The organism is Wolbachia pipientis, assembly GCF_001752665.1.
GTDB classification, from domain to species: Bacteria; Pseudomonadota; Alphaproteobacteria; order Rickettsiales; family Anaplasmataceae; genus Wolbachia; species Wolbachia pipientis_A.
The window spans coordinates 1-57,671 of the sequence record NZ_MJMG01000005.1; the positions used below are offsets into that span (position 1 = coordinate 1).

Below are 57,671 nucleotides of genomic sequence, written 5' to 3' on the forward strand. Positions count from 1 at the left end.
TTTTATTGTTTATTGTTATCATTTTTGTTTCCCTGAAGAAAAGCATGCAACTTAGTAAAGAATCCGCCGAGGCAAAATCCAAAATAATCGGGCTCGCTGCAGATTATCTTGGCAATATGATGAGCGTGAAGCTTTTTGCAGCCAGAACTTTTGAACAAAGTCGTTTTTTCAAATTACAAAAGCCTTTTGTTGATATAGCTGAAAAAGTAGGTTTTTACAATATTTGGTTGTATGGATTTCTAAGCATACTCACATCACTTTATGCGCTAGCTTTCTTAAGTGCATTAATTTTTGGGTATCAAAAAGGTGTTATAAGTCCTGGTGATTTTGCATTTGTTATTATGACCAATTTCAACATCATTAATATTCTATACCAATTCTCTCATACGCTAAGGGATGATTTTATGGTTAACTGGGGTGCAGTAGATCAAGCAATAGCATTGCTAGAGATAAGCGAGGTTACGCATTCGGATAAACTAAACGCCATAGCTTTGAATTGCACAAACGGCAAAATCGCCTTCGACAACGTTANATTTCATTACAAAGNCACNGNGCCTCTTTTNCAGAATNAATCTATCGAAATTCAAGCNGGTCAGAAAGTTGGTCTTGTAGGCTATTCAGGTAGTGGGAAATCTACATTCGTAAATTTGATACTTAGGCTTTATGATGTAATAGATGGTGCTATTTTGATTGATGGACAGAGTATCAGGGACGTTACTCAAGATAGTTTGCGAGAAAATATCGCCATGATCCCCCAAGATCCATCGCTATTTCATAGAAGNTTGATGGAAAATATCCGTTATGGTCGCATNGATGCAACTGATGAGGAAGTAATTGATGCTGCTAAAAAAGCACATGCCCATGNGTTTATAGAGAAGTTGCNACAAGGATATAATTCGCTGGTTGGTGAGCGAGGTNTAAAACTTTCTGGTGGACAAAGACAGCGTATTGCTATTGCGCGTGCCATTTTNAAAAACGCACCAATTCTTATTCTTGATGAGGCCACCAGCCAACTTGATTCTGTTACGGAAAGCCTGATCCAAGAATCCTTATGGGAGTTGATGCAAAACAAAACCACAATCGTCATCGCCCATCGCTTATCGACTCTGCTGCATATGGACCGCATCCTTGTTTTTGACAAAGGCAAGATTATAGAAGATGGTACCCATGATGAGTTGCTAGCCAAAGCTGGACTTTACAAAAGTTTGTGGGATGCCCAAGTTGGTGGCTTTTTGGGCGATGAAAGAATGGAGGATAAGGCATGAAATCTTCAGTAGACTTNNNNTGTTGATGGTTTTCATGATGAAAATGTTGGTAAATTAGTAAAAGGTGAGAAGAATTGCCTGATACCATGTACTCCTCAAGGAGCTTTATATTTAATTAAAACAATAGAGCAGAGTATTGCTGGTAAAGATGCAGTAGTAATCGGTAGGTCAAATATAGTTGGTAAACCTATGTTTCATTTATTATTACAAGAAAATTGTACAGTGACTATACTGCATTCAAGAAGTAAAGATTTAGCTTATTATTGTTCTAATGCAGATATAGTAGTAGCAGCTGTTGGAAAAGCACATTTTGTGCAATCAGGTTGGATAAAAAATGGCGCAATAGTAATTGATGTTGGTATAAATAGTAGAGAAGGAGATACTAGGTTAGTAGGTGATGTTGATTTCGAAGCAGTTAAAACAAAAGCAAGTGCCATTACTCCAGTGCCAGGAGGTGTTGGCCCGATGACTATTGCATTTCTTATGGCTAATACTATTATTGCGGCTTGTTTACAGAATGGAATTGATTCCTATAACAAGATATCCTCTGTAAAACTATAAGTATTGCTTGGAAAAGCACTTAATCTTAAAATACATCTTATTTCTTTAAAATCTCTAATTCAACCTAATCCACTATAGAATATGTTTCTTGCGAAATTAAAGAGTCTACTGCAATATCTTTTGCCCTAAAATGCGTATCTCCCATTCAAGTTTAATATTAAATTTATCTTTCACCAGTTCTTGCACTTTATTTCCTAGATTTTCTAAATCAGACGCAGTTGCATTATTGTAGTTTAACAAGAAGTTACAGTGTTGCTCAGAGAGTTGTGCTCCTCCCAAACATAATCCGCGACATCCTGCTGCGTCTATTAATTCCCACGCTTTATAAGTTTTTGGATTTTTAAAAATGCATCCAGCAGTTTTTCCAATAGTTGGCTGACTTCTACTTTTCTCATTAATAATTTTTCCCATTTTGGCATTTATCAATGCAGATTCTAATTGCGTGCCTTTAAATTCTGCTTCAACAAATATCCATTTTCCTTTTAAACTATGTTTCCGATACATATATCCCATTTCTTTGTTGGAAAACGTGTGCAGGTTACCGTCCTCTAGGTCAACTGCTTTAATAGATTGTACGATGCTTGCAACATTGTTACCATATGCACCTGCATTCATTTCNNNNAATTATTTTCATGGGATCGCCAGAGTTTGCTGTGCGACCTCTGAAATTATTATTAGCTTCATTTCATGAAGTAGTAGCAGTTTATACTAAAGCTCCAAAACCTGCAAAACGTGGGAAGCAATTAATGGAAACACCTATACATTCTATTGTTAAGAGAAATAACATACCAGTGTATAATACGGCTTCTTTCAAGCTTCCAGAAGAGGATGACAAATTTAGAAATTTGATGCCTGATGTTGCAGTTGTTGTTGCATACGGTATCATGCTTCCACAAAAAATTCTTAATATTCCTAAATATGGATGTATAAATATTCATCCCTCATTGTTACCTAGGTGGCGTGGTGCTGCGCCTATACAACATACAATTTTATCTGGTGATTCGGAAACGGGGATAAGTATTATGCAGATGGATGAAGGCTTAGACTCAGGTCCTGTGTTAAAACAATTAAAAACTCCCATTACAGAATATGATAATTATAAGACACTACATGATAAATTATCTGAAATTGGCAGTCACTTATTATTAGAAGTGCTAGATGAAATTAAAAATCTTTCTCCTACAAATCAAGATGATAATAATACATGTTATGCTCATAAAATAGAAGATTACAAAATTTATATATATGATGCTTGTGAAGTTGCCTATAGAAAAGTCAAGGCATTTTTTCCCAAAGCATTCATCGCAATAGATAATAAACGTATCAGGATACTTGATGCTGATCTACAACTACATAAACCATTGCATTTGAACTTTGGACTTGTAATTAATGAAAATATGCATATATCTTTTGAGGGTGGTATTTTAATTCCTAGAGTTGTGCAAATGGAAGGCAGAAATCCATGCAGTATTGAAGATTTTATTCGTGGTCTTAAAATAAATATAAAAGGAAAGCTTCTAGATTAAGTATTTTTAATATATAATTTCAATAGTTTTGAAGTTTATTATGAATTTTGTTATTGCAACTTTCTATCACTTTGTTGATCTTTCTAATTATTATGATATGAAAGTGGATATAAAGACTACATGTGATAATATGGGATTAAAGGGCACTATACTTCTTGCAGAAGAGGGCATTAATGCTACCATATCCGGTACAAGATATGCAATTAATAAGATATTTGATTTCTTGCGTTCTGATCATAGACTTAAAAATTTAATGTGGAAAGAAAGCTATGCAACATATCAGCCATTTAGCAAAATGAAAGTCAAATTAAAAATGGAAATTGTAAATTTTGGGGTGGAAGGTTTGGATGTTTCTGCAAAAGGTGAATATGTAGAACCTGAATATTGGGATGATTTTATTTCCCAACCTGATGTGATAGTAATCGATACACGTAATGAGTACGAAGTCAAGTTAGGTAAATTCCAGAATGCTATAAATCCCCACACTCAATGTTTCCGTAATTTTCCACGATGGGCAGAATCTTTTTCTGGTAACACAGATAGTAGAGTAGCTATGTATTGTACTGGTGGTATTAGATGTGAAAAGTCTACAGCATATATGAAAAGCCTGGGATTTAAAAACGTTTACCACTTGAAAGGCGGTATACTTTCTTATCTTGAGAAGAATAAAAATAAAAATGATAAATGGAAAGGTACATGTTTTATTTTCGATGATAGAGTTGGAGTTGACTACTTACTTGCTCCAAGTCAGGAAATAAAGTGTATATATTGCTTATCACAAGTGTCTACGGATGAACTGAAATCAGTGCCACGAGGACAAGTAGTCTGCTTTAACTGTAAAGATGAGCGGGAAAAGGGTCTCGAACCCTCGACCTCAACCTTGGCAAGGTTGCGCTCTACCAACTGAGCTACTCCCGCATCTATTTTATTATATGTAAGTGTTATAATTTGTAAATCCTTGTTACTAAAAAAAGCGTACGGATTTTAAAAAACGTAGTATACTTAAGTTTATTTTACACAAAAGTTATGGAAATATTTTTGTATAAAGGCGACTTACCGGATAGCTTACTATTCGATAACGTTAATGCTATAGCTGTTGATACAGAAGCAATGGGGTTATTACATAATAGAGGAAGAGATAGGTTGTGTTTAGTACAATTATCTACTGGTGATGGTAATGCTTATTTAGTGCAATTAAAGAATAACTATCAACAAGCTGTAAACTTGAAAAGGATATTACAAAATGAGAATGTCACTAAGATATTTCACTTTGCACGCTTTGATATGAGTATAATATATTATTATCTTGAAGTTTTGACAGTGCCATGTTATTGTACAAAAATAGCTTCGCGTTTAGTACGTACTTATACAGACAATCATAGCTTACAGGGGTTATGTTCTGAATTACTAAATACTAAATTGAATAAACAACAGCAGTGTTCCGATTGGGGTAACGAAGATTTGACGGAAAGGCAAAAAAGGTACGCTGCATCTGACGTTCTATATTTACATGAAATAAAAAAGAAACTGGATTTTATGTTGGAACGTGAAAATAGAAAAGGATTGGCTCAGGAATGTTTTAAGTTTTTACCTACCCGTATTAAATTAGACTTAATGGGGTGGGAAGATGTAGATATATTTAATTATCAGATATAAAGTTTCAACGTAGTGAAAAAAGTTTCAGTTATTGGATCTACAGGCAGCATTGGAAAAAAGGCTGTAGATTTATTATTACATAACAGGGAAGAATATAAAGTGATAGCATTAAGTGCTTATTCAAATTTTGCATTATTAACTCATCAAGCAAAACTATTGGATGCAGAATATGTAGTGATTTCTAATAAAGAATTTTATAAAAATTTAAAAGAAGAGTTATTAGGCACCAACATTAAAATAGAAGCTGATTTAATAAATATTGCTGCTATTCCTGTAGAGCTTTTAATAGTTGCAGTGGTGGGTATTGCTGGACTAGAGCCAGTTATTCATGCAATAGAAAATGGTACTAAAACTATAGCATTGGCAAATAAAGAAAGTATTGTATGCGGAGGAAAGCTGCTGTTTAAAAAAGCTAAAGAAAATGGTACACAAATTATTCCTATTGACTCTGAGCATAGTGCAATTTTTCAGATTTTAGAGAATAATGGACAATGTATAGAAAAAATTATACTTACTGCTTCTGGTGGACCGTTTTTAAACTATAGTAATGAACAACTTAAGAATGCTACAATCAATAAAGCACTTACTCATCCAACTTGGAATATGGGGAAAAAAATTTCAATCGATAGCGCGACAATGATGAATAAAGCATTGGAAGTAATAGAGGCACACAATTTATTTGACATTAACCCAAATAAAATTGAAGTAATAGTTCATCCTGAATCAGTAATACATGGCATTGCTGTTTATCCAGACGGTACAAATTTTGCTTTGATGGCACTGCCTGATATGACGCTTCCAATTTCATATGCTATGTCTTGGCCGCAAAGGTCAGCTTTGAGCTGTAAATTGGATTTAGCAAAACAAAATACATTAACTTTTCAGGCAGTGGATCATGAACGGTTTCCTGCTGTGAATCTAAGTATTAAAGTGCTAAATTCACACTCGCCTGATGTATATAGCATAGTGTTAAATGCTGCTAATGAAGTGGCTGTAAATGCGTTTTTAACATTGCAAATAGAATTTCTAGAAATAATAGAAGTAATAAATTTAGCCATAGAAAACTTTAGTAACTACACACATATTAGCTCATTGTCTGATATAATTTACATTGATCGTGAAAGCCGTGCTATTACTCAAGAGTTTATTGATAATAAGACATGCAATCAGAAGTCTTTGAGCATGTAAGACAGTATGACCGTGATCATTTTGTTTGCTCATTATTTATTTCAAAAAGTATAAGGCATTATTATTTGACGCTCTATGCGTTTAATATTGAAATTAATAATATAATTTATAATTACAGTGAAGCAATGGTAGCTCTTGTACGTCTTAAGTGGTGGCGTGAGAAAATAGATATGATCTACAGTAATAAAATTGTAAACAATAACGGAATAATATCAGAACTTGCCAACCTTATACATATTACAGCTTTACCAAAATCTTTGATCGATCGTTATCTAGATGGATATGAACAAATGGTCTGTCATTGTACTGGTAGAAATGTAGAGAAATTTGCAGAACAAACTACAGTAAACTTAATAAAAATGCTTTTTACCATAGTAAATTATCGCAATGACCAATTGGCATATCATTGTGGAAGTGCATGGCACCTCATGACTAGCTTACGCAATGCTAAAGAAATTTCTAAATTAGATAAAGAAGAAATTATTGAAAAATCAGTGTATCATGTCAAACAAACAGAAGAGTTAATCAAAACAGCTCCAAGAGAAATAGTAAAAATAGCACTACAAGTAAAACTTGCAGATTTATATTTAAAACATAAAAACTTTAATAGCGAAATAAATCTGATTATGCAAATTAAAATGTTATTTTACTACATTTTTTGGCCTAAGCTGCTATAACTACTCAGCAAATGCATCTTCCCATGTTCCTTGAGTTGCTGCACGGCTATATTCTGTAACTTTATTTTCAAAAAAGTTTGTATGTTCTACACCATTTAATATCTCATCCAACCATGGCAGTGGATTATCAATAACATTGTATATTGGATTAAGACCTAATTGAGCCAGCCTTCTATTTGCTATATATCTTATGTATTGCTTAACCTCATCTGCAGACAAACCTTCTACAGCACCAAACTCAAATGCAAGTTTTATAAACTCGTCTTCTAGTCCAACAATAACTTGACATGCAGTATACAATTCCTTCTTGAATTCGTTATCCCAAATTTCGTTGTTTTCATTAATAAACGTATTAAACAACATAATAATTGAATTAGTATGTAATGTTTCATCACGTGCAGACCATGCAATTATTTGCCCCATTCCTTTCATTTTACCAAAACGTTGAAAATTCAGTAAAATTGCAAATGATGCAAATAACTGTAATCCTTCTGTAAAAGCACCAAAAACAGCAAGAGTTTTTGCTATATGTTTCTTATTGTGTTTCTTACTTTCTTCAAATTCTAGCATATACTCATATTTTTTTCTCATACTATCATATTTTAAAAATGCCTCATATTCACTCTCTGGCATGCCAATTGTATCTAAAAGATAAGAATAGGCTGCAATATGTATTGTTTCCATATTAGAAAAACTTGCAAGCATCATACATATTTCTGTTGGTTTAAATATGTTTGCATAATGTTTCATATAGCAATTATTCACCTCTATATCAGCTTGAGTGAAAAACCTAAAAATTTGAGTTAGTAAATTTTTTTCCTCTCTTGAGAGCTTGGTTTTCCAATCTTTCACATCGTCAGCAAGAGGAACTTCTTCAGGTATCCAATGTATCCGTTGCTGTTGTAACCATGCATCATATGCCCAAGGATAATTAAAAGGCTTATATATAGGAGCTGATTCTAATAATGACATTATATTTTAGCTATTATGAATTTTATTTTAGATGATACTGTAAATTAGTCAAGTTGACAAAGAAATTAAAAAATGTCTTACTAAATATTATTGTTATTGTTGTATGCGCGCATTTATATTTTTTGCTTTGCTGTTATTACTTGTAGGTAAGTTTACTACTTCAACAGGTTGTGGTAATACTATATATAATCATGGAGTACCACAAGTTAGTCTTGAGTTATCAGAGCAAATAAAAATAGATGACAATAAGGAAAAAGTAATATACCTCTTAGGATCTCCTACATTATCTAATAAAAATGTATGGTATTATGTTTCGTACAAAATCAAACAAGCAAATTTCTTGGGCAGGAGAAAATATAGTAGCAGGTCTATACAAATTTCATTTGACCCTGATGATAATGTGATAGAAGTAAAAAAAATTAATATGTCAGAGAGGCGTTTAGTTGACATAAATATAGATTAGGTTGCTTGGCTTATACTGGGTTACATGAGCTATGATATTATCTTGTACTTTATATAAACTAGGGGAATGAAGAGTATGTGTAATCTTATTAAAGCTGCAGAGCAAGTATACAATAGTTATTTATTGTTCTATAAGTTAAGTGCATTGCGTGTTAGCACTGGAAAGTCATTGCAAGAAGTACTGTCTGATGCAATACAAAATAAGGAGCAGCATGTAGAATTTGAAGTATGTGGTCAGCATTACAAAGTTGAAATTACTTCGGATGGTCAGCTTAAGGTTTTAGGAGAATACGCCAAGCCAAAAGTAAAAGATATACTGGAGTATGCTGATAATGACATTATAGATTTATTGGCTAACAGCGAAGTCTTCCTTGTCAATGGCCAAAATAATAACTGGGCATTTACCATTCAGATCGATGATGAAGTCCGTAAAAAGAAATTACAAATTGGTGGGCCTGGTAAGAGAATCCCATTTAGTATACGTTTTGCTAACTTTTACAGAGTTATAAAGTTATTAGAGGATGAAAGTATTCCACTGCAAGAGAAATTAAGATTAGCAAATAATATAGCTACTGGTTCAGGTAAAACATATGATATAGCATTGCTCAAACTCTTGGCATATCTTGCAGACGTTCCGTGTATTACTGTAGTGCCAAATGATACTCTGAAGGAACAATCGCATAATTTTTACAAAGAGTTTTTACCAGATACGGTTGTTGATATATTTGTTAAACCTTTGTATAAAAAAGCAATATTTATCTTAGATGATTTCTTCAGTAGAAAAGAGCCTGTCAGTAAAGATGTTTTTAAAAGAGAGTGCATTGATGATACTGCGGAGTATAGATATATCCATAGTAATAGAAGTTACCCTACTATAACGTTTGATGAAGCATTTAATACTTATTGGAATACGCTACGTAGCATGGAAAATTTGGCACTAATTTGTATAGATGAGGCTCCGTTATTGAAACAAAATCCTATATTAATGGCACGAGCTATTGAAATATCATGTGATAAGCCAATTGCGCTTTTTAGTGCCACTCCAGATAAATTACTTAATGAAGAATTCAGAATAAAGGAACAAGTTCTGCTTTCTCCAAAGGAAAGAGCAGAACTTGGAATAGGAAAACTACCTGTGGTTCATTATCATAAGACAAAATTCAGAGGTACTTCGGAGATGGCTGCAGCTAGGAGTAGGTATGATCTGTTATTTTGTGTTCCAGAAAGAGCATACATAGATAAATTAGAACGTACGCATATAAAACTTGACAACTGGAAAAGTGCTGTTGAGCAATTTAAACAAGAAAGGAAACTAAATAAAAAAACTTTGGATGAACTGTTCATAGAGTGTGTAAGCAAATCATTAGATAGCCAGGCCTATAAAGTGAATCTTATAGCAAGTAAAGACACACGTACAGGTAATATTGTTGACTCTGTTCTTGATAATCGTAAGTCTCAAGAGAGAAAGGAAAAGCGTACAAGGTCCTTTACAGATGCTATTAAGACACTTGGATTAGATTTACAAGATAACGAAATAGAATCATTAATTGATAAAAATTTAAATACTGAAGTTGGAAACAATTTATTATCATCAATTAAATTACATATTATAATTGATTCATTAAATGAATATACAAAGAGTAATGCAGAAGTTACAGAAGAAAAGCTAAAAGAATTTATTGAGCACAGATATGGTATTGTTAATTCTTTTAGCTTTAAGTTAAATACAGAATTGGCAAGTGCTATATTTAGATTAAGTCAAATTGGTTCTAAGTATAAAGCATCTATAAGTCGTAATTATCCTGGAGACAAAGAGTTACATAACTATATTTTTCAAGAGTATCCTCAAATAAAGGAATTTTGTGAACAAAACACAGTCATTTCTAACTTTGACAAGGAAATAACAATTCATAAATTTAGATCTAGCGAAAGCTGCAGCGATATCGGTTGTAATCATCAGAATATGCTTAACTTTATTAAGGCCGGTTTTGTACCTAGCGTTATTTCTAAAGATTTAGCAATAGGAATTGATGCCTTAAGACTTGATAGTGCTGCAGCATTGGCAAAAGGTACATCAAGCATATTACATCCGATGTTTTTGATCCAATTAATTGGAAGGATTGGCAGAGATGTAAATAGAAAAGGAAAGTGTTTTTTTGATCTATTTACAACTGATTCGAGTTACTTTGAAGTTCAAGATATAACGCAGCTCTCAGGAGAAGAATTGTGTGTTAGACTTGAAAAAGCTAATCAAAAATATATGGATGATAAGAATGCGATTATAGAAATGAGATCTGGGTCACTTTGGAATAATATAAAAAATCGTTATATCATAAATGAGGCATATCATAGACTCATGTTACCTAGCAAGCTACGTGATAAGCCACGCTTTGACTTAATTCAAGATTTTGTTAAGGAAGAATTCAAAAGTATAAATATCCAATATGGTTTTAACAAAAAGGATTGTATCGAAATTTTTACTCAAGTTCTACAACGTGTTAGTGATGATCTAAATAGAATATTACAAATGCCTGTTAATGCCCGTACGTGTGTTATTTTTTTGGGTCTTCTTTATGATGACAATAGCAACCAAATAGCAGACCTTAAAAAGTTAATGCAAGATATGCGTAATGCCGTTAAATCATTAAATTCTAAAGGAAGCCGTATTGTAGAATATTCTGATAATCTATCGTTAGAAAATTTTGCTCAATATGTAATGAATGTACAACCTGTAAATTGGGATGATATTGCAGGTCACAATCCAGATTCTAACGTTCCTATATTTATAAACAAAATATGTAGGGAAAATGGTGTCCCTCAAATTATAAGAGTTGCTCCTAAAAAGACAGATGCCAAAAAGCAGTCTAAATATCTAATAGTTGCTTCTCCATTGATAGCAGTTGGGATTTATGCTACAGTGACTTTATTAACAGAGTTAAAAATTAACCCTATAATTGCTGTGAGCATTTTTGCTATAACATCGATAATTGCAGTTATTTTATATCGCTATATCGCAAAAGATTGTGAAGCTCAAGAAGTTCAAAGTAAAATCATGGATAACGTAATTGACAGTATTGATTTATCATATACGGTTGGCATATAATAAAAACAATTATTAATGTTTGAGGTATATAACAATGTATAATAAACTTTTTGAAAAAAGAAATATTCTGCCTTTTGCTGGTCTTATAATGAGTGTGCTTGCTATGGGATGTGCTATATATTCGGCTGTATATTTGAGATATAATCTACTACCCGTTAAGTTGGTTTCTTTAGGATCTTCACCAGCACTACTTGGTATAATAGTAATAGTATCTCTTATAGCTTTTATTAGCAAGATATATGAGAATTATAGTCATGTGGTTTTAGTTGATAACTTGGCTAATGATTTGAAGGAAACTATGAAAAAAGGTAAAATTTCACAGACGGGTGACGGATGTTTTATGTTAAATCTCTCATTTGGTGATTATAAAGCATTAAAAGGTAATAGTGTTCAGTATAAGCACTCTGGGGGCAATGACAATTGTGGCTATTATCATGCAAGAAGTACAATAGAAGGGGCAGTAAAATGGCAGTATCAAGAACGCTAAACTCTTCTATAATAGAGAGTGTTACACAAAAGTTAATAAGTATGTAAAGAAGGTTGCAACTTTTTTGCAGTATCAAGTGCTAGTATAAGTAAATGTTATACTTGTGCTAGCAAATTTAAAACTATATGTCTTGCTGTTTATTTATAAAGCTATCCCATATTATCAGTCCCGATTCATTCATTACCAGATGAATGTTTTGTACGATTGTTTCAACAAGATGAGCTATTTTATTAGGGTTTTCAAATTTAGATAGCACATAGTGTGATAAGCTTCTATTATCTTCAGGTCTGCCAATGCCGAATCTTATACGCCAATAATCATTACCTATAAAACTATCTATAGATTTTATACCGTTATGTCCTGCAGAACTACCACCCTTTTTCACTTTAATTTTACCAATGGGTAAATCAGCGTCGTCATGTATTACAATAATATTATTATGTAGTATCTTATAGAAATTAGAGATTTTTGCTACAGGAATACCAGAATTATTCATAAATGAATAGGGTTTGAGCAATAGAACCTTGTGACTATGAATCATACCTGAAGCAATCAAGTAATCGGATTTCTTAGAAAAATTTTGAAATCCCCAATATTTACTAATTTCATTAACCACTGTAAACCCAACATTGTGATAAGTTACCTCATACTGGCTACCAGGATTACCTAATCCAACTATTAAATACACTATTACTATTCTGCTTTATCCTGTTGCTCATCAGAAGTAGAAGAGATTGTGACAATAGTAAAATTTTCTTCGTGATTGGCAAGTTTGATCCCTTCTGGTAATTTTATATCATTAATATGTATGGATTGACCTATCATCTTGCCAGACAAATCAATATCTATATTTTGTGGTATTTTATCAGGGTAGCACTTAACAGTAATAAATCGACATAAAATATTTAATACTCCACCTAATTTTATACCAGGGGCTTTACTTTCATTTACAAATGAAAGCGGTATATCTACTTTAATCTCGCTATTTTTATCTACATATTGAAAATCAACATGTTGCACAGTATCTTTAACTACGTGCCATTGAATGTCACGAATAACAGCATATTCTCTGTTACCTAATATATTGAGTTCTATAAGATGCTCAGAAGATTTATGTTGTTTCATAAATTCTTTAAGAGATAATGTTAAATTCATATTGGTATGACCTTTCCCATATATCACTGCTGGAATACAACCTTTGTCTCTTAATGTACGCATTGCTTTTGTTTTAGTTACGTTACGTAATTCTGCATTGATAACCATACTCTACTTCTCCATTGCTAATTAGTTTAATATAACATAGACCTTGTAGCAAAAAAAGTACTATCATCACTTACTTGCTAATAGGAGCAGAAATAAATATCGAAGAGTATGTACCAACTAAGATGCCAAAAAAGATTATTAGGCTAAAATCTCTTACCGTATCTTTACAGATTAATATCAATGGAATAGCTGCAAGCAGCGTTGTGCCAGACGTTAACAGGGTACGAGATAATGTAGCATTGATACTCTTATCAATTATTTCACTGATTTGTTTACCTGTATTGCTTTTAATATATTCTCTTATTCGATCGTATATTACGACTGAATCATTAATTGAATAACCAATAACAGTCAGAAGAGCTGCTATTGATGAAATATTAAATTCTATACCTATAAGGCTAATAAAACCTACAGTCAAAACCACATCATGAATTAAAGCCATAGTCCCGCCCAAAGCACATTGCCAATTAAATCTAATATAAATATAAAAAAATATACCGATAATTGCAGTTCCTATGGCACCAATACCTTCGAAAATTTGTGTTGAGCCTATTTGTGGACCAACATAATCTATTTTGTTATAAACAATCAATTCTTTTTCTAGTATAGTTTTTATCCTTTTAACCGAATCTATATTTCCTTCGTCTTTAAAGCGCATAACCAAACTACCACTTGCTTTCAAACTTTGTACTATAAAACCGTTTTGTTTTAAAGTATTCAAGATAGAGCTATCCTTATCAGATGATTCTATTTCTACTAGAATGCCACCAGTAAAATCTATGCCTAGATTAACACCATGTAATACAACAATAAGTATTGAAAGTATAGTGATGACAATACTTATAAATAAGGTAAGCTTTCTGTACTTGCTGAATTTTATATCAAAATTATCTAAAATTAACTTAAGCATTACATAGCGATTATATGATATATGCGGGAGTGATGAGACTTGAACTCACGACCTCATGCGTGACAGGCATGCGCTCTAACCAACTGAGCTACACCCCCCTCTTTACCTTTAAAAGTCAATTTTGAGATTAATAAACATGTCGCTATTTGTCAATAAATTTGTTTGCTTTACGTTGTTTTCTCCGTTACCATATATGATTTAACATCGCACATGGCTGTACAAATAGTCCCGTAAGGGTTATGCCATGGAAGATAAACTATTTGGAGGAAATTAAATATGGTAAGCTTACCAGAAGTAACTGTACATGACTTAGCTGAGGCTGGTGTACACTTTGGCCACAAAACTAGTAGATGGAATGCAAAAATGGCCCCATATATATATGGTATACATCAAGAAAATCATATACATATAATAGATTTGCGAAAAACATTACCACTATTAAAAACAGCCCTTAAGGCTATATATGATGTTGCATTTCAAGGTGGACGTGTCTTATTTGTTGGTACAAAATTTCAGGCTGCAGATATCATTGCAAATGAAGCAGTTCGTTGCGGTCAATATTACGTAAATAATCGTTGGTTAGGTGGTACACTTACTAATTGGGGAACTATTTCGTCTTCGATAAAAACTTTACGGCAATATGAAAAAACATTAAATGATCAAGAAAGTACTTTAACAAAAAAAGAACTAGGTTCTGTTGATAAAAAGAGGGAAAAACTTGAGAAATCATTAGGTGGTATCAGAGATATGGGAGCAGTTCCAGATATTTTATTTATAATTGATACCAATAAGGAGCATATAGCTGTTAAAGAGGCTAGAAAATTAGGGATTCCAATTGTTGCAGTACTTGATACAAACTCTGATCCTAGTAACATCACATACCCTATACCAGGAAATGATGATTCAAGAAAATCAATAGAGCTTTATTATAAACTTGCTGCTAATGCAATATTAACAGGAATAGAATCAGATTTAGCTAAATCTGGAGTCACAATTGATGATATAAAGGGTGGCGAGTTTATTAAAGAAAAATTAGAAAAACAAGATAATATTCAAAATAACATTATAGAAACCAGGAAAAAACGTATTAAAATTCACAAAGAAAGTGGAGGAGAGAACGAAAATGAAAACAAATAAAGAGGGGTTAAAGTTATTGCGTGATAAAATTGGTGCATTTGTCAACATTAGTGATTGTAAAAAAGCACTTGAGGAATGTAATGGTGATGTAGATAAAGCAGTTGAGAAATTACGTATTATAGGCCTTGCAAAAGCTGGAAAGAAATCTGACAGAATGGCTACTGATGGTTTAATAGCTATGCATTTAGGAGAAAATAACGGTATATTAATAGAATTAAATTGTGAGACGGATTTTGTTGCACGCAATGAAAAATTTATGGAGTTAGCTGAAAATTTAGCTTCACTTGCTCACAAAGAGCGCTGTATCAATGTAGATGATTTAAAAAATATTAAATATGAAAATTACGCTACAGTGCATGAGTATATAATGAATGAAAGTTCAATTTTTGGGGAAAAACTTGAACTAAAAAGGGTTTGTTATATGGAGAACAAGCAAGGAGTTATTGCTGGTTATGTACATGGATTAACGTCTAGTTTAGGTAAAACTGGTGCTTTAATTTCCATAGAATCATCAGGAGATAAGATAAAGTTGCAAGAAATTGGCAAACAAATAGCAATGCATATAGTTGCTATGAGACCTGAAGCTTTATCTATAAATGATCTAGATTCAGAAAAATTGCATAATGAACGTTCTTCAATAACAGCACAAATAAAAAGTTTGAATAAACCTGAAGAAATAGCAAATAAAATAATAGAAGGTAGAATATCTAAGTATTATCAGGAAGTTGTCTTACTCGAACAGAAGTTCATTAAAGATGATAAACTTAGCATTTCCAACTTTATCAAGGTAAATGAATCAAATTTAAGTTGCTCAATTAAATTACTTGGTTACAAGTTATTTACCTTAGGTGATTTGCAATAGAAAAGGTGAATTATTCTAGAGTATTACTTAAAATTTCTGGTGAAGCTTTGATGGGGTCAAAACAGTTTGGCCACGACATGGAAGTTATTGATGAATTAGCCAAGGATATAGTTGAGGTTTGTAATCTAGGCATACAGATATGTATAGTTGTTGGTGGTGGCAATATTTTTCGAGGCACATCTACTTCTTTAAGTGGGCATGAAAGGGCTAGTAGTGATTACATAGGGATGCTTGGAACTGTAATTAATGCTTTGATTTTACAAAATTTTTTAGGCAAATACTCTATAGTTTCTAGAGTATTGTCTGCTATACCAATGATTACTATCTGTGAACCTTATATCAGAAGAAAAGCTATATGTCATCTAGAAAAAGGTAGGGTAGTAATTTTTGCTGCAGGCACAGGTAATCCATTTTTTACTACAGACACAGCTGCAGCTCTACGTGCTGTTGAAATGAATTGTAATGTTATACTAAAAGGTACACAGGTAAGTGGTGTGTATTCTGCTGACCCAAAACAAAATAAGAATGCAGTAATGTATGATAAGCTATCTTACACAGATTTATTAGCTCGTGACTTAAAAGTAATGGATGCATCTGCAGTTTCCCTTGCAAGAGAGAATTCAATTCCTATTATAGTATTCTCTTTAAAAGAGGAAAAGATCATTAATGTTATCAAAGGTGATGGAGTTTATACTATAGTTTCAAATTCTCAGTAAATAGGTACCATATGCTTGAAATAAAGAACGAAATGAAAGAAAATATATCAAAAACCATTCAAGTTTTCCACAATGATATCAAAGGTGTGCGTACTGGTAGAGCTAGTGCATCGTTACTTGATGGAGTAGTTGTAAATGTTTATGGAGGACATCAAAAATTAAATGAAGTTGCTAACGTTTCTTCGACAGATAATAAAACTCTATTAATAAAAATTTATGACATGGGAAATATAGGAGAAGTAAAAAATGCTATATTAAATACCAGTCTTAGTCTCAATCCGATAGTTGAAGGTAGTACTATACGTATAGTATTACCAGAACTGACACAAGAAACACGCGAAAAATATGTCAAGCTATTACACCAGTATGCTGAAAAAGCACGTATTGCAATTAGAAAAATACGTGAGAACACTATAAAAAAACTAAAAAAGATGAAGGAAAACAAGGAAATTTCAGAAGATGATTTTCATAATATTAAGGAAGAAATACAAAATATTACTGATAATAATATAAAAACAGTAGATAATGAGCTATCTCTTAAAGAAAAAGACATACTGCAACATTGACAATACATGTTTACCAAAACATGTAGCCATCATTATGGATGGTAATGGTAGGTGGGCGAGTAAACAAAGAAAAACGAAAATCAATGGTTATAAAAAAGGTAGTAAAGTTGCGTTTAGCATCATAGAATGTTGTGTTAAGCTGGCCATACCTTATTTGACTCTGTATGCGTTTTCTATGGAGAACTGGCAAAGACCGCAAAGTGAAACTAACGAACTATTTAACTTGCTCTATTCTTTCTTGACTGATAAAAATCAAATAAGTTCAATGTGCGATCTTAACATAAAACTAAATTTTATTGGCAACATTAACTTATTGCCTCATAGTGTTATTCAAGAAATAAAAAAAGTTGAAGAATTAACATCGATAAACAATGGTTTATTACTGACTATAGCAGTAAGTTATGGTGCGAAGCAAGAAATAATAAATGCTATAAGTGTTATTATACAAAATAATATCAATGATATATCAGAAAATGAATTTGAAAAGTTTTTATACACAAAAGATCTACCACAATTAGACCTGTTAATTCGTACTGGTGGTGAAAAAAGGTTAAGCAATTTTTTATTATGGCAAGCTGCTTATGCTGAATTATATTTCTGTAACACTTTATGGCCTAATTTTTCTTGCAAACATCTTATAAAAGCATTACAAGAATATACAGTCAGAGAAAGAAAATATGGTAGATAATAATTTTATTGTTAGGACATTATCTACAATAGTGATGTTGCTTATTGCTATTTTTTCAATATGTTTGAATAATTTATTATTTTATTTCTTGATTTTTTCTATAGCAGTACTTTCTTCGTTTGAGTGGTATAGCATAACGCAAGGCAATAAAATTTTATATATTTTTGCGTTATTGCTAATTGCATTACCTAACGCATCTATAATGTACATATACAGTTTACCATATGGAAAATACGTATTAATGTGGTTTGTTATAACAATTTGGGGAATTGATATAACCGCTTATCTATTTGGCAAGAAATTTGGTGGAGCAAAAATTTGCCCGATGATTAGTCCTGGCAAAACATGGTCAGGTTTTATCGGAGCAATCTTAGCAAGTGTAATACTAACAACTTTATGGTCATTTTTCATTCGCTCATTTCCACTACGTTATTCCCCTATGATTGGCCTTGGATTAGCAATCTTAGCACAGTTAGGTGATTTTACTGAATCACTTGTAAAAAGGGCCTATTGTATTAAAGATAGCGGTAACATAATACCAGGACATGGGGGTATTCTAGATCGTATGGATAGTTTTATCCTTACTGCCCCACTTGTAGCTATTTACATAAGTTAACATTTTTTACTCTGTTAGCTCGATTTGCTCTACAGTGCAATCGTAAACAAAAACTTGACTACAATAAGGGCATCGCGTGGGCTCTTCCTCTTCAACATCTAGATATATTATTGGATGGCCAGAACTATCTCCATCATTACCATTACGGCCATTACAACAGACCTTTTTGCTATTGACTTTTATTTCTTGTGCTTCGCTAAATTTTATTTCCTGCATGATACTCCTTTAATTTATAAACTTTATATATTTAACATATAAAAACAGATATTACATATCATTCTTTTCATATAATTTCCTTTTAACACTTTCTGGTACGAACTTACTAATATCCCCATTTAAACTTGCAATCTCTTTAACAAAACTTGACGAAATAAACTGAGTATCTTCAGATGCAGGTAAAAATATAGTTTCAATTTCAGGAAGAAGTTTATAGTTTACCCAGCTCATTTGAAATTCGTAATCGAAATCTGATACAGCACGCAAACCTCTAATAATCACAGAGGCTCTTTGTTTTTTTGCGAAATCAACCAATAATCCATCAAAAGATATAATATCTGCGTTAATTCCTAATCTTCTGATTTCATACTTAACCATTTCTGTACGCGATTTGATGTCAAAAGCAGCATCTTTGTTGATACTTTCAGCAATACCAATAATTAGCTTGTCAACTAATTTACATGCTCTCTTTATTATATCAATATGTCCAAAAGTGATAGGGTCAAACGTTCCAGGATAAACCCCTATTTTTCTTTTATCAGTCATTTTTATTAAACTTTTAATAGACATGATAACATTTTTTGTCTAAATATAAATATACAATTGGCCTGATAGCTCAGTTGGTAGAGCAGAGGACTGAAGATCCTTGTGTCGCGGGTTCGATTCCAGCTCAGGCCACCTATTAAGCATTGCCAATATATGAATAAGTGTGATAGTAATATACTTAATTTATTGTTAACAGCATTGTTACTATTAAGTAATTTAGCTAATGCAAAAGATGTGATTGTAGGTCTCATTACAGGAGAAGAAAAAACAAAATTTGAAAGTATATTAAATAATTTAGGAGCTAAAACTATATTAATTGAAAAATTTTCAGAACATGATATTGACAAGGTTGTAAAAGAGCAGAATATAAATAGAATATTTGTTGTTGGTCAGGAAAGACCTATAAAAATAGCAGAAAATATCCGCTTGCTTAGTATATGCAGTAACTTACAGAATATAATAAATATAAAAGAAGTAGTAAGTAACAAAACTCTTGAACAACTCAGACAGATTAAAATAGTACCTAACAGCCATCTGGAGAAGATAATATCTAAATTTTTAATACCTGATAAAAGCGGGTGGGTTACAATATGCCTAAATAATTGTACTGCAAATCAAGTTAATAATAATATTAAAAATAGAAAAACATTAGAATCTCTTGGATATAAAATTGCAGGATTTTCTGATAATGGAACAATAGAAGCAATAGAAGATAAACATAGAAATATTTATCTTGCAGGCACCATTGCAGATTCTTCAGTACAACAAACTTTAATTGAAATTTCAATTCTATACGATTTCCTTTATAGTTAGATCAATAATGGATCATTTGGTATGCTACTTATTAAGTCAACCTTATTTATATCACTATAAAAATAATTTTTTATGAATTCCTCATATATATTTGTTAATTTATATATATCATCTACTAGCACGCACTCATCAACCTGATGTATGGTTTTATTAATCAAACCAAATTCAATTACTGAACAAAAATCTTTAATAAATGCAGCATCAGATGTGCCGCCATTTGTACTAAACACCGCATCAACGTTAGTTACTTTACTTATTGCATCGAGCATTATATCAGTATTTCTATCTAAAGTAGATAAAAATAACTTTCTGTCTTCATGTATAAGGAGCTTGTAATCTTGAGTAACATTAGAACATATTGTATTCACTAAGTCATATAAGCTATCAGAAGTGTGCAAATTGTTATATCTAATATTAAAATATGCAGTCGCTAAATCTGGTATCACATTATTACCACTATTCCCTACATCTATTGTTGTAATTTCACAATGAGAAGGTTGAAAATATTTATTACCACTATCAAGCGTCATACTTTTTATTTTATTTAATATATCTATCAGTTTATATATTGCATTATCTGCCAGTTCTGGGTAGGCAACATGTCCTTGTTTTCCATAACATATTAATTTAAATGTTATAGAACCTCTTCTGCCTATTTTTATAGCATCTCCTAACTTTTCATCACTTGTGGGTTCACAAACTATACAATAATCTATCTTTTTGTTCCTTTTATTCATCCACTCTAAGATTGCTTGTGTACCGTACTCTGATGCGCTTTCTTCAGCACTTGTAATCAAAGCAGTAATTGAGCCATTAATATTGGATATTGAATTAACTATAGCAGTAATAAATGCAGCAACTCCGCTTTTCATATCAGCTGCACCTCTACCATATAACATTCCGTTTCGTACTTCTGGCTTAAATGGGTCTGAAACCCAATTTTCTAATTTACCAGGATGTACCACATCAACATGTCCAGCGAAACATAAATTTGGTACGCCGTTTGCGTACTCAGCGTATAGATTTTTAACCCTACAATTACTGTATTCTAAAATCTGACAATGAAAACCACTTTTCTTAAGGATTGAAGCTATATATTTTATTGCTCCATCATCTTCGGGTGTTATACTTCTAAAAGTAATTAATTTCTTAGTTAATTCTATAGGGTCAATTTTCATAGTTGAAATAGTGACTAGCCATCACTGTAAACATTTTATGCATTATTTACAACAACAATGTTACATTAAAGAGATCATCATAGAACCTAAACTTGTAAATAATATTTATGAAATTTCTAAACAATACTCAGATAACATCTTTTTAGTTGTAGATAAAAACACTTTAAAGTTTTTAAATAAAAAAATATTAGATAAAGTGTCTAATATTATTCTTCCAGCCAATGTAGTCGCTTCTCTTGATATAATTGAGCTAGTAAAAAATAAAGCAAAAAGCAGTGACTTGATAATAGCCCTAGGTAGTGGGACAATTAATGATATATGTAAATATACAAGTTATATTGAGCAAAAAGAATATATTCTCTTTCCAACAGCTGCTTCTATGAATGGCTATACTTCTGCGACTGCCTCGATATCAGTGGATGGATATAAAAGATCATTTACAGCACATCTTGCAAAAGCAATATATATTGACACTGATATACTGACTAACGCGCCAATACGTTTAACATTAAGCGGTTTTGCAGATTTCATCTGCCGTTCAACCGCTCAAGCTGACTGGTTGTTATCTCACTTATTGCTCGGCACGCAGTACAATGAGCTACCGTTCATAATGGTAAATGAAATGGAACAAATATTACTGAAAGAGTATCAGTATTTAAACAAAAAAAGCAGTGAAATAGTAGTATTGTTAATGCAGGCTTTACTAATTTCAGGATTTGGAATGGTTATTTCAGATGGAAGCTACTCTGCTAGCCAGGGAGAACACATTATTGCACATGCAATGGACATTGTGAATTATAATCATTGTTCACTTCATGGAGAAAAAATTGCCGTTACAACCATGACAATGGGTAACCTGCAAGAAAAAATATTATCTATAAAAAACCCTATCATACAACGATCCACTATTGAAGAAAGCGAAATAATAGAATATTTTGGTATAAACCAATTTACAAAAATACTAGAACAAAAGAAAAAGTATGCAGCAAAATGCAGCAAAATTGTTCATGAAAAATGGAAAAACATTTTCAATATTATTCAACAAAATATACTACCTACCAAACATTTAGAAAAAATATTTTCGGAGCTATCCATGCCATATTTACCAGAACATTTAGGTTGGAATCAGAAACAATACCATACAGTAGCTAATTTAGCATTTGCTACACGCGATAGGTTTACCTTTCTTGATCTAGCTAACTGCATTATTAATTAGAATAATAATTTTCCTCAACATATTTTATTGAGATTTAATTACGGCAAAAATAGAAGATTAAGCTACGTTTTTTAAGTTACACGTAGATCTTGAATGTATTACACTTTTGGTACTTTTGAGATTAAAATGTCAAAAAAGACACGCTATAAGCATTATGAGCACGTGGATTGCTTGTTCTGGCATCCGCAGTTAATCAGTCATGATAAGTATCAAAGCACTAAAAAAGAAATGGAAGACAAGATTCATGATGGTACTCTTAAGCTAGAGAAGCTGCATGGTAGAAGCGATAATTGGCTATCTTTTCGGATAGGTGAAAGAGTACGTGTATTAAGTGAAGTTGCTAAGATTAATATAGGAGGCCAGGATAAAAATTGTTTGACCATTTTCATAATATTGTCACATCATGAATATAATAAGTTTTCGACAAAAGAATTTCATGTAGATTATGAAGAAATAATTAGATATTTTTCTCAAGAATCAAATGTAGTGGATCACTTGGCAGAAAGATCACTCACAATACATAATATAAGATATAATGATAAAGAGATAATAATACTATACTCTGACCAATTAGAAGTTTTAAATACACAAGCCAAACCAATAAGCCAAACCAATTCACCAAAGAACTGCATTTAAGGTCATTGGTGGACCTGGTTCTGGTAAAATTTTAATAGCTGAGCTATTGCTAGATGAATTTAGTGACGCAAAAGAGAAATTTAATGAAGAAAAAGGGTTATATATTGCCAAGTCAGAGATGAGATAAAGAAATCTGTAGAAGATGAAGAATCTTGTAAAGCTTTTAAGAATTTTTGCAGCAAGCTGATTAGGGGGTAGACATCTATCTGATATGGAAGACTTTACAAAGTGGAGTAAGAGCAATGATGATTGCAAAGAGTGTTTAAAAAAACAAGATGATTGTGAACAACAGTTAAAAAACCAAACTGCAACAGAACATAATGTAAAAAAGCTATATGAAAGTATTTGTAAAGTAAATGATGGTAAAAAACTTGAAGAAATTAAGTTTGGAAAAAAAACAATTAATGAAGGTAAATTAGCATTAGCTCAGAAAATATTTACATCATATCAAAGTCATTTAAAAGATAAAAACAAGATAGGTCATTAACAGAGGTAGAGTGTGGCCCTTAGGGCTAACATAAGAAAGTTAGCTATTAAGTTTTGATGTATCAATCCAGTTATCTATGTGAATAGGTAGAGTAAATCAGAAATTTATTACTTTTAAAAAAGTCAATTCTCTTGCTTCAAAGGAAGCAAGTAACTTTGTTACAGCACTAAATTTAATAACTTATCTGCACACTCAACTATCTCTGAATCTGGAAATTGATTTTTAAACCAAGTATATTGGCGTTTAGCATAGTGTCTTGTATTAGCTTGCGCAATTTGTATCGCTTCAGTTAAGGCAATTTCACCATTTAAATATTTTATGATCTCTGGCACACCATGCGCTTTCATAGCTGGTAAATGCGGATCAAGATTCATATCTAATAAAAATTTTATCTCGTCAATTGCTCCACTTTTAATCATTGTTACGAAACGTGAATTTATTTTATGATATATATATTCTCTATCTGGCAAAATTTTATAAATTTTGAAATTTTGCAATGTAGTAGAGATTCTATTACTTTCTTGCCAAGTAAATATTGAATAACCAGTTTCAGTTGCAACTTCAAGAGCTCTTGAGAGACGGTATGAATCATTAACAGCTATTTTACCAAGAATTTTAGGGTCTTTGTTTAATACTAATTGATAAAATTCTTTTTTATTGAGATTTGTCCTTAATGCGTTAACATGTTCTTTTACCTCTTCACTAATTTCTGGAACAAATGACAAACCATTAATTAAACTATTAATATAGAGCCCGCTTCCTCCAGTAATAATAGGTAGCCTTGAGTTTTTTTTCGCATTGTCAATTTCCCGCTTTAAATCTTCTATCCATAAAGTTACAGAATATTTTTGTTTTACTGAGACATATCCGTATAACCTATATAGTTCCTCTTGTAATGGTGGTTGAGCAGTAATAATAGGAATATTTTTATATATCTGTTTTGAATCACAATTTATTATAATAATATTAGCATTTTTGCTTACTAAATTTTCACATAATTCTGATTTGCCTGAAGCTGTAATTCCCGTAATTATTATTATTTTGTCTTGCATTAAAATGTTAATTTAATTAACATTTTATTATATTCTAAAACTTAGAGTAAGGGTAAGCTAAAGTTTGGAGGTTATTATGGCAGAAGACAAAAAGGGCAATTCATTTGTTAATCGCTTTATAAAGAAAAAGACTGAAAGTGATTCTGCTGAACATGGTGCTGGTAGGTTTGCTAACAAGTGTGCATCTGGCAACACAAAAGCAAATATACTTGGGTCAAAAGATAAAATTTCTCAGTTAGCAGCACAAATACCTGGTACACCAGAAGCCTTTGCTGAAAGTGGAGGAATAAAAAGTAAAAGTAGAATGCTTAACGATAGGTCCTTTGCTGATCAAACAAGAAGAAGCCGCTCAGATTTAGTCTTTTTGGTACGTGGCAAGGACCGTGACAAAGCAGCATGGCATTATGTATTAGTTGATAAAGATAAGAAAGAAATGTTTCTTGCAAAAAGTAGAACTGGCTCTATGGATGTTGCAGATTATGGAGAAATACTATACTCAGGATGGGGCGAATTTCCTTCAAGAGACATAAAGAACAAAATTAATGCAGAATTTGGCGGTGGAGGTTCTGATTCTGAATATGATGAGGATAAGTATGACGATGAGGATGACGATGAGGATGACGATGATGACGACGATGATGATGACTAGTCTATCTGAGTTAGCAGCACAAACACCTGGTATACCAGAAGCCTTTGCTAAAAGTAGAGGAATAAAAAATAAAAGTAGAATGCTTAACGATAGGTCCTTGCTGATTAAACAAGAAGAGGCCGCTCAGATTTAGTCTTTTTGGTACGTGGTAAGGATCGCGAAAGAGCAGCATGACATTATGTATGAGTTGATAAGGATAAGGGAGAAATTTTCTTGCAAAGAGTAGAACTGGCTCTATGGATGTTGCAGATTATGGAGAACTCAGGATGGGCGAATTTCCTCCAAGAGACATAAGGAAAAAATTGATGCCGAATTTGGACTCGGTGGGCTCTGATTCTGGATGTGATGAGAATGATGATAACGTCTATCTGATAGATACCATGTTAATGATTGTATTATGTATTTGACTGCTGCTTGCTTTTTCAGTTTCCTTAATTATATGGCATCTGTGACGATTTTTTGCAGCTATTGTCTGAAAGCCTTTTCTTACATTATTGTAAAAGCTCAAGTCCATTACTTCATACTTATTTTTATTTTGTGCTCTCTGTAGTGCAAGCTTAACATCAATATCTAGGATAAACGTTATATCTGGATACTTGATATTTATTAAATTGTGTAATTTTTCTATTAACTCTAAACTAATCCCTAGTCCGTAGCCTTGATAGGCAATAGTTGAATCAATAAACCTATCACATATAACTATTTTGCCTGCTTGTAAGGATGGCAGTATTAATTTTTCCATATGTTCTTGCCGCATTGAAAGAAGTAATAAAAGCTCAGCAGTACGATCAATTTCACTTGTTAATAATATTTTCCTTATTTTTTCTGCAAAATATGTACCTCCTGGTTCTCGAGTTAACACTACATCATGGTAAGCAAAACAATCTGCTAGTAATTTTGATTGTGTTGTCTTACCAGAACCATCTATTCCTTCAAAAGTTATAAACATATATAATTAGACCATTTGCGAAATTAATGCTCAAAAAATTTCTGGTGTAATATAACTATGGTTTACAATAGTTTTTAAAACAAGAATTTTTCTTAAAAAGACACATTAAATACATTTATGGTTTTGAAATGCTCTACTTTTTGTCCATTTTGATATAGACATATCCTAAAATATGTCTTATAGAGCTAATTTTCAAGATATAACTTTAAACTGTATATCTTTCTTTTTCTTGGGTTAACTATATGATGTTGCGAAACAAAACGGTCCTTCATCTTCTTCTATCTTATCAGGGTGGTGCTAGATCTTTTTGTTAATACTGATTTTGTATACAGAATCTAAATATTTTTCTGCATGATTAGTTAAAACACGTCCTCTGGGTGTGCGCTTTATAAAACTGATTTTAATTAGATAAGGCTCTACTGTCTCTTCTATGTTACCAACATCTTCTGAAAGTGCGATCGATATGGTGTCAATGCCAACTGGGCCTGAGGTATTGAATAGAAATTTCAAGTAATTTACATCTAATTTATTGAGACCTACTTTATCTATACCTAGTTTAAGTAATGCAGAATCAGCAATTTCATAAGTAATTTTTGCACTATTTTCCACTTCAACAAAGTCTCTTATCCTTTTCAATAATCTTAATGCAATTCTTGGGGTACCACGTGCCCTGCTGGCAATTTCTTGTGCTGCATCTTTTTCGATTTCTATGGCAAGGATTCTAGCGCTTCTCTTGATTATTTCTATCAACTCTGTAAATGAATAAAATTCAAGATGTAATGGGATTCCAAATCTATCTCGTAACGGAGCAGAGAGTAACCCAAGTCGTGTTGTTGCACCTATTAATGTAAATGGTGGAAGATCAATTCTTAAAGTACGAGTGGATGGGCCCTCACCTACTAATATATCTAGACAGAAATCTTCCATAGCAGTATAAAGCACCTCTTCANTTCAATACTACGGTTCAACCTATGTATTTCGTCAATAAATAGCACGTCTTTTACATTAAGGGTTGTAAGTATTGCTGCCAAATCTCCAGCTTTACTGAGTAAAGGGCCAGAAGTTGCACGAAAACTGACCCTTAATTCTTTGGAAATAATATGAGCTAAAGTTGTTTTTCCGAGACCAGGTGGTCCACATAGTAAAACGTGATCTAGTGCTTCGGTTCTTGTACATGCAGCATCTATAAAGATTTTTAAATTGCGTATTAAATCTTGCTGCCCAATAAAATCATTTAATTGTTCAGGTCTAATGTTAGTGTTACGTGTGTCCTCTTCATATTCCTTGCTACACAAAATCGATTTCATAATGTTGATAGATCCTTAAGTGCTATACGTATTATATCTTTAGTTTCTAAACTTGGTAAATTATCTTGTATTTTTTTCACTGTATCATAAGCTTTCATTTTTTCATAACCAAGATTAATTAAAGCTGAAACAGCATCTTCATGGATAAGGTAATGATTGGTTTTGACTTTGCTAATTTTACCATGTAATTCGGTAATGAGTCGGTTAACGAGCTTTGTACCTAATCCACTCATTTTAAGTAAAATTTTATCTTCATTTGCTATTGCTGAATAAAATTGTTCAGGAGTTAATTTGCTCAAGACTGATATTGCTATTTTATAGCTAATCCCACTTATTTTGATAAGCAGACGCAAACATTGTTGTTCTTCTTTATCTATAAAGCCGTATAACTGTATAGTGTTTTCCCTGCTGTTTGAATTGGTTTCGATGAAAAGCTTAATTTTTTTTCCAACAATACAAAAATTTAAGGTTTGTAATGAAAGATATATGATATAGCCTATACCATTTACATTCAGTATTATGTGGTCATTATAAATTTCATCAACTGTTCCACTTAAAGTTCCTATCATTTTGTATTTATCCTACTTTTATGTTGAACAGATCTTACATTTTTTTTCTACTTTGAAAAACCTGATTTTATGTTGATGAGAAAGTGCTTTTCTGTAATATTTTGTAATAGGGGCATTAATAAAGTAGTATTCTGTATACGTTAGATAATGGCATCTGTTTATATATAAGATTATCCATTCTGCATAATCATTATGGTCAGTTGCTATTAATATATAGCCTGTATCAAGCATTTTTTCTGCTAGTAAATTTAAAAACTCTATATTGATTAACCTTCTCTTGTTATGGCTTCGCTTTGGCCATGGGTCTGGGAAGAGAATGAAAAATCTTTCAATACTATTGTTAGGGAAATTAATAATCAATTTTCTTGCATCTTCTATCCATATTAATANATTTTTTAAATCATATTTTTTTATATTTGTTAGTAATTTTGATACACCTTTTAAATAAGGTTCGCACCCTATTAGCATGATCCTGCTTGTATTTAGTGCATAGTAGAGGATGTTTGCACCATTGCCAAAGCCAATTTCTACCCATATTTTTTTTTGTGAACTTATGATTGTATCTATACATTCTCTAGTATTTTGAATAGAGTGGCTTTCTAGATTTTGACTAACATTTGATTTTAGTCTGGATCTTCTAGCAAACGATCTAATCCATTTCTCTGTAGTCATATCAACGCTTGTATTATCTGTTGTAATTAATTGTTAATATTATATAATTTTAATTTAAATTAAATAAAGGTTATATAAATGGCTAATACATCATCGACTATTAGGAGGTTGTCATCTAACAGGTTTATAGATGAAATATTGTTTGAGGATAATGTTGACATTTTAGATGAGGAGTCATTTCTTAATAATATAAGAGTAAAGGAAGGAAATGTAGAAGAAGGGATTATTACAAGAATAAATGCTAACGACATAGTAGTTGATCTTGGGCTAAAGTCGGATGGAAGAATCCTGATTAAAGAATTGGGCGCTAACGATGAAATTACTGTTGGTGCTAAGATTAATGTGTATGTAGACAGAATCGAAGATTATAGTGGTAATGTTGTTTTAAGTCGTGAAAAAGCAATTAGAGTTGAAAAATGGAATAGATTGACGGAAGATGCGGCTACACAATCTGAAGTTCATGGAGTTATTAAACGTTCAATAAAGTGTGGCTTTATTGTTGATCTTGGTGATGGAATAAGTGCTTTTTTACCATTAAGTCATGTGGATTCGAAACAGACTAAAGATGCAGATCATCTTATAGGGACTGATCAGAAATTTATTATACTTAAGATGGATAAAGAGCAGGGTAATATTGTAGTATCAAGAAAGTTTGTATTAGCAAAGTTACATGCAGGTGAAAAAGCTAAATTTTTAGAGTCTTTAAACGAGGGTGATATAATTGAGGGTAAGATAAAAAGTATAACTAATTACGGAGTATTTGTCGGTATACATGAATCTGAAGAAGTGGGAGTCATAGATGGTTTGTTGCATATTACAGATATATCCTGGACTAGAGTAAGTCATCCTTCAGCAGTTTTTAGTTGTGGACAAAATATTAAAACTAAAATTATAAAAATAGATCAGGAAAACTCAAGAGTATCATTAAGTGTAAAACAAATGGAAGCCAATCCTTGGCGGGATATAGAGTTGAGGTATCCGATTCGCAGCATGCATAAGGGTCATGTGACAAGTATAGAGGATTATGGACTATTTGTTGAGCTTGAGCCTGGAGTTGAAGGTTTGGTTCACTCATCAGAGATTGCATGGATTAGAAGTAATTTGCCAATTAGTAGTCTTGTGGCAAGGGGACAAGAGGTAGATGTGATGATTCTTGATATCGATCTGCCTAAAAATAGAATGAGTCTGAGTATAAAGGAATGCACGGAAAATCCTTGGCAGAAATTTATTTATAAATATCCTCCTGGTTCTATCATATCTGGAGAAGTTAAAAGTAATACAGGGTCATTTATATCTATTGTTTTTACTGATAATGAAATAGATAAAAATGTAGAAGGAGTGATATATGCTAAAGATTTAAGTTGGTCTAACAGTGGTGTAGATGAAATTAAGAAATATCATATTGGTAATCAGGTAAAAGCGAAGGTAATAAGGGCAAATGTTAATAGAGGCAAGATTTATCTCGGTATAAGACAGATAGAATATGATCCTCTTGAGGAGTTGATAAAAAAAGTTAGTGTAGGAGATAAAATGCAGGTTACTGTAAGTAAAAAAGAAGATAGTGGATTAATTGTTGAAGCTGCAGATGATGTAAGTATTTTAATAGAACAAGAAAATTTACCTGGAAATAGAAAATTTGCTATTTCAGAAAAGATAGAAGTAAAAATACTCGGCATAGAAAAATATAAGATAGTATTATCTGCTAATCTAGATGGCGACAAAATCTGATATTACAGCAAGAGTTTTAGAAAAACATTCTGTTTTAGATAAGAAAATAGTTGCATTAGTAATTAATATATTTTTTGAAATACTATCTGATGCACTTAAAGAGCATAACAGGATCGAATTTAGAAGATTTGGTTCATTTTCAGTGAGGAGTTATAATGTGATGAAGATCAATGATAAGCTCGTAAAAAACAGATATTTCAAGATCTATTTTCGTAGTAGTAGAAATTTGATAAGCGAAGTGAATTCATGCAAACAGTAGAAATAGTTGTACGCAATAACGTGTATAAAGTGTCCTGTGAAGATGCAAAGAGAGAGCATCTATTGTATTTAGTGAGCCGCTTTGATAATTTAGTTGATACTATTTTACAAAAAACTGGTGGCAAGGGTTCAGATGCATTGAATTTTCTGCTTGCAGCTTTAACACTTGAAGATCAGGTTTTGGAATTAACGCAGCAGCTCAATACGGTCAATAAAGAATATACAGAATATAAGCATAAAAAGAAAATTGAGTGCATTGAAGTATTAGGTAAAGTAGAAAAAATTCTAGCTAGTCTTGGTTCGCAATTAACATAAGAGTTTTCTTACTCAGTGTACAAGGTGCCTCTTTCTTGTTAGTAAGATAACAATATAAATCATAGTCATCAAGATTTACTATTTTTTCGTATTCTATTAATTCTTGTATAGAGAGTTTGTAGATATACTTTAATGCGAATTGCCCTAAAAGGATGTCAGTTTCTTTGCAACCTCTGTGTAAACTTCTATATATTAGTTTTTTTCTTAGTAAGGAAATATTGATAATGTAGCTCATAAATTAAATACTTGCCAAGTGACATGTGTTTTAATATACTTAGAACTTAATTACATGTAAACATATCCATGGAGTTGGTTGCTAGTTTAATACATAAATTTGGCTATGCATTGTATTATTTTCTATCTTTTTCATTGTATTATTTTCTATCTTTTTCTTTAATAATTTCTGTTGTAATTTTTGTCCATGAATTTGGACATTATATCGTTGCTAAACTATGTAAAGTAAAAGTTGAGTCATTTTCTATAGGTTTTGGTCCTGAGATCTTTGGATTCAATGACAAATCTGGTACTAGGTGGAGGCTTAGCATTATTCCACTTGGTGGTTATGTTAAGATGCTAGGCGACATGAATGCAGCAAGCATTCCTATTGATCAACAAGATTTAACAGATAAGGAAAAGTTGTATGCGTTTTCTGCAAAACCACGTTATAAAAAAGCAGCAATAGTTTTTGCTGGACCTTTTGCAAATATATTATTTTCTATTATAGTTTTTACTGTAGTTTCTGCTGTATGGGGTTATTATCATATACCTCCAGTTGTGCAAAATATTGTAATAGATAGCCCAGCAGAAAAAGCAGGATTATTACCAGGCGATACTATAACAAAAGTTAACGGGTATAAGGTTAAATCTTTTGAAGACATTAGACGTATAATGGTACTGCACATTAATAGGGAAAATGTGGAAATTGAATATATGAGGGGTAATAAAAAATATAAAACTATTATAGCTTATTTAAAAGTTAAAAATAAGGATATTGCTGGCAATGTGGTAGAAGTGCCAACTATAGGTATAGTTTTAATGAATCCAGAATTAAAGAATCCATCTTTTCTGGAATCTATAGATAGAGCAATAAAAGAAACGTATTATACTATATATTTATCCTTTAGAGCTATTATTCAGATGATCACAATGGAACGCAGTATAGGTGAGATAAGTGGGCCTATCAAAATAGCTCAATATTCTGTTCAGTCAGTAAAAAAAGGTGTATTAGTGATTTTAAATTTTATGGCATTGATTTCAGCCAATTTGGCTATAATGAATTTGCTGCCTATACCTTTATTAGATGGAGGTCATTTATTTCAGTATATTATAGAAGCGATAATACGTAGGGATATAAGTTTAAGGTATCAAAAGTATGCTGCTATTCTTGGAGCTTCTATCATATTATTACTCACTGTAGTTACAGTTTGGAATGATATGAAACATTTTATAAGCACATGAAGTTATAAGCATATGAAAAGACTGTTTTGTCTATTATTTATAGCTTTCATCCCTGTTGCACTTATTGCTTTTGAAGGTTTTCAAATAAAAGATATAAAAGTCTTAGGCAATCAACGCATAAGTAACCAGACTATAGGTTCTTATATCAAATTAAAATCTGGTCAGTATATAAGTGATGATGGTTTAGACTTATTGGTAAAGGGGTTATATAAAACTAACCTATTTGTTGATGTTAATGCTTATCTTGATCAAGAACAAAACTTAATAGTAAGGGTTCAAGAAAACCCTATAATTAATAAGATAGTGCTGAAAACTGATGAATGGTTTGATTATATAAAACAAAAACTATTGGATAATGTAATTACATTAAAGCCGTTAAGTATATTCACTGAAACGAAGTTACAGACTGATTTGATGAATTTAGCCACTTTTTATAGGAATAATGGTAACATTGGAGCAAAAGTTGAGCATGAGCTAGTCATGCTTGGTGATAATAGAGTGGATTTGATTTTTAAGGTAAACAAAGGAAAAGGCTCTAAAATTAAAAGTGTGAGATTTATTGGTAATAAAAGTTTTCCTGAAGATGATTTAATACAAGTGGTTAAGGCTCGTAGCAGTAATATATTTAATAAGTTGTTTCTTGGAATTGATAAAAATATTAATCAATATTTGTCTATTAGCATAGACCGGCTGAGTAACTTTTATGCATCTAAAGGATATATTGATAGTTACATTCAACCAATTATTGAAGTGAATGATGATTATAACACATATGTGACTTTTTTGGTTAACGAAGGGAAGCAGTATTTATTGGGTTCTAGTAAAGTAAGCGTTGAAGATGGGAGCTATGGATTGGATATCGCTGAAGAGGTCTCAAAGTTTTTTGATACAGGAAAGGACAAGGTATTCAATGAAATTGAAGTGAATAATACAGTAGAGAAAATAAGTAAATTTTTAAATGAAAAAGGTTATATGTTTGCAAAAGTTAGCTCAGAGTATGCGACAAACAATAATATAATAGATATAAATTATAGAATATCTCCAGGCGAGAAAACTTATGTAAATAAGATTATAATTGATGGTAATGATCGTACATGGGATCAGGTTATTAGGAGCAAGGTAAGTATAGCAGAAGGTGATCCGTATAATGGATCTGAGATCAATAAATCATATCACAGGCTAATGGGTACCGATTTTTTTTCTGCGGTCAAAATAAATAAATATAAAGTAGATAATAATTCGGTTAACGTTAATTTAAAAGTGAAAGAGAAGCAAAGTACTTCTGCAATACTCTTGAGCGGGCGCACAGAAACGATGTCCTGGCCTCCAGTTATATCCTTTAGAGGCGAGCTAAGAGAGCAGAATTTATTTGGTAGTGGACATGAGTTTTATTGTGCTGTGGAAAAAAGCAAAAATGCATCTGCTGTAGATCTTAACTTGATTATAAATCACATTAATGATTCAGACAACTCGTTAGATATAGGTGTATTTCACAAAAATAGTAAACATTTAAATAGTGATTTTAGTAATACAAAATCAGGATTATCAATCGGGTCATCATGTAGAATAACAGAGAATTTAATGCATTCTATACGTTATTATTATAAAGATGAGGATATATATTATAATAAGGGGCGAAATACGGAAGAAGTAGTACTAGACAGGAAAGGTGGTGGCTCAGATAGTTTGCGTACACAAAGTATTAAGGATAATATTCACGATCGAGTTTCAGCAATAGGGTATATTTTGCAGTATAATAAGTTAGATAGTTTTCGTAATCCAACAGATGGATATTTACTGCGTCTCAAAGGAGATACTTCAGTGTTCGGAGGAAATGTAAATTTTCTAAAATCAGAAGGCTCATATTTTTTAGCTCGTCCTATATTAAAAAGTATAAGTGATGATATAGTATTTCGTTTTAAAATGGAGACTGGTTATATTTTTTCGTGTTCTGATAAGAGGTTAAGTGTTGGTCAGCACTTTTTCAAAGGTGGTGGTGAAATTAGGGGGTTTGAGGTCTCTGGTATTGGTCCAAGAGACAAAGAAGGCAATTCTTTAGGTGGCAAATTTTATTTTAATGCTACAAAACAAATAGATTTTCCACTACCAAAGTTCTACGAGCAGCTAGGACTAAAAGGGTCATTATTTATTGATTACGCTACACTTTGTAGTCCGGATTGTGAAGGTGATAGGTGTAAAGATATGGAAAAAGATAGTAAGCTTTTAAGAATATCGCCAGGTTTTGGCATTTCTGTGCCTTCTCCTTTTGGGGTGGGAAGATTAAGGGTTGATGTAGGTTTTCCAATAGTAAAAGAGAGTTATGATAAGCTACTTTCACCAAATATTAGATTTTCTATTGACTCAGGAGTTTCATCATGAAAAATTTATTAATTCTTATTTGTGTGCTTTTTTCTTCAGTATCGTTGTTTTTTTCGTTTTTGAAAAATCCGGAACACGTAAGCAGCACAGAAAGCACACTTGCTATTATTGATAGCACTAAAATCATCAAAAATTCTCTAGCCCTAAACAATATAGGACAGCAATTAAAAGAGCAAAGTTTTGAGTTAGAGCAAGAATTTAGAAAAGAAATGGATAAATTTAGGTTATCACAAGAAGAGATTGATCTGTTATCAGAAGAAGCTAAAAAGGAAAAGCAAGAACAGATTGAGAGAGACACATCGCAAATTAGGGACCATTATACTAAAAGAGCATCAGGTTTGGACCATAATTATAATGATGCAATAAATAGTATTGTTAATAAGGTAAAAGAAGTGATTAAAGAGGTAGCAGAGAGCGAGAAGATAGATTTGGTGTTTGAAAAAAATGTAGTTTGGTATTTAAAAAATAAAATAGATTTATCCGATAAAGTATTGGAGAGTATTAATAAAGTAATGCCGAAATTTGACTTAAAAGGTGTAAAATAAATAAATGCAGATTGGGATCAATGATATTATAAAAATACTGCCACATTCTTATCCGTTTCTTTTGGTAGATAAAGTATTAGATTGTGATTATGGTAGAAGGATAAGAGCAATAAAAAATGTTACATTTAATGAGCCGTTTTTTATTGGTCATTTTCCCAATCATCCAATAATGCCAGGTGTTTTGATAATTGAGTCTCTTGCTCAGGCTGCTGCGCTGTGCATGAGTGGCAACGTAGACAAAAATGTAATACCATATTTAGTATCTATAGAAAGTGCAAAATTCAGGAAACCTGTTGTACCAGGGGATACTTTGCTTTTACAAGTTAATATTCAAAAAGCACGCTTAAAAACATGTAAATTTGAGTGTATTGCATATGTTAATGAAGAAAAAGTGGCAGAAGCTACAATTTTGGCTATGTTACAGACGTTTTAAAATTGTTGCTTTAAACTTTTTTGCAAAAACAAACATTTCAAAAGTTTGAAAATTATTAGGTTCATATATCTTGTTACTAAGATATTAACCATGCTAGCATCAAAATTCACACTTCCTTAAAAGTACGCTTTTATCATTAATATAAAGTTTAATAAGTTGGAGTCTATGTAAACATGATTAGGCATAACAATAATGAATATTTTAATAATAATGGCAGTGGATTTGATAAACCACATGTTATTAAGATTAGTGATTTAAATATTAAAGTAGAAGTTTACCATAACAATTTAAAAGTAAGCAAAATTTCTAAAATTGAGAGTGATATAAAGGAGACAGTTGTTCAATCTAAAAGCTTTTTTAATTTAAATTGTAATGATCAAGAACAGGTGGTAAAAGTTTACATTTTTGATGATAGAGATGATTATAAATATCTTGGCGGAATTGGAAATTTTAATCTTGGGTTAGGAGATGAGGGAGGAAAATTTTATAAGCAAGGTATATCTGGTTTGCCTGAAATATATGTTTATCAGCAAGGTGATGTTCATAACCTAAAACATGAATTAGCACATTTTTTAACTCACCTAGCAACAAATGGAGAATCTTTGCCTACAGTTTTATCAGAAGGAATTGCAGATTACTTTGAACATAGTGCAGATTATAAATTTGGATCTCAAGGTTCAAGTATTGACGTGACACAAGATAAAAATCTGACTTTAAGTGAAATTCTTAAATTAGAATATTCAGGAGATAGTGAACAAAATAGCTTAGTCTATAAGACAGGTCATGCGTTAGTAATGTATTTGCAAGAGAGTGAACCATATTTATTAAAGAATTTTATAGATAGTAAACGTTTGGGTGATATACAAAATTCAGAAAAGTTTTTTAACAAAATTATAGAGAGTGATAATCACTTCAAAAACTGGCTTGATGCTAATAATACAGATGTAGCAATGCGAGATATTAATGCCCTACATGTGACGAAGGGTGAATTCATAGCAACTAAAAAAGAAACAGTAGATGGAGAAATTAAGAATGTATCTTATTACAAAGCTAATATAGATAATATGAAAGGAGAAAATGTAGGTGATTTTTCCCATATAGAACATATATCATTTTGTAACTATGCTCGTGCAATTAATAAAGCAACAAATGACTATCTGGATATATCAAAGGAGTATCATTTTCTTAAAGTAATTAAAAATAATGATGGCGAGTATAGATTAATTTACTGTGATAAACAAGGTAATGACTATAGAGATACTGAAAATTATAAAGCACAAGCCTTTATGGTAATTGCAAACCACGATGAGCATATAAAGAGAGTAGTGGAAAAGTTTAATAAAATTAGTAAGCAATATACTGAAAATCAAAATGATGCTGATGCTAGTTATGAAGCTAAGTATAGATCGGCGTATGAAAAATTCAACCAATATAAAAACAATGCCGTAAAGGATTATTCTCAAATGCTGGAAGAATTAATTACTATTAATCCATCTTTAATAGGAAATATACCATTACAGGAAGGTACTATGTTTTCTATTAGAGCGTTGGGTCAAGGAATGACAAGTGCACTATCTGTATATGATGAAAATGATACAAAAATTGGAGAATTATTAAGTGAGGTTGGTTTTTTTAAACAGGTTGAGGATCAAAACAAGGATTCGTTCTTTTTTAGTGATACTTTACACAATATGCATGTTAAACAGGATGGTGGTGCTTATATAGGGATTACTAAAGAAAATGGCAGTTATAAAGCCTCTTTTATAGATGGCAGGACAGTTAAGAGTGATGAATATTTCAATGTACCACATTTACATGAAAATGAATTACTAAATCCTAGCATAAGACATATAAAAGCAGCAGATCTAGATTCATTACAACTTCAAAATATCAAGATTTTAAGCCATAAGAATTCACAATCTGCTCAATATTCTGAGCAACAAATGGAAAAGGAGATTTTTGTAGAAAAAGGTAAACTACTGGACAGTAAAGGTACGGATAGAACAGATGATGATGTATACGAGGCAATTATAAAGCAAGAAACTAATCCTTTATATACATTTAAAAATATAGGTTTTTATCTTACTGAAGAAATAAGGGATGTAAATGGAAAGGTTGTTAATGATAGTGAATTATTTATTCATGATTATGGAAAAAATATCAGATTTCAATTTCCAAAGAGCATTACTCACTTAAAATTGGTAAGAGATGAAGGCAAATTTAAGTTAGTTCCTTGTACAAAAGATGGCAATGAAAATCCTGGAGGCATGCCTGATGTATCTGATGAATATAGATATATAGACCCGATTTTTGCACATGAATATGAAAAAAGAGATTATTCTCATAAGCATGTAAATATAGGATTGATAAATTTTGATAAGTATAAGCCTGGTACGCTTTTTAATATCAAGTTTGACCCAAATGATTATCAAATACGAAGAAATTCTGATGGAGAAATAATAAGGACAGAGGGCATGATATATTTTACTAAGGTGAAAGTGTTTCATGATACTGAAGAAATTGGCATGCTATCTAATAGTTTCCATAAATTTCAGGATAAAATATTTTTTTCAGCAGATTATAATTATAGCTACAATGATTTTTTAGCATCAGTTTCTCCACAGGTTCATATTGAGAGTATGCAGGATGGAAACAAAAAAATAATTTTTAATCAAGGTAAGGGGGATATAGGGGAGACAGATAATGGATATACTGACTACCAGAGAATATTTTTTAAGGAGGAGCAGGCCACAGAACAAAATAAAGTATTAGATACCAAACAAATTGACACTTTTACTGAAACAGCTGAATTATTCAGGGCTAAAAGATCATTAGAGAAGAATTATGCTGATGAGATGGAAGGTGAGAAGTTATTATTTCCTAATAGGGAAGATCTAGTAATAAACGATAATTTTATGATAGAGATAAAATATGGAGAGTTAATAAGCTATACTCTTGATGATATAAAGCAAACTATACGTGCAGCTTATGAAGTGTGGTGTAACGAATTTTGTCAACAAAAAGGTAATAATGGTAATACAGCAAAATTGCAGCTTTATATATTCAAGAATTATGATGATTATAAAAAATATATAAAAGAATTTTCTGGTAAAACTTATGATGAATTATGGGGTGGAGGTACAGTAAGAACAGATGAAGATGATGGCATAATAGCAAAGACTTTTGTTTTTGCAAATGCAGGAAATCTTTCTTGTGCAAAATCTGGATATATAATGGAAAAAATGAGTGATGCATTTCTTGAATATGCTACAGGTGATTTTAATAAAGTACCTGAATTTTTGCGTACGGGCATGAAACTTTTTATGTATAATTATAACCTTGATAAGAAGGATATTGATTTCAATCCACATTATATAAAGGCAGCATATGATAAAATGCAAGGTAACAGCTTGCATGATATGGTTAAGGATTACATGGTAGCAGATTGTTTGGTAAAGTTTTTGCAGGAAAAGCATCCGTACTTAATAAACAAGTTACTCAGTGAAGTGAGTTTTAATAAAATTGATTTTAAAACAGAAATTTTGAGTACTGGCGATGAATTTAAAGAGTGGATGAATAATGCAAGTGGCTATCATATGATAAAAGAGTTAGTCCCGCATAGTGAGACTATACTGCTTGCATCAGATAAGTTTAGATTAGATATAAGATACGACACACAAGAGTTAGATTATTATGCATTACGTAACATCAAGGATACTATTAGCAGTACCATTAAGAATTTTAAAGCTGTGTTTGCTGTCGGTAATTATGGCACTACTTCTAGTCAAATTAATCTCTATTTATTTAATACTCAAGATGATTATACGAGTTATTTAAAAAAGTTAAATATTTTTAATAAAGATAATCTTGGATTAACAATACATGGGCACAATTCAAATATTCATATTTATCTTTATCTTCAGGATCAGCAATTTTTTAAAACCTTGAAGCATGAACTGGGGCATGCCTTAACTATTATTAATTCTTATTATGGTGCAGGTGATTGTTTGCCTATAGCAATGCATGAAGGAATAGCTAATTATATTGCAAATATAGAGGACGGAAAGAATATAAATAATCACGTAGACATTGATATTCTTTCCACCATAAAAGATAAAGATCTTAAGCCAGATGAAATACTCAATAACAATGATCGTGGAAAGCATTATTATTCAGAAGCAGAACAGGTAATAAGGTTTCTCGAGGATAGGCATCCTGATTTACTAAATGGATTGATTAATGCTCTTGCAAAGAGTGGTACTAAAGGTAAAGAACTTGTTGAAGATTTTATGAAAGATGTAAAGGATTATAATCGAGAATTTTCTGACTGGGTTACAGAACAAGTTGATAGAGTGCATAGTAAAACGATAATTAAGAGATCTCTTGACCATGAAACTCATGAACATGATACACCAGCAATTATTAAGGATACAATTTTAAGAATACAAAAAAGTTATGATCAAGATTCACAAGGGAAACATAAAGTATGCATTGTAATAGATTATAATGATATAAAGTCTTTATATGATAAGGCAGCACAAACAGAAAAAAGTGCTGTTTTGGAATTCTGGAATAAGTTACATAAATCAAACTATCAAATTGGTATTTTACCAGAAGAAAAATACTATTTTAAGGAAGGTAAGTTTGTCATTCATGATAAAAAATATACTGAAGATCAAGTATACATAAAAATCCTGAAGCACGATGATCACTATAATTTAGTATTAACCAATTTAAATGGAAATATAATAGGTAATATTGATAAGAATATGATCAAGGAGCTAAATTACGAGTTAACAGATAATCTGTTTATGGATGAGCATAGCGGAATAAATGGTGAATATGAACTTTATCTAGCTAATGGTTTAGAAAGTATAATGTCTAATGAATATGGTTATGACTTGATTTAATCAAAAATCAAGTTTTTCATAAGGGATTATGCCTGAAATTCTATTAGATAGAAAAGCAAGGCATAGGTAGAACACTATATTTTTATAGCTTTGCTTTTTTCCCACTGGAAACTACCTACATAATCTATTACAGAAACGTGTTAAAGTAATATCTGAACTTATCAGTTGTTAACAAACGTTTTTTATAACAGATTCTTACCTTTCTTGCAAATAAACCTATTACGAAAGAAAGGAAAAAAGTGTAAACAAGTAATTTTGGGTATATGAAATGGGCATAAGCTATAAAAAGCTCAAAAAACAGGACAAGAATATTCAAGCAATTAACAGGAGTAGGCATCAAAGAATTTAGTAGAAGAAGTCAGTCCTGAGTGGGAGAAGGTTGAAAAGAATAAGAAAGTCATGGAAGAAGATCACATATTAGAAGATAAGGTTTTATGTTTATTATAGAACATACATAACACACGTGTTTCTTGGATATCTGACATGATATGCAGATTACTACAGAAAATAGAACCGTTATTAGCAAAGAAGGTCAACATTACAAAAGATAGAACCAGATGGGAATCTTACAGAGCAACCTATACAACGTCCAAAGAATTGAAAGAAGAAAAAGAAGAGTTATTCTGGAAAAAAGAAAGCGCACACAGTAAAAACCGAGATTCTTATGGAAAGAAATGAAAAAAGTATCCAAGTCATATGCAGGAAGCACACATGACTTTCGTATCAGGAAGCAAGAGAAGTTTTTACCTAAAAATAGTATAAAGTATGCAGATTCTGGATATCAAGGATGGCAAAAATTACAGAGTAAAGTTGTTATTCCTTATAAAAGGTATCGTAAGAAACCTTTAACACCAGAGTAGAAAGAACATCATAAGAAATAGCATCATTAAGGATGAAATAAGATTAGGCAAATAAAGATTTTCAAAATTATGTCACATGTTTACCGTAATTTTCAGAAGCAACACAATATGAGATTCAATATCATTGCTGAACCTTCAATACTTTTTCTTATTCTTGCACTCATCTCATCCTTATTTCTTCTTCTGGCATTTCGCAATGGGTCTAATGGGCAAGGAGGAAAATGATATAAAATCATTCTTGCTAGATAGTAAAATAAAAATATAATGTTTTTTAGTAGGTATGCAGGCAAAAACTCTGTAACCTGGTCAGATCAGAAATGAAGCAGCCACATCAGAATATTTTTGGGTTGCATGCCTACTCTCATTATCTTATCCGAATTTTTCCTATGAATATAGCATTGGAATATCGTCCAGATAACTTCAAGGAGTTAGTTGGTCAAGATGTATTAGTGCGTATACTGGAAAATGCCTTTGCCATGAATAGGATTCCACAATCTATATTACTATCTGGTAATAGTGGAGTGGGCAAAACAACCACTGCGAGAATAATAGCTTTATGCTTGAATTGTATTTCAGGACCAACTTTTAAACCATGTGGATCATGTGAAAATTGTCTAGCAGTAAAAGATTCTAGGCATCCAGATGTAATGGAAATTGATGCTGCAAGCCATACTAGCATAGATGACATTAAAGTTATACTTGAAGATATTCATTATTCTCCTATAAGCTCGAAATTTAAAATTTATATAATAGATGAAATTCATATGCTTTCTAACAGTGCGTTTAACGCGTTATTAAAGACTTTAGAAGAGCCTCCATCAAATGTTAAATTTATTTTTGCAACTACAGAAATAAGAAAAATACCTACTACTATTATAACACGTTGTCAGAGATTTGATTTATGTAATATACCCATTATTAAGATAGCAGAACGTTTAAGAAATGTGATAGAAAAGGAAAATTATTCTATTGAATCTGGTGTGCTTGAATTAATTGCACGTTATTCCGAAAATTCAATGCGTAACGCTCTGTTCTTATTAAATCAAGTTGCGTTATATAGTAAAGGTAACATGATATCTACTACAGACATAATGGATGTGCTTGGTTTGGTTAACAGAGATATTATATTTGATTTATTACAGGCTGTAGTAGATGGTGATTTACACAGAGCTTTTGTGGTACTTGATAAAGGTAGTAGTATAGCTGATGTGATTAATATTTTTGAAGATTTATTGAGGAGTATTCAATCAATATGCCGTTTTTTAATCACAAAAAAGCATGAAGATTTAATTACAGAATATGAAATAAATAGAATAAAAGAATTAAGTATAAAAAAGCCTATAATATTCTTTTCAAGATTATGGAGAGTGTTATTAAAGGGCATGCACGATATAAAAATTTCTACATGTAATGGTGTAGATGCTGAAATGTTACTCATCACTCTTTGCCATCTTTCTGACTTACCTTCTCCAGAACAAGTGGTTCAAAAAGTCCTTTTACAACCCCAACAACAATTTAACAAAATTTTAGAATTATTGAAGCAAAATGGTCAGATTTATCTTTACAGACAGCTATGTAGTAATCTACAATTAATCGATTGTAAGCCTGGGTACTTGGCGCTAAAAGCGATATCTGAGCTAGATAATGATTTTGATAATAGCTTGAAAAATTATTTAAATAAAGCTACAAATTATCAATGGGTGATTACAATTGATAGGTGTAATATACCTGCAATCAAAGATATACTAAGTACTTTTAAGGGTGCAAAGATAATTAATATAGAGAACAGGGAGTAAGTTGTGGATTTTAATCAAATGATAAAACAAGTACAAGAAATGCAGAAAAAACTTGAAGAAGCACAAAAGAAATTTGTTGGTACAGAGGTTCAAGGTATTTCTGGTGGAGGCAAGGTTTCAGTAATAGTAGTTGTTGTTAAGATAGGTAAGTATAGAGTAAAAAAGGTTAATATAGATGAAGAACTAAAAAATGAAGAGATGGAAGTAATAGCAGATTTAGTTATAGCAGCATGTAATGATGCTTTAAAGAAGTTAGAAGAAGAATCAGATAAATTTGGCGGTGCTGCAGCAGGTTGCTTGCCTCCTGGTTTAAATCTTCCTTTTTAAGCTTTCTGAAAACGACTTAGAGGTTAAAGGGATGAAGTTGCAGAAAGCTGATATTGATATGGAAATAGGGAGAAAGATAAAGGAATTAAGGCTTATACGTGGTATGAGTCAAAGCGATTTGGGAAGGAAAGTAGGCATTACATTTCAGCAGATACAAAAGTATGAGAAAGGCACAAATCGTGTTTTAGTAAGTAGATTATATGATCTTGCAGAAGCCTTATCTATTGATATACCATATTTCTTTTCAGAAATTTCTACGGAGGCATTGTGTGAAAGTAGTGATAGATTCCAGCATAGTAATGATGAAAGTGATGCAGAAAGCAAAGAGATCTTAGGATTAGTAAGAGAGTATCAAAAAATTAAGAATAAAAAATTACGTAGTGCAGTTTATTCATTAATAAAATCTTTATCTTCTTCACAAGATCAGTAAAATATCCAATGTTTCTAATAATATTAGCTTGACTTGCATAAAGTTTGGCTTACACTACAAAAGTGGAATTTAAATTTATTTTATTAAACGAGGTCAAAATTATGAGTTATAAAAGACTTTTTTCAGCGACTGCTTTGGCAACGCTGTTGAGTGTATCAAATGTGGTTTTCTCAGATTTATCAAATTCAAATGTGGCTTTCCCAGATTCTATGAATACAATAGAAGAGGACGATGAGGAATTCGCCCTTTATCTAAGAGTACAGGGGAATCTACTGTATGGTGGTAGCGGTGAGATTAAGGGTAAAGAAAATGCTTCTAATTTAACAAAAAATGCAGAAAGGTCTGCACAAGGTTGGAATAAAAAAGGTGAGTTTGGAAATTATAAACCTGAATACAATATTTCTTGGAAGAATATTGCTGGTGCGCTTGGTTACAAAATGGGAACAATAAGGGCTGAGACTGAAGTGTTATATTCTAGGTTAGAACTTAAGAATGATGGTTATAAGAGTGACAAATCAGCAAGTTATTTGGAATTTACTCGTGATACAGCAGATACTCCTAGTATTGTGAGTAATGCTGTACAGCCAGCAGGAGATGGTGGTAATGCTGCTAATCCTAGTACTGTGAGTAATGCTGTAAAGTCAGCAGGAGGTAGTGGTAATGCTGCTAATCCTAGTACTGTGAGTAATGCTGTAAAGTCAGCAGGAGGTAGTGATAATGCTGCATTTAAAATGGACAATCAAGGCTTTACTACTAAGGCGGTAATGCTCAATGTATATTGTGATGATATAGTAGCTGCTATATCTGGATCTGGTCAAAATATGCCACTAATGGTGTATGTTGGAGGTGGACTAGGTATGGCAAAAGTAAATTTCTTAGAAAGTGAGAGTGGAGGTTTCTGGGATGGCCTGAAGGTTGCATTCCAGGGAAGGGTTGGTGTGAGTTATGCTTTCGATTCAATTCCAGCAGTTAGGCCTTATATTGGTGGACATTATTTTGGCATGTTTTCAGATGAATTTAAGGATATAAAACCAACTAATGAGATAAAAGGTAAAGGGCTTGATGGTCAGGATAAAAGTAGTACTACTGCAACTGTAAAAAGTCGTTATCATATGTACGGCATTGAAGCCGGTATAACACTCTTTCCATCTCTACTATAACATAATTTTGTCAAGAAATTCAATAGCAGGGCCCGTATTTGGGTCCTAGCATAGCACTGTCAGTTTTATATCCGCACATAAGTCTTGCATTATTTCTATGCCAAATCCATCTACTTGGATAGTCTGTATGATATACCTTCTTGAACTTTTCTCCATCTCTATAAAATACATCCTATAGACCTATCTTTAAGTATAAGCTTTAAAAAAAGCTCTTATATCCACTTTATGCTGGTTGTTAGGGTTTACACAGAGACAGTGAGACTTCTTTTTCTTGCGGCTGCTCTGTATAGATTAAAAGTAAGCTTGTTATAAAGAGCTTGCAGTTTTATTTTTAGGAAAAGCTCAGTAGATTAAAATAATATTCTGAGAAACTTTTCTAGATTATTTAGTTCCCTTACATCGCTTACCGTATAAAGCGGTATGACTTTTTCAGTGGCTCCTGGTATTTTTATGTAAATTTTGCCTATTTCCTGGCCTTTTTTTATAGGTGCAGGTACCATATCTTTATACTCTATCTTAATTTTATTACACAATCTACTGTTATACGTTATCACTATATCATCCTTTACAGTAATACCTACATTTTTACTTTTTCCATGTAATACATTTATTTTCTCGATAATACTCTCTTTAGTAAAAATTTTTTCAGTATTAAAGTGATTGAAAGCATATTGTACTAATTTCTTTGCTTCTTGTATGCGTTCCTTTGCACTATTTAAGCCGTTTACGACAACGAAAATCCGTCTATCATCTCGTTTGGCTGATACAGCTATTCCGTAGTTGTTTACATTGGTGTAACCAGTTTTTAAGCCGTCAATTCCAATGTCATGAAAAAGCAGAGAGTTTTTATTCTGTTGTGTGATTTCATTATATGTTAAGCTCTGTATGGAAAAGAAATCGTAGTATTCTGGGAAATCAGTAAAAATTCTTTTTGACAGTATTACTATATCTCTTGCACTCATAAAATGATCCTGATCTGGCCATCCACTTGCATTGGTAAAATGACTATTGCTGAGGCCAAGTTCTTGGGCTACGTTATTCATTTCAGTAACAAAATCTTCTTCTGACCCTGCAATACCTTCTGCTAATGTTATTGATGCATCGTTACCTGATGCTATGATGATTCCCTGTAATAGTTCCTTGATAGTAACATTTTGTCCTTCTCGTAAATACATTGAAGACCCTTTTTTTTCCCAAGCTTTTCTGCTTACTTGAAATTTATCTTCCATATTTATTATCCCTGCTTTTATATGATTAAAAGCTACGTATAAAGTCATTAATTTGCTCATTGAAGCAGGGGCCATCCGCTCATCAGCATTATGTTCAAATATAAATGAATCTGAAGCTAAATCTAATACTGCTGCTTGTTTTGCTTTTGTTCTAAATTGATAGGCATGTAAAGATAAGGGTAATATTAAAATTAGTAGTAAAATTCTTCTTAACATTTCTTGTAGTTTTTGATAGCTTAATTTTACAGGGATTTTTACAATGACAAAAGAATTTTGTATAGTTTGGTGAATATACCTTTAATATAAAGGTAGTCGATTTATAATAGAAAATGATAGGAGATTTAGCATATAAATTAATGAAGGCAACTGAATCTGCAGCAGTTGCTTCATATGGGCTTGTTGGATTAGGAAATGAGATGGGTGCTGATCAGGTAGCAGTAGATGCAATGCGTACTGCTCTAAACTCCATAGAAATAGATGGTATAATTGCAATTGGTGAAGGTGAAAGGGATTTGGCACCTATGCTATATGTTGGTGAAAGAGTTGGTACTGGAGCTGGCTGTAAAGTTGATATTGCTGTTGATCCACTAGAAGGCACAACTATTTGTGCTCACTATAAAAGAGGAGCTATGTCTACTCTTGCTGCAACAGAAAAGGGAAATTTTTTATATGCACCTGATGTCTATATGGAAAAGATAGCAGTCGGGAAAAATATTACTGGTGATGTAATTTCATTAAAAAATAATGTAGAAAAAAATTTAGATAACTTAGCGCAAATCAACCACTGTAAAGTAAGTGATCTTGTAATAACTGTATTAAAGCGTGAGAGACATAATGAGTTAATATCACGAATTAGAAAGTTAGGAGCAAGAATTAAGTTGATAGATGATGGTGATGTTTCTGCTGTGGTGTCTCTATTAAATGGTCATTCTGATATGTATATTGGGATAGGAGGAGCACCAGAAGGAGTACTTGCTGCAGCTGCACTTAATGCAATAGGTGGATATATGGAAGGAAGATTAATATTTAATAATGAGCAATTAAGAGAGAGAGCTATGGAAGTAAATATTTATGATACAGAAAAGATATATACAGTGAAAGATATGGTAAAAGGTGAGTCAGTGTTTATTGCAACGGGAATAACTGATGGTGAACTTGTGGATGGTATAAAAATTAATAAGGATGGCGATTTATTAATTAGTTCATTAATAATATTGCCAAACAAGGTATTGAGAATGCAAACAACATCTTATTTGTAAATTTTATTCTAAATTATTGCTATTGCATATAGATGTGTCACGGTTGGATCAATATAGATAAACCAGTAGGAATTAGTTCAGCACAAGCAGTTAATCAAGTTAAGAAGATTTTTAATATAAAAAAAGCTGGTCACATAGGTACTCTTGACCCTGTGGCTTCTGGAGTTCTGCCAATAGCTCTTGGTGAGGCGACTAAAACCATACCATATTTATCTTGTAATTTAAAGGCTTATAATTTTACAGTGCAATGGGGTGAACAGAGAAGCACAGATGATGTGTGCGGTGAGATAATCAAAATTAGTGCTGTGAAACCTGAATATAATCAGATAAATTATTTGACAAAGAATTTCATTGGTGAGATAGTCCAAACTCCTCCTCTGTTTTCTGCGATAAAGATTAATGGCATAAGATCATATAAATTAGCGAGAAGCGGACAAAATGTAGATATAAAACCACGTCTAGTACGTATACATGATCTAAAAGTGCTTTTTATAGATGCTGTGAATAATAGTGCAGAATTTTTTATGCTGTGTGGCAGTGGTGTATATGTCAGATCAGTTGCACGAGATATGGGTATTGCGTTAAATTGTTTTGGATATGTAACAAAACTAAGAAGAGTGATGGTAGGGAATTTTAAGGAAAATGGGTCAGTGCAAATTACGCAGCTTACTGCAAATTGTGAGATAAGTTCGATTACATCAATTCTGTATGAGATGTCTGGAATTGAAATTTCTGAAGAAGATGCAAAAAAGATCGGCAACGGTAAAAAGATCAGATTAAATAATTTGTACAATTTAAAGAATTATGATATTTGTTATGTAACAATAGGTGAGTTACCTGTTGCAATCTGTAGTTTTATTTGTGGCTATATTCAGCCTATGCGTGTTTTTAATTTTTGATATGGGGTTTTGCGATGTCAATAACATCCGAAAAGAAAAAGGGTTTAATTAATGCATATGCAGTTAAAGAGAGTGATACAGGTTCATCTTTTGTGCAATGTGCAATTTTAACTGAAAGAATTAATAATTTAACTGAACATTTTAAAATACATAAGCACGATCATCACTCTAAGCGTGGGCTACTTGTGTTGATAGGTAGAAGACGTAAGCATTTAAATTATATAAAGGGTAAGTTTGGTAATGAAGCTTATCATGGATTAATAGAAAAATTAGGTATTAGAAAATAATTGAGGGATTAATATGTTTAAGATTATAGAAGAATCTATAGAATGGTGTGGTCGTACTTTATCTCTAGAAACCGGTAAAATGGCACGCCAGGCCGACGGTTCAGTAGTAGTAAGTTATGGTGGTACGTCTGTGTTAGTAACTATTGTTACTAAAAACAAAGAAGAAAGTCTTGATTTTCTTGCTCTGAATGTGCAATTTGTTGCAAAAAGTTATTCTATAGGGAAAATTCCTGGTGGATTTTTTAAGAGAGAAGGTAAACCATCTGAGAGGGAGACTTTAATTTCAAGACTGATAGATAGAAGTATAAGGCCTTTATTTCCTTATTATTTCCATAATGAAATTAGTATAATATGTAATCTTCTAACTTATGATACGGTAAATCCCCCAGAAACACCAGCATTGATTGGTGCTGTTGCTGCACTTGCAATTTCTGGTCTGCCATTTCAATCAGTTATAGCTGGCATCACGGTTGGTTGTGATGAAAATAATAATTATATACTTAATCCTACTGTTCAAGAAATGAGATTAAGCAGTTTAGATTTATTATTATCAGGAGATGAACATTCTGTTTTCATGGTTGAATCAGAAGTAAAGGAGCTTTCTGAAGAAGTTGTTATGAATGCTATAAAATTTGGACATGCGCATCTTCAGCCTGTTATCATCTTTATCAGAGAGTTTGCTAATAAAGTTAGCAGCAGTAAAGCCGAAAGTTTTGCGCCTATTGATGTATCAGATATTACGCATGAGCTTCAAAAAAACCGTCAACTTTTTGAAGAAGCGTATACAAGTACAGTAAAACAAGAACGAATTAAGGTGTTAGATACTATAAGAAATAATCTTATCTCTACTTTAAAAGAGGCTGGAAAAGATGAGAATTTCATCATTTATGCAATCAAAAGTTTTGAGCGTTCTTTGGTACGTAAAATGATTCAGGACAGGTGTGTGAGAATAGATGGGCGCAAGTATAATGAAATACGTCAAATAGAAATTGAAGTTGATATTCTTTCTAAAACTCATGGTTCTGCTTTATTTACTAGAGGCAATACACAGGCACTAGTAGTGACTGCATTAGGCGCTACTCAAGATGAGCAAATTGTGGACGATATTGAGGGAGATCGTAGAGAACATTTTATGTTACATTATAATTTTCCATCATTTGCTGTTGGGGAAATAGCTATGGCACGTGCACCTGGCAGGAGAGAAATCGGTCATGGAAAACTTGCATGGAAGGCTATTCATCCTGTTTTACCTGATAAATCAGAATTTCCTTATACGATTAGAGTGGTGTCTGAAATTATGGAATCTGATGGTTCTTCTTCGATGGCAACAGTTTGTGGTACGTCTCTTGCTTTAATGGATACAGGTGTGCCTATAAGCGCTCCAGTTGCTGGTATTGCTATGGGTCTGATAAAGGATGATGATAATTATGTAATACTATCTGACATATTAGGTGATGAAGATTATTTAGGCGATATGGATTTTAAGGTTGCAGGAACGAGTCTTGGTATTACAGCACTACAAATGGATATGAAAATTTCTGGTATAAGTTTTGAAATTGTTGAGAAATCTTTGGAACAAGCGAGAGTCGGTAGATTGCATATCTTAGAGAAAATGAATGCTGTGATTTCAGAGCATAGTGAAGATATAAAAGATCATGCACCAAGAATGTTATCATTTTATATAGATAGAGACAAAATTTCAGCTGCTATAGGTACTAAAGGAAAAAATATACGTAATATCTGTGAAACAAGTAATGTAAAAATTGATATAGGAGATGATGGTAAAGTTTCTATTTTTGCTATGAATAACGATGAAGCACAAGCTGCGAAAAATATGCTGATTGGTTCAATAACAGAACTTGAGCCTGGAGCTATAGTTGATGCTAAAGTTGCAAAAATAGATAAATCTATTGTAGAATTAGAACTGCAAAATGGCAAAAGGGCAAAGATGCATATAAGTGAAGTGGCAAATCAACATATTCTATCTATAGAAGATATACTGAAACCAGGTGATGTTTTTAAAGCGGTAGTTATTGACTTTGAAAAAGGAGGGTGTCTAAAATTATCTAGACGTAGGGTTAATCAAGAAACAGGGGAATTTTTTGAAGGTGAACTCTATAACGTGGAAAAAAGGGAAGATACTAGAAGACCTTCTAGCTTTAGGAAAGCTCCTGGTTCTCGTTTTAACAGAAATAATAGAACTAAATTTAATAACAATAATTCCTCATCAGGGTTTTATTGATCTACTTAAACATTGGTAGTTGTTGCTGTAAAAGTTTTTTGATCTAGCCGATATATTGTCTTTGCAGTAACTTCTTTTATATTAATATTTGAACCTTCCATTCTCTCTATGGAGTCTATAAGTGGATCTTTTTAGATAAAACAAAATCTATGATAGAAACAGCTATACAACTTATAGTAAGAAAAAATCAATATATACACTATAAATTTATTTGTATCTGTTGATATGTGGAAATTAAAATGCAAACGTATTTAGGTAAAGAGAGAAGAATAGCAAATATAGTTGCACAACATTGGAATGATATAAAAGGTCCAGATCGAGAATGGCCAACGAGAAATGAGATAGATACTTCTGAAATCATGGAGTCATGGCAACACTGTTTCATAGTAGTAGTAAGTGATCAAGGGTATATCTGTGAAAATGCTGGCGAACGAGCAGCTGAATTCTATGGTTTGGAAAAAGATATGTTTATTGATAATCACCATATATTAGATGCACCGTTTTTACGCTTATATAAAATAGATGCAGTAATTGAAAAATTTGATGCAGTGGTAGATAATGGGTCTCCAATCGTTGAACAAGAGGAGAGTGAAAGTGTTAAGATGAGGCAAGTATTATTACCTCTTGGCAATAAAGATATGGTTAGTCATATATTAGGTGTTATTACATTTAAGCTTCTCTGAATCTATTAATGAAGTTGTGAGTGCCTCTCCATTTTGTAAGACTGGAATCAAGAATTGGCCCAAGAATTGACCTGAGCATTACATGTATATTCCATGTATCTGGACAAGCTCACAAAAGGATTTATCAGAATGCATTTTGCATTCACATGTTACTTAATAATTATATTATATATAAGTAGTAGAATTAAACAATACTGAATCATGCTACATTAGCCTAGAAATTTTTTAAATATTAATTTTTTTTGTATTGACTATTTAGGTTTATTATCTTATAAATTAGGAACTCAGTTATTTTTGTTATCTTAAGATGCCTACAATAAATCAGTTAGTACGTAAGGGTAGATCAAGGTCAGCACGCAAAAAGAAGGTTCCTGCTTTGGGCGAGACTAATCCACAGAGAAGAGGTGTATGCACAAAAGTATACACTACAACACCTAGGAAGCCTAATTCAGCTTTGCGTAAGGTAGCAAGAGTAAGGGTTAGTGGCTATGGTGAAGTAACTGCATATATACCTGGTGAGGGTCATAATTTGCAAGAACACTCAGTTGTTTTAATACGTGGTGGACGTGTTAAAGATCTTCCTGGTGTACGTTATCATATAATTAGAGGTGCACTTGATTTACGTGGTGTACAGAATAGGAAAAAGGCCCGTTCAAAATATGGTGTAAAAAAACTGGTTAAATAAAGTATGGCTCGTTCTAATAAGGCAAAAACAAGAGAGATTGGTGTTGACTCACGCTATAACAGCGTGTTGCTAATGCGTTTTATTAATACAGTAATGAAATGCGGGAAGAAATCTGTTGCAGAAAAAGTTATTTATGCTGCTCTTTCCTTAATTGAAAAAAAGCTTGGTGAAGGTGGGTTGTCGGTTTTTGAAGTGGCAATAGCAAATGTTACTCCTTCTGTTGAAGTCCGTTCCAAACGTGTGGGTGGTGCTACTTATCAAGTGCCAGTGGAAGTAAGAAAGAATAGAGCTGTTTCTTTGGCATTGAGATGGATCGTTAAATCAGCTTCTGCTATGCGAAAAAAGGGCAGTAAAACCTTTGCTGATTGTTTGCATATTGAGATATTAGATGCGTATAATAAACGTGGTGGTGCGTTCAAGATGTGTGAGGAAAAATATAAAATGGCTGAAGCTAATAAAGCATTTTCTTATCTTAATTTTTAGTATCATATGAGCGAAATTTCAATATCTAAGTATCGCAATATAGGTATAATGGCTCATATAGATGCTGGTAAAACCACTACTACAGAGCGTATCTTGTTTTATACTGGCAAGCAAAATAGAATGGGAGAGGTGCATGATGGTGCAGCATCAATGGATTGGATGGAACAGGAGAAAGAGCGTGGTATTACTATCACTTCTGCTGCTACAACATGTTTTTGGGATGATCATAGAATTAATATAATTGATACTCCTGGTCACGTTGATTTTACTATTGAGGTAGAAAGATCTTTAAGAGTTTTAGATGGCGCAGTTGCTGTATTTGATGGTGTTGCTGGAGTTGAACCTCAATCTGAGACCGTTTGGCGCCAGGCTGATAAGTATAACGTTCCCCGCATTTGTTTTGTAAATAAAATGGATAGGATAGGGGCTAATTTTTATCGGTGTGTTGAAATGATAGAAAAAAAGCTTTGTGCTGTACCTTTGGTAATTCAGCTACCTATAGGTAGTGAGAAAGATTTTAAGGGAGTAATTGACTTGGTTGCTATGAGGGCTATTATATGGAAGGATGAGGCATTGGGTGCGGAGTTCTTTTATGCTGATATTCCTAATAATTTATTAGATCAAGCAAATAAATCTCGAGAAATATTATTAGACAGTTTGGCTTATATAGATGACGAGGCAATGGATCTCTTTTGTGGCGGTGGTAAAGATAAGGGAGATGATGAAGAATGTGATGATCAGGATAAAGGATATGCAGTTAATTTATTAAAGAAATATATAAGAAAAGGTACTGTTCAAGGTAATTTTGTTCCTGTGTTATGTGGATCAGCTTTTAAAAACAAAGGTGTGCAGCCTCTTTTAGATGCTGTAGTGGATTTTCTGCCTTCCCCTGTTGATATGGATGTGATTACTGGTAGCGATTCGGCGAATCCTGAGGTAGCTATTATGGTTAAGCCATCAGAAAAAGAGAAATTTATTGCTCTTGCATTTAAAGTGATGAATGATAAATTCGTAGGTAGTTTGACATTTATCCGTATTTATTCCGGAAGACTAAAGTCTAAATCTTCTGTGTTAAATGTAGGTAGAGATGAAACTGAGTCGATTGGTAGAATATTACTTATGCATGCAAATAACAGGGAAGATATTACGGAAGCTAAAGCTGGTGATATAGTTGCGTTAGTTGGTTTAAAGAAGACGGTCACTGGCGACACTTTATCTGCGCGTGATTTTCCTGTATTATTGGAACGTATGGAATTTCCTGAGCCTGTCATTGAAATTGCTGTAGAACCTAAAACTACTTCGGATCAAGAGAAGTTAGGTATGGCTTTAAGTAGATTGGTTGCAGAAGATCCTTCTTTAAGAATGTCGGTTAATGCGGAAAGTGGTCAAACCATATTGAAGGGTATGGGTGAGTTACATCTTGAGATTATTATTGATAGGGTTAAACGTGAATTTAATGTTGACGTAAGTGTAGGTGCTCCACAGGTTGCGTATCGTGAAACGATTACTAAAGCTGTTGAGATTGAGTATCTACATAAGAAGCAATCTGGGGGTGCTGGTCAATTTGCTAAAGTCAAAATACTATTTGAGCCTTTAGAACCTGGTGCTGGGTTTCAGTTTGAGGGTAAGATTGTGGGTGGTGCTATTCCAAAAGAATATATTCCTGGCGTGGAGAATGGCTTGGAGTTAATAAAAGAAAGTGGTATAATTTCTGGTTTTCCAGTTATTGATTTTAAGGCTACTCTGATTGATGGAGCTTTCCATGAAGTAGATTCTAGTCCTTTAGCTTTTGAGCTTGCAGCTAAAGGTGCTTTTAAGGAAATGGCAAATAAAGCTGCTCCAAGGATATTAGAGCCTATAATGAAAGTTGAAATTATTACACCTGAAGAATATATGGGTGATATTATGGGTGATATTAACAGTAGAAGGGGACAGGTTTCTAGTATGGAAACACGAAATAATAGTACTATCATTATTGCTTTGGTTCCTCTTGCAAATATGTTTGGTTATATTAATATTTTGCGTTCTATTTCTCAAGGGAGGGCTCAGTATAGTATGCATTTCTCTTGTTATGAACAAGTACCACAGTATGTGGTTGATGAATTGAAATTAAAGGTATAATTGAGGGTAAAGTTATGACAACAGCATTTGGGAAGCCGCATGTGAATGTAGGGACGATAGGGCATGTAGATCATGGGAAGACGACATTAACAGCGGCGATAACGAAGCATTATGGTAAGTTTGTGAAGTATGACGAGATAGATAAGGCACCTGAGGAGAGGAAGAGGGGTATAACGATAGCGACGGCACATGTTGAGTATGAGACAAAGAGCAGGCATTATGCGCATGTTGATTGTCCTGGGCATGCTGATTATGTTAAGAACATGATAGTAGGTGCTGCGCAGATGGACGCAGCGATATTAGTAGTATCAGGTACTGATGGTCCGATGCCACAGACGAAGGAGCATTTATTATTAGCAAAGGAAGTAGGAGTAAAATATATAGTAGTATATATAAACAAGGCTGATGTAGCTGACCCAGAAGATATAGATTTAATAGAGATGGAGATAAGAGACTTACTAAAGCACTATAATTTTCCTGGAGACGAAGTACCTATTATAGTAGGGTCTGCATTAAAAGCGTTAGAAGAAAGTGCAGATGAGGATGAAGGATATGGTGGTGAGGATGAAGGATATGGTGGTGAGGATGAAGGATATGGGAGAAGGTCAATAGACAGGTTAATGGCAGCATTGGATGAGTATGTACCGGTGCCGCCACGTCTGGTAGATTTACCATTTTTACTACCGATAGAGGATGTATTTTCAATATCTGGTCGTGGTACAGTAGTAACAGGTAGAATAGAGAGAGGTGAGATAAGACCAGGTGATGAAGTAGAGGTAGTAGGGTTAGGAGCTACGCAAAAGACTATATGTACAGGTGTTGAGATGTTCAAGAAGATGTTAGAGAAGGGGAGTGCAGGTTTAAATGTAGGTATATTATTAAGGGGTACAAAGAGAGAGGAAGTAGAGAGGGGGCAAGTATTAGCGAAGCCAGGGAGTATTACACCGCACAAGAAGTTTAGAGCGGAGATATATATATTAAAGAAGGAAGAAGGAGGGAGGCACACACCATTTTTTGACAATTATCAGCCACAATTTTATGTACGTACAACGGACGTAACAGGGAGTGTAAAATTATTAGATGGGAAGGAGATGGCAATGCCAGGAGATAATTTAAGTATAGCAGTGGATTTACACTTACCAATAGCTATGGACAAAGGGTTACGTTTTGCTATTAGAGAAGGTGGTAAAACTGTTGGCTCCGGTGTCGTGTCGGAAATTTTGGAGTAAAGATGAAGGAAGATATATACATTACAATTAAGGCTTTTGACTGTTCTTTATTGGAAAGATGTGTTAAGAAATTTATTGATGAGTTAAAGCGTTCTGGTGCAAAATTATCTGGTCCGGTTGCATTACCGAGAAAAGATTCTAAATTTATTGTCAATAAATCTCCTCATGTTGACAAAAAGTCTCGTGAACAATTTGAGATGAGAGTTTCAAAACGTTTAATTATTATACACGATCCTACTTCTACTATGATGCAGATGCTTACAGGTTTATCTTTTTCTGCAGGTGTAGAAGTTGAGTTAAGAGTGAAAACCAAGAGAGCAGTGTAATGAGAAGAATTAATCCATTAAAAAGAATTGGTCTATTAATGAAAAATGTTGGCCATACTGGTATATATTCTGTTTCTGGTCGTATACCTGTGACCTTATTACATCTCGATGAAACTTATATTATTGATACAAAAGCAGAGGATAAATGTGGTTATAATTCAGTAGTGCTAGGTACAGGGAATTTAAGGAATATTGCCAAACCTCAACAGGAGTATTTAAGGAAGCTTGGTATAAGTAATAAATGCAAATTATATGAAAGCAGGTCACATGATTTATCTGGGATAGAATGTGGCAAAAAAATAAGCATAGAACATTTTGTGGTTGGTCAATACATTGATATTACTGGTTACTCTAAGGGCAAAGGATTTGCTGGTGTAATGAAAAGGCATAACTTTAGTGGTCTTAGAGCTTCTCATGGTGTTTCTATTGCTCATAGGTCGCAGGGTTCTACTGGCCAATGCCAAGATCCTGGCAGGGTATTTAAAGGAAAAAAAATGGCTGGTCATTTGGGTAATAGTAGAGTGACCGTGCAAAATATAAAGATTTTATCAATTGATTATGAAAATAATTTCATTGTTGTAAAAGGTAATAATATTCCAGGTTTTAAGGGTTCTTACGTTTTTGTAAGAGATGCGATAAAAAAACCTCTACATAAAGATGTACCTTTTCCAGTAGGATTGTTTA

Annotated in this window: 55 protein-coding genes, 3 tRNA genes, 1 other RNA gene and 6 pseudogenes (1 of these 65 running past the window's edge); 48 read left to right on the forward strand and 17 right to left on the reverse strand. The window is 32.5% G+C overall.

The window, feature by feature from the left end; all coding sequences use genetic code 11:
- The first annotated feature begins 44 nt into the window (after positions 1 to 44).
- Positions 45 to 1,265, forward strand: coding sequence for an ABC transporter ATP-binding protein (locus tag BIY23_RS02060; RefSeq protein ID WP_458772613.1), 1,221 nt, complete (start codon positions 45 to 47; stop codon positions 1,263 to 1,265).
- Between the two features lie 21 nt (positions 1,266 to 1,286).
- Positions 1,287 to 1,826 (forward strand): annotated as a pseudogene (locus BIY23_RS02065) (bifunctional 5,10-methylenetetrahydrofolate dehydrogenase/5,10-methenyltetrahydrofolate cyclohydrolase); the annotation flags it as partial.
- A 105-nt stretch (positions 1,827 to 1,931) separates the two neighbouring features.
- On the opposite strand, the pseudogene BIY23_RS02070 reads toward BIY23_RS02065, so the two are convergent.
- Positions 1,932 to 2,444 (reverse strand): annotated as a pseudogene (locus tag BIY23_RS02070) (UDP-N-acetylmuramate dehydrogenase); the annotation flags it as partial.
- Between BIY23_RS02070 and fmt the strand changes: the two are divergent.
- Both fmt and trhO read left to right on the forward strand, forming a co-directional pair.
- Positions 2,426 to 3,352, forward strand: coding sequence for a methionyl-tRNA formyltransferase (fmt, locus tag BIY23_RS02075; RefSeq protein ID WP_261722497.1), 927 nt, complete (start codon positions 2,426 to 2,428; stop codon positions 3,350 to 3,352). The pseudogene BIY23_RS02070 and the gene fmt sit on opposite strands and share 19 nt — an antisense overlap.
- 40 nt (positions 3,353 to 3,392) lie before the next feature.
- Positions 3,393 to 4,196, forward strand: a pseudogene (gene trhO / locus BIY23_RS02080) (oxygen-dependent tRNA uridine(34) hydroxylase TrhO); the annotation flags it as partial.
- 1 nt (position 4,197) lies between these two features.
- Here the strand turns inward: trhO and BIY23_RS02085 are convergent.
- Positions 4,198 to 4,270 (reverse strand) — tRNA-Gly (locus BIY23_RS02085).
- Positions 4,271 to 4,378: 108 nt separating this feature from the next.
- Here BIY23_RS02085 and BIY23_RS02090 point away from each other — a divergent pair.
- Genes BIY23_RS02090 through BIY23_RS02100 form a run of 3 tightly spaced genes read left to right on the forward strand, consistent with a single transcriptional unit; the run spans position 4,379 to position 6,873 of the window.
- Positions 4,379 to 5,008, forward strand: a complete 630-nt coding sequence (locus BIY23_RS02090; protein ID WP_070064918.1) for a ribonuclease D — start codon at positions 4,379 to 4,381, stop codon at positions 5,006 to 5,008.
- Between the two features lie 12 nt (positions 5,009 to 5,020).
- On the forward strand, positions 5,021 to 6,196 hold the full coding sequence (gene dxr / locus BIY23_RS02095; protein WP_070064919.1) for a 1-deoxy-D-xylulose-5-phosphate reductoisomerase: 1,176 nt from the start codon (positions 5,021 to 5,023) through the stop codon (positions 6,194 to 6,196).
- The gene (locus BIY23_RS02100) at positions 6,169 to 6,873 is read left to right on the forward strand and encodes a squalene/phytoene synthase family protein (protein WP_070064920.1); all 705 of its coding nucleotides are present in this window, start codon (positions 6,169 to 6,171) and stop codon (positions 6,871 to 6,873) included. The genes dxr and BIY23_RS02100 overlap by 28 nt, the downstream gene beginning before the upstream one ends.
- Here BIY23_RS02100 and BIY23_RS02105 read toward each other — a convergent pair whose 3' ends face one another.
- Positions 6,874 to 7,845, reverse strand: coding sequence for a ribonucleotide-diphosphate reductase subunit beta (locus BIY23_RS02105; RefSeq protein WP_070064921.1), 972 nt, complete (start codon positions 7,843 to 7,845; stop codon positions 6,874 to 6,876).
- 103 nt (positions 7,846 to 7,948) lie between these two features.
- On the opposite strand from BIY23_RS02105, the gene BIY23_RS02110 reads away from it, so the two are divergent.
- The 3 genes from BIY23_RS02110 (at position 7,949) to BIY23_RS02120 (ending at position 11,897) form a co-directional block, all read left to right on the forward strand.
- Positions 7,949 to 8,308, forward strand: a complete 360-nt coding sequence (locus BIY23_RS02110; RefSeq protein WP_070064922.1) for an outer membrane protein assembly factor BamE — start codon at positions 7,949 to 7,951, stop codon at positions 8,306 to 8,308.
- Between the two features lie 75 nt (positions 8,309 to 8,383).
- The gene (locus BIY23_RS02115) at positions 8,384 to 11,410 is read left to right on the forward strand and encodes a hypothetical protein (protein ID WP_070064923.1); all 3,027 of its coding nucleotides are present in this window, start codon (positions 8,384 to 8,386) and stop codon (positions 11,408 to 11,410) included.
- A 34-nt stretch (positions 11,411 to 11,444) separates the two neighbouring features.
- Complete coding sequence (locus tag BIY23_RS02120) at positions 11,445 to 11,897, forward strand: hypothetical protein (RefSeq protein ID WP_070064924.1); 453 nt, start codon at positions 11,445 to 11,447, stop codon at positions 11,895 to 11,897.
- A gap of 121 nt (positions 11,898 to 12,018) precedes the next feature.
- Here BIY23_RS02120 and pth read toward each other — a convergent pair whose 3' ends face one another.
- From pth to BIY23_RS02140, 4 genes are all read right to left on the reverse strand, one after another.
- Entirely contained in the window at positions 12,019 to 12,585 is a 567-nt protein-coding gene (gene pth, locus BIY23_RS02125) for an aminoacyl-tRNA hydrolase (protein ID WP_070064925.1), read from the reverse strand.
- A 5-nt stretch (positions 12,586 to 12,590) separates the two neighbouring features.
- The gene (locus BIY23_RS02130; RefSeq protein ID WP_261722498.1) at positions 12,591 to 13,160 is read right to left on the reverse strand and encodes a 50S ribosomal protein L25/general stress protein Ctc; all 570 of its coding nucleotides are present in this window, start codon (positions 13,158 to 13,160) and stop codon (positions 12,591 to 12,593) included.
- A gap of 70 nt (positions 13,161 to 13,230) precedes the next feature.
- Complete coding sequence (gene secF, locus BIY23_RS02135; RefSeq protein ID WP_070064926.1) at positions 13,231 to 14,070, reverse strand: protein translocase subunit SecF; 840 nt, start codon at positions 14,068 to 14,070, stop codon at positions 13,231 to 13,233.
- A 24-nt stretch (positions 14,071 to 14,094) separates the two neighbouring features.
- Positions 14,095 to 14,168 (reverse strand) — tRNA-Asp (locus BIY23_RS02140).
- 178 nt (positions 14,169 to 14,346) lie between these two features.
- On the opposite strand from BIY23_RS02140, the gene rpsB reads away from it, so the two are divergent.
- The 6 genes from rpsB to BIY23_RS02170 are packed head-to-tail and all read left to right on the forward strand — an operon-like array spanning position 14,347 to position 18,655.
- Positions 14,347 to 15,207, forward strand: a complete 861-nt coding sequence (gene rpsB, locus BIY23_RS02145; protein WP_070064927.1) for a 30S ribosomal protein S2 — start codon at positions 14,347 to 14,349, stop codon at positions 15,205 to 15,207.
- Complete coding sequence (gene tsf, locus BIY23_RS02150) at positions 15,194 to 16,069, forward strand: translation elongation factor Ts (RefSeq protein WP_070064928.1); 876 nt, start codon at positions 15,194 to 15,196, stop codon at positions 16,067 to 16,069. The genes rpsB and tsf overlap by 14 nt, the downstream gene beginning before the upstream one ends.
- Positions 16,066 to 16,785 (forward strand): UMP kinase, encoded by a 720-nt coding sequence (gene pyrH, locus BIY23_RS02155; RefSeq protein WP_070064929.1) that lies wholly within the window; start codon positions 16,066 to 16,068, stop codon positions 16,783 to 16,785. Before tsf ends, pyrH begins: the two co-directional genes overlap by 4 nt.
- Positions 16,786 to 16,796: 11 nt before the next feature.
- Positions 16,797 to 17,351: a ribosome recycling factor gene (frr, locus tag BIY23_RS02160; RefSeq protein ID WP_070064930.1), complete on the forward strand. Its 555-nt coding sequence runs from the start codon at positions 16,797 to 16,799 to the stop codon at positions 17,349 to 17,351.
- Positions 17,311 to 18,039, forward strand: a complete 729-nt coding sequence (gene uppS, locus BIY23_RS02165) for a polyprenyl diphosphate synthase (protein WP_070064931.1) — start codon at positions 17,311 to 17,313, stop codon at positions 18,037 to 18,039. The genes frr and uppS overlap by 41 nt, the downstream gene beginning before the upstream one ends.
- Positions 18,029 to 18,655, forward strand: a complete 627-nt coding sequence (locus tag BIY23_RS02170; protein ID WP_070064932.1) for a phosphatidate cytidylyltransferase — start codon at positions 18,029 to 18,031, stop codon at positions 18,653 to 18,655. The genes uppS and BIY23_RS02170 overlap by 11 nt, the downstream gene beginning before the upstream one ends.
- 6 nt (positions 18,656 to 18,661) lie before the next feature.
- Here the strand turns inward: BIY23_RS02170 and BIY23_RS02175 are convergent, their stop codons facing one another.
- Both BIY23_RS02175 and coaD read right to left on the reverse strand, forming a co-directional pair.
- Positions 18,662 to 18,871 carry a zinc-finger domain-containing protein gene (locus tag BIY23_RS02175; protein WP_070064933.1) on the reverse strand — a complete coding sequence of 70 codons (210 nt, stop codon included), beginning with the start codon at positions 18,869 to 18,871 and terminating at the stop codon, positions 18,662 to 18,664.
- 51 nt (positions 18,872 to 18,922) lie between these two features.
- Entirely contained in the window at positions 18,923 to 19,417 is a 495-nt protein-coding gene (gene coaD, locus BIY23_RS02180; RefSeq protein ID WP_070064934.1) for a pantetheine-phosphate adenylyltransferase, read from the reverse strand.
- A gap of 59 nt (positions 19,418 to 19,476) precedes the next feature.
- On the opposite strand from coaD, the gene BIY23_RS02185 reads away from it, so the two are divergent.
- A tRNA-Phe gene (locus tag BIY23_RS02185) sits at positions 19,477 to 19,549 on the forward strand.
- Positions 19,550 to 19,570: 21 nt separating this feature from the next.
- On the forward strand, positions 19,571 to 20,230 hold the full coding sequence (locus BIY23_RS02190; RefSeq protein ID WP_070064935.1) for a hypothetical protein: 660 nt from the start codon (positions 19,571 to 19,573) through the stop codon (positions 20,228 to 20,230).
- On the opposite strand, the gene dapE is transcribed toward BIY23_RS02190, so the two are convergent.
- Entirely contained in the window at positions 20,227 to 21,408 is a 1,182-nt protein-coding gene (gene dapE / locus BIY23_RS02195; RefSeq protein ID WP_070064936.1) for a succinyl-diaminopimelate desuccinylase, read from the reverse strand. The genes BIY23_RS02190 and dapE overlap by 4 nt on opposite strands.
- A gap of 37 nt (positions 21,409 to 21,445) precedes the next feature.
- Here dapE and BIY23_RS02200 point away from each other — a divergent pair, with 37 nt between their 5' ends.
- The 3 genes from BIY23_RS02200 (at position 21,446) to BIY23_RS02210 (ending at position 23,747) form a co-directional block, all read left to right on the forward strand.
- On the forward strand, positions 21,446 to 22,624 hold the full coding sequence (locus BIY23_RS02200; RefSeq protein ID WP_070064937.1) for an iron-containing alcohol dehydrogenase: 1,179 nt from the start codon (positions 21,446 to 21,448) through the stop codon (positions 22,622 to 22,624).
- A 126-nt stretch (positions 22,625 to 22,750) separates the two neighbouring features.
- On the forward strand, positions 22,751 to 23,260 hold the full coding sequence (locus tag BIY23_RS02205) for a hypothetical protein (RefSeq protein ID WP_148115211.1): 510 nt from the start codon (positions 22,751 to 22,753) through the stop codon (positions 23,258 to 23,260).
- Between the two features lie 211 nt (positions 23,261 to 23,471).
- On the forward strand, positions 23,472 to 23,747 hold the full coding sequence (locus BIY23_RS02210; RefSeq protein WP_070064939.1) for a hypothetical protein: 276 nt from the start codon (positions 23,472 to 23,474) through the stop codon (positions 23,745 to 23,747).
- A 158-nt stretch (positions 23,748 to 23,905) separates the two neighbouring features.
- On the opposite strand, the gene miaA is transcribed toward BIY23_RS02210, so the two are convergent.
- Complete coding sequence (gene miaA, locus BIY23_RS02215) at positions 23,906 to 24,799, reverse strand: tRNA (adenosine(37)-N6)-dimethylallyltransferase MiaA (protein ID WP_070064940.1); 894 nt, start codon at positions 24,797 to 24,799, stop codon at positions 23,906 to 23,908.
- Between the two features lie 76 nt (positions 24,800 to 24,875).
- On the opposite strand from miaA, the pseudogene BIY23_RS02220 reads away from it, so the two are divergent.
- Both BIY23_RS02220 and BIY23_RS05230 read left to right on the forward strand, forming a co-directional pair.
- Positions 24,876 to 25,355 (forward strand): annotated as a pseudogene (locus BIY23_RS02220) (hypothetical protein); the annotation flags it as partial.
- A gap of 67 nt (positions 25,356 to 25,422) precedes the next feature.
- Positions 25,423 to 25,581 (forward strand): hypothetical protein, encoded by a 159-nt coding sequence (locus BIY23_RS05230; RefSeq protein WP_186820143.1) that lies wholly within the window; start codon positions 25,423 to 25,425, stop codon positions 25,579 to 25,581.
- 231 nt (positions 25,582 to 25,812) lie between these two features.
- Here the strand turns inward: BIY23_RS05230 and tmk are convergent, their stop codons facing one another.
- The 4 genes and pseudogenes from tmk to trmB all read right to left on the reverse strand — a co-directional run bounded on the left by tmk (position 25,813) and on the right by trmB (position 28,945).
- Positions 25,813 to 26,397, reverse strand: coding sequence for a dTMP kinase (tmk, locus tag BIY23_RS02225; RefSeq protein ID WP_070064942.1), 585 nt, complete (start codon positions 26,395 to 26,397; stop codon positions 25,813 to 25,815).
- Between the two features lie 297 nt (positions 26,398 to 26,694).
- A pseudogene (gene ruvB / locus BIY23_RS02230) lies at positions 26,695 to 27,704 on the reverse strand (Holliday junction branch migration DNA helicase RuvB).
- Positions 27,701 to 28,273: a Holliday junction branch migration protein RuvA gene (gene ruvA / locus BIY23_RS02235; protein ID WP_070064943.1), complete on the reverse strand. Its 573-nt coding sequence runs from the start codon at positions 28,271 to 28,273 to the stop codon at positions 27,701 to 27,703. The pseudogene ruvB and the gene ruvA overlap by 4 nt, the downstream one beginning before the upstream one ends.
- Before the next feature lie 18 nt (positions 28,274 to 28,291).
- A complete protein-coding gene (gene trmB, locus BIY23_RS02240; protein WP_070064944.1) occupies positions 28,292 to 28,945 on the reverse strand; it encodes a tRNA (guanine(46)-N(7))-methyltransferase TrmB in 654 nt (217 codons plus the stop codon).
- 78 nt (positions 28,946 to 29,023) lie between these two features.
- On the opposite strand from trmB, the gene BIY23_RS02245 reads away from it, so the two are divergent.
- From BIY23_RS02245 to BIY23_RS02255, 3 genes are read left to right on the forward strand one after another with little or no spacing between them, the layout of a single operon-like run.
- Positions 29,024 to 30,673, forward strand: a complete 1,650-nt coding sequence (locus tag BIY23_RS02245) for a 30S ribosomal protein S1 (protein ID WP_070064945.1) — start codon at positions 29,024 to 29,026, stop codon at positions 30,671 to 30,673.
- Positions 30,657 to 30,932, forward strand: a complete 276-nt coding sequence (locus tag BIY23_RS02250) for an HU family DNA-binding protein (protein ID WP_070064946.1) — start codon at positions 30,657 to 30,659, stop codon at positions 30,930 to 30,932. The genes BIY23_RS02245 and BIY23_RS02250 overlap by 17 nt, the downstream gene beginning before the upstream one ends.
- Positions 30,920 to 31,246 carry a cell division protein ZapA gene (locus BIY23_RS02255; protein WP_070064947.1) on the forward strand — a complete coding sequence of 109 codons (327 nt, stop codon included), beginning with the start codon at positions 30,920 to 30,922 and terminating at the stop codon, positions 31,244 to 31,246. Before BIY23_RS02250 ends, BIY23_RS02255 begins: the two co-directional genes overlap by 13 nt.
- On the opposite strand, the gene BIY23_RS04895 is transcribed toward BIY23_RS02255, so the two are convergent.
- On the reverse strand, positions 31,221 to 31,472 hold the full coding sequence (locus BIY23_RS04895) for a succinate dehydrogenase assembly factor 2 (protein WP_081326527.1): 252 nt from the start codon (positions 31,470 to 31,472) through the stop codon (positions 31,221 to 31,223). The genes BIY23_RS02255 and BIY23_RS04895 overlap by 26 nt on opposite strands.
- Positions 31,473 to 31,549: 77 nt before the next feature.
- On the opposite strand from BIY23_RS04895, the gene rseP reads away from it, so the two are divergent.
- From rseP to BIY23_RS02315, 11 genes and pseudogenes are all read left to right on the forward strand, one after another.
- Positions 31,550 to 32,704 (forward strand): RIP metalloprotease RseP, encoded by a 1,155-nt coding sequence (rseP, locus tag BIY23_RS02260; protein WP_070064948.1) that lies wholly within the window; start codon positions 31,550 to 31,552, stop codon positions 32,702 to 32,704.
- A gap of 12 nt (positions 32,705 to 32,716) precedes the next feature.
- Positions 32,717 to 35,083 (forward strand): outer membrane protein assembly factor BamA, encoded by a 2,367-nt coding sequence (gene bamA, locus BIY23_RS02265; protein WP_070064949.1) that lies wholly within the window; start codon positions 32,717 to 32,719, stop codon positions 35,081 to 35,083.
- Complete coding sequence (locus BIY23_RS02270; protein WP_070064950.1) at positions 35,080 to 35,628, forward strand: OmpH/Skp family outer membrane protein; 549 nt, start codon at positions 35,080 to 35,082, stop codon at positions 35,626 to 35,628. Before bamA ends, BIY23_RS02270 begins: the two co-directional genes overlap by 4 nt.
- Positions 35,629 to 35,632: 4 nt before the next feature.
- Positions 35,633 to 36,061, forward strand: a complete 429-nt coding sequence (gene fabZ / locus BIY23_RS02275) for a 3-hydroxyacyl-ACP dehydratase FabZ (RefSeq protein WP_070064951.1) — start codon at positions 35,633 to 35,635, stop codon at positions 36,059 to 36,061.
- Positions 36,062 to 36,234: 173 nt separating this feature from the next.
- Positions 36,235 to 40,971, forward strand: a complete 4,737-nt coding sequence (locus BIY23_RS05090) for a hypothetical protein (RefSeq protein ID WP_070064952.1) — start codon at positions 36,235 to 36,237, stop codon at positions 40,969 to 40,971.
- Positions 40,972 to 41,316: 345 nt separating this feature from the next.
- Positions 41,317 to 41,960 (forward strand): annotated as a pseudogene (locus BIY23_RS05435) (transposase family protein); the annotation flags it as partial.
- Between the two features lie 141 nt (positions 41,961 to 42,101).
- Positions 42,102 to 42,197, forward strand: an RNA gene (gene ffs / locus BIY23_RS02295) — signal recognition particle sRNA small type.
- 20 nt (positions 42,198 to 42,217) lie between these two features.
- A complete protein-coding gene (gene dnaX / locus BIY23_RS02300) occupies positions 42,218 to 43,627 on the forward strand; it encodes a DNA polymerase III subunit gamma/tau (protein WP_070064955.1) in 1,410 nt (469 codons plus the stop codon).
- Positions 43,628 to 43,630: 3 nt separating this feature from the next.
- Positions 43,631 to 43,954: a YbaB/EbfC family nucleoid-associated protein gene (locus BIY23_RS02305; RefSeq protein ID WP_081326525.1), complete on the forward strand. Its 324-nt coding sequence runs from the start codon at positions 43,631 to 43,633 to the stop codon at positions 43,952 to 43,954.
- Between the two features lie 31 nt (positions 43,955 to 43,985).
- Complete coding sequence (locus BIY23_RS02310; protein ID WP_261722499.1) at positions 43,986 to 44,384, forward strand: helix-turn-helix domain-containing protein; 399 nt, start codon at positions 43,986 to 43,988, stop codon at positions 44,382 to 44,384.
- Positions 44,385 to 44,485: 101 nt separating this feature from the next.
- Positions 44,486 to 45,544 (forward strand): P44/Msp2 family outer membrane protein, encoded by a 1,059-nt coding sequence (locus tag BIY23_RS02315; RefSeq protein WP_070064956.1) that lies wholly within the window; start codon positions 44,486 to 44,488, stop codon positions 45,542 to 45,544.
- A gap of 350 nt (positions 45,545 to 45,894) precedes the next feature.
- Here the strand turns inward: BIY23_RS02315 and BIY23_RS02320 are convergent, their stop codons facing one another.
- Positions 45,895 to 46,989 carry a D-alanyl-D-alanine carboxypeptidase family protein gene (locus tag BIY23_RS02320; RefSeq protein ID WP_070064957.1) on the reverse strand — a complete coding sequence of 365 codons (1,095 nt, stop codon included), beginning with the start codon at positions 46,987 to 46,989 and terminating at the stop codon, positions 45,895 to 45,897.
- A 113-nt stretch (positions 46,990 to 47,102) separates the two neighbouring features.
- On the opposite strand from BIY23_RS02320, the gene glpX reads away from it, so the two are divergent.
- The 11 genes from glpX to rplC form a co-directional block, all read left to right on the forward strand.
- Positions 47,103 to 48,032 carry a class II fructose-bisphosphatase gene (glpX, locus tag BIY23_RS02325; RefSeq protein ID WP_390903697.1) on the forward strand — a complete coding sequence of 310 codons (930 nt, stop codon included), beginning with the start codon at positions 47,103 to 47,105 and terminating at the stop codon, positions 48,030 to 48,032.
- A gap of 32 nt (positions 48,033 to 48,064) precedes the next feature.
- The gene (truB, locus tag BIY23_RS02330; protein WP_070064958.1) at positions 48,065 to 48,931 is read left to right on the forward strand and encodes a tRNA pseudouridine(55) synthase TruB; all 867 of its coding nucleotides are present in this window, start codon (positions 48,065 to 48,067) and stop codon (positions 48,929 to 48,931) included.
- 14 nt (positions 48,932 to 48,945) lie between these two features.
- Positions 48,946 to 49,218, forward strand: coding sequence for a 30S ribosomal protein S15 (gene rpsO, locus BIY23_RS02335; RefSeq protein WP_070065001.1), 273 nt, complete (start codon positions 48,946 to 48,948; stop codon positions 49,216 to 49,218).
- 13 nt (positions 49,219 to 49,231) lie between these two features.
- Entirely contained in the window at positions 49,232 to 51,460 is a 2,229-nt protein-coding gene (pnp, locus tag BIY23_RS02340; RefSeq protein WP_070064959.1) for a polyribonucleotide nucleotidyltransferase, read from the forward strand.
- Between the two features lie 239 nt (positions 51,461 to 51,699).
- Positions 51,700 to 52,143 (forward strand): PAS domain-containing protein, encoded by a 444-nt coding sequence (locus tag BIY23_RS02345; protein ID WP_070064960.1) that lies wholly within the window; start codon positions 51,700 to 51,702, stop codon positions 52,141 to 52,143.
- 307 nt (positions 52,144 to 52,450) lie between these two features.
- Positions 52,451 to 52,828 (forward strand): 30S ribosomal protein S12, encoded by a 378-nt coding sequence (gene rpsL, locus BIY23_RS02350; RefSeq protein WP_070064961.1) that lies wholly within the window; start codon positions 52,451 to 52,453, stop codon positions 52,826 to 52,828.
- 3 nt (positions 52,829 to 52,831) lie between these two features.
- Entirely contained in the window at positions 52,832 to 53,311 is a 480-nt protein-coding gene (gene rpsG / locus BIY23_RS02355) for a 30S ribosomal protein S7 (RefSeq protein ID WP_070064962.1), read from the forward strand.
- Between the two features lie 6 nt (positions 53,312 to 53,317).
- Positions 53,318 to 55,432, forward strand: coding sequence for an elongation factor G (fusA, locus tag BIY23_RS02360; protein WP_070064963.1), 2,115 nt, complete (start codon positions 53,318 to 53,320; stop codon positions 55,430 to 55,432).
- Between the two features lie 14 nt (positions 55,433 to 55,446).
- Entirely contained in the window at positions 55,447 to 56,661 is a 1,215-nt protein-coding gene (gene tuf, locus BIY23_RS02365) for an elongation factor Tu (RefSeq protein WP_070064964.1), read from the forward strand.
- Between the two features lie 2 nt (positions 56,662 to 56,663).
- On the forward strand, positions 56,664 to 56,987 hold the full coding sequence (gene rpsJ, locus BIY23_RS02370) for a 30S ribosomal protein S10 (RefSeq protein WP_070064965.1): 324 nt from the start codon (positions 56,664 to 56,666) through the stop codon (positions 56,985 to 56,987).
- Positions 56,987 to 57,671: the 5' portion of a 50S ribosomal protein L3 gene (gene rplC, locus BIY23_RS02375; RefSeq protein WP_070064966.1), read on the forward strand. Its footprint extends 17 nt past the window's final position; 685 of the gene's 702 nt are visible here — the first part of the coding sequence; the start codon lies at positions 56,987 to 56,989; the stop codon falls past the right edge of the window. Before rpsJ ends, rplC begins: the two co-directional genes overlap by 1 nt.

What these genes read in the sequence shown, in the direction of transcription:
- BIY23_RS02270 (WP_070064950.1), top strand. Translation starts at nt 35,080, where the DNA reads ATGAAAAATTTATTAATTCTTATTTGTGTGCTTTTTTCTTCAGTATCG.
- rseP (WP_070064948.1), top strand. Translation starts at nt 31,550, where the DNA reads ATGGAGTTGGTTGCTAGTTTAATACATAAATTTGGCTATGCATTGTAT.
- rpsG (WP_070064962.1), top strand. Translation starts at nt 52,832, where the DNA reads ATGGCTCGTTCTAATAAGGCAAAAACAAGAGAGATTGGTGTTGACTCA.
- BIY23_RS02255 (WP_070064947.1), top strand. Translation starts at nt 30,920, where the DNA reads ATGCAAACAGTAGAAATAGTTGTACGCAATAACGTGTATAAAGTGTCC.
- BIY23_RS05230 (WP_186820143.1), top strand. Translation starts at nt 25,423, where the DNA reads ATGATGACGACGATGATGATGACTAGTCTATCTGAGTTAGCAGCACAA.
- BIY23_RS02250 (WP_070064946.1), top strand. Translation starts at nt 30,657, where the DNA reads ATGGCGACAAAATCTGATATTACAGCAAGAGTTTTAGAAAAACATTCT.
- rpsJ (WP_070064965.1), top strand. Translation starts at nt 56,664, where the DNA reads ATGAAGGAAGATATATACATTACAATTAAGGCTTTTGACTGTTCTTTA.
- ruvA (WP_070064943.1), bottom strand. Translation starts at nt 28,273, where the DNA reads ATGATAGGAACTTTAAGTGGAACAGTTGATGAAATTTATAATGACCAC.
- BIY23_RS05090 (WP_070064952.1), top strand. Translation starts at nt 36,235, where the DNA reads ATGATTAGGCATAACAATAATGAATATTTTAATAATAATGGCAGTGGA.
- BIY23_RS02115 (WP_070064923.1), top strand. Translation starts at nt 8,384, where the DNA reads ATGTGTAATCTTATTAAAGCTGCAGAGCAAGTATACAATAGTTATTTA.
- truB (WP_070064958.1), top strand. Translation starts at nt 48,065, where the DNA reads ATGTGTCACGGTTGGATCAATATAGATAAACCAGTAGGAATTAGTTCA.
- frr (WP_070064930.1), top strand. Translation starts at nt 16,797, where the DNA reads ATGCTTGAAATAAAGAACGAAATGAAAGAAAATATATCAAAAACCATT.
- BIY23_RS02100 (WP_070064920.1), top strand. Translation starts at nt 6,169, where the DNA reads ATGCAATCAGAAGTCTTTGAGCATGTAAGACAGTATGACCGTGATCAT.
- BIY23_RS02090 (WP_070064918.1), top strand. Translation starts at nt 4,379, where the DNA reads ATGGAAATATTTTTGTATAAAGGCGACTTACCGGATAGCTTACTATTC.
- BIY23_RS02190 (WP_070064935.1), top strand. Translation starts at nt 19,571, where the DNA reads ATGAATAAGTGTGATAGTAATATACTTAATTTATTGTTAACAGCATTG.
- BIY23_RS02200 (WP_070064937.1), top strand. Translation starts at nt 21,446, where the DNA reads ATGCATTATTTACAACAACAATGTTACATTAAAGAGATCATCATAGAA.
- BIY23_RS02310 (WP_261722499.1), top strand. Translation starts at nt 43,986, where the DNA reads ATGAAGTTGCAGAAAGCTGATATTGATATGGAAATAGGGAGAAAGATA.
- BIY23_RS02105 (WP_070064921.1), bottom strand. Translation starts at nt 7,845, where the DNA reads ATGTCATTATTAGAATCAGCTCCTATATATAAGCCTTTTAATTATCCT.
- BIY23_RS02345 (WP_070064960.1), top strand. Translation starts at nt 51,700, where the DNA reads ATGCAAACGTATTTAGGTAAAGAGAGAAGAATAGCAAATATAGTTGCA.
- BIY23_RS02175 (WP_070064933.1), bottom strand. Translation starts at nt 18,871, where the DNA reads ATGCAGGAAATAAAATTTAGCGAAGCACAAGAAATAAAAGTCAATAGC.
- rpsB (WP_070064927.1), top strand. Translation starts at nt 14,347, where the DNA reads ATGGTAAGCTTACCAGAAGTAACTGTACATGACTTAGCTGAGGCTGGT.
- coaD (WP_070064934.1), bottom strand. Translation starts at nt 19,417, where the DNA reads ATGACTGATAAAAGAAAAATAGGGGTTTATCCTGGAACGTTTGACCCT.
- BIY23_RS02210 (WP_070064939.1), top strand. Translation starts at nt 23,472, where the DNA reads ATGGAAGACTTTACAAAGTGGAGTAAGAGCAATGATGATTGCAAAGAG.
- BIY23_RS02320 (WP_070064957.1), bottom strand. Translation starts at nt 46,989, where the DNA reads ATGTTAAGAAGAATTTTACTACTAATTTTAATATTACCCTTATCTTTA.
- pnp (WP_070064959.1), top strand. Translation starts at nt 49,232, where the DNA reads ATGTTTAAGATTATAGAAGAATCTATAGAATGGTGTGGTCGTACTTTA.
- BIY23_RS02205 (WP_148115211.1), top strand. Translation starts at nt 22,751, where the DNA reads ATGTCAAAAAAGACACGCTATAAGCATTATGAGCACGTGGATTGCTTG.
- BIY23_RS02130 (WP_261722498.1), bottom strand. Translation starts at nt 13,160, where the DNA reads ATGGTTATCAATGCAGAATTACGTAACGTAACTAAAACAAAAGCAATG.
- uppS (WP_070064931.1), top strand. Translation starts at nt 17,311, where the DNA reads ATGAGCTATCTCTTAAAGAAAAAGACATACTGCAACATTGACAATACA.
- dapE (WP_070064936.1), bottom strand. Translation starts at nt 21,408, where the DNA reads ATGAAAATTGACCCTATAGAATTAACTAAGAAATTAATTACTTTTAGA.
- secF (WP_070064926.1), bottom strand. Translation starts at nt 14,070, where the DNA reads ATGCTTAAGTTAATTTTAGATAATTTTGATATAAAATTCAGCAAGTAC.
- BIY23_RS02170 (WP_070064932.1), top strand. Translation starts at nt 18,029, where the DNA reads ATGGTAGATAATAATTTTATTGTTAGGACATTATCTACAATAGTGATG.
- tsf (WP_070064928.1), top strand. Translation starts at nt 15,194, where the DNA reads ATGAAAACAAATAAAGAGGGGTTAAAGTTATTGCGTGATAAAATTGGT.
- tmk (WP_070064942.1), bottom strand. Translation starts at nt 26,397, where the DNA reads ATGTTTATAACTTTTGAAGGAATAGATGGTTCTGGTAAGACAACACAA.
- dnaX (WP_070064955.1), top strand. Translation starts at nt 42,218, where the DNA reads ATGAATATAGCATTGGAATATCGTCCAGATAACTTCAAGGAGTTAGTT.
- BIY23_RS02110 (WP_070064922.1), top strand. Translation starts at nt 7,949, where the DNA reads ATGCGCGCATTTATATTTTTTGCTTTGCTGTTATTACTTGTAGGTAAG.
- miaA (WP_070064940.1), bottom strand. Translation starts at nt 24,799, where the DNA reads ATGCAAGACAAAATAATAATAATTACGGGAATTACAGCTTCAGGCAAA.
- BIY23_RS02120 (WP_070064924.1), top strand. Translation starts at nt 11,445, where the DNA reads ATGTATAATAAACTTTTTGAAAAAAGAAATATTCTGCCTTTTGCTGGT.
- fabZ (WP_070064951.1), top strand. Translation starts at nt 35,633, where the DNA reads ATGCAGATTGGGATCAATGATATTATAAAAATACTGCCACATTCTTAT.
- glpX (WP_390903697.1), top strand. Translation starts at nt 47,103, where the DNA reads ATGATAGGAGATTTAGCATATAAATTAATGAAGGCAACTGAATCTGCA.
- rpsL (WP_070064961.1), top strand. Translation starts at nt 52,451, where the DNA reads ATGCCTACAATAAATCAGTTAGTACGTAAGGGTAGATCAAGGTCAGCA.
- BIY23_RS02315 (WP_070064956.1), top strand. Translation starts at nt 44,486, where the DNA reads ATGAGTTATAAAAGACTTTTTTCAGCGACTGCTTTGGCAACGCTGTTG.
- fusA (WP_070064963.1), top strand. Translation starts at nt 53,318, where the DNA reads ATGAGCGAAATTTCAATATCTAAGTATCGCAATATAGGTATAATGGCT.
- tuf (WP_070064964.1), top strand. Translation starts at nt 55,447, where the DNA reads ATGACAACAGCATTTGGGAAGCCGCATGTGAATGTAGGGACGATAGGG.
- bamA (WP_070064949.1), top strand. Translation starts at nt 32,717, where the DNA reads ATGAAAAGACTGTTTTGTCTATTATTTATAGCTTTCATCCCTGTTGCA.
- BIY23_RS02245 (WP_070064945.1), top strand. Translation starts at nt 29,024, where the DNA reads ATGGCTAATACATCATCGACTATTAGGAGGTTGTCATCTAACAGGTTT.
- rpsO (WP_070065001.1), top strand. Translation starts at nt 48,946, where the DNA reads ATGTCAATAACATCCGAAAAGAAAAAGGGTTTAATTAATGCATATGCA.